General features: G+C 74.7%; 41 protein-coding genes and 2 rRNA genes (2 of these 43 running past the window's edge). 20 read left to right on the plus strand and 23 right to left on the minus strand.

The window, feature by feature from the left end:
* From ACF9IK_RS06435 to ACF9IK_RS06460, 6 genes are all read right to left on the minus strand, one after another.
* Positions 1-1151, minus strand: partial view of a glycosyltransferase family 4 protein gene (locus tag ACF9IK_RS06435; RefSeq protein ID WP_395293262.1) — the 5' portion only. 52 nt of this gene lie to the left of the window's left edge; only the first 1151 of its 1203 coding nucleotides appear in the window; it begins with the start codon at positions 1149-1151; the stop codon falls past the left edge of the window.
* 3 nt (positions 1152-1154) lie between these two features.
* Positions 1155-2354 carry an ABC transporter ATP-binding protein gene (locus ACF9IK_RS06440; RefSeq protein ID WP_395293263.1) on the minus strand — a complete coding sequence of 400 codons (1200 nt, stop codon included), beginning with the start codon at positions 2352-2354 and terminating at the stop codon, positions 1155-1157.
* On the minus strand, positions 2344-3249 hold the full coding sequence (locus ACF9IK_RS06445; RefSeq protein WP_395293264.1) for an ABC transporter permease: 906 nt from the start codon (positions 3247-3249) through the stop codon (positions 2344-2346). The genes ACF9IK_RS06440 and ACF9IK_RS06445 overlap by 11 nt, the downstream gene beginning before the upstream one ends.
* Positions 3250-3453: 204 nt before the next feature.
* Positions 3454-4140, minus strand: coding sequence for a thiol:disulfide interchange protein DsbA/DsbL (locus ACF9IK_RS06450; RefSeq protein ID WP_395293265.1), 687 nt, complete (start codon positions 4138-4140; stop codon positions 3454-3456).
* 17 nt (positions 4141-4157) lie between these two features.
* Positions 4158-4349, minus strand: coding sequence for a hypothetical protein (locus ACF9IK_RS06455; protein WP_395293266.1), 192 nt, complete (start codon positions 4347-4349; stop codon positions 4158-4160).
* Between the two features lie 127 nt (positions 4350-4476).
* Positions 4477-5607, minus strand: a complete 1131-nt coding sequence (locus ACF9IK_RS06460) for a glycosyltransferase family 4 protein (protein WP_395293267.1) — start codon at positions 5605-5607, stop codon at positions 4477-4479.
* Positions 5608-5928: 321 nt separating this feature from the next.
* Between ACF9IK_RS06460 and ACF9IK_RS06465 the strand changes: the two genes are divergently transcribed.
* From ACF9IK_RS06465 to ACF9IK_RS06510, 10 genes are all read left to right on the plus strand, one after another.
* Entirely contained in the window at positions 5929-7047 is a 1119-nt protein-coding gene (locus tag ACF9IK_RS06465; RefSeq protein WP_395293268.1) for a glycosyltransferase family 4 protein, read from the plus strand.
* Between the two features lie 329 nt (positions 7048-7376).
* Positions 7377-9293: a tyrosine-protein kinase family protein gene (locus tag ACF9IK_RS06470; protein WP_395293269.1), complete on the plus strand. Its 1917-nt coding sequence runs from the start codon at positions 7377-7379 to the stop codon at positions 9291-9293.
* Complete coding sequence (locus ACF9IK_RS06475) at positions 9290-10435, plus strand: glycosyltransferase (RefSeq protein ID WP_395293270.1); 1146 nt, start codon at positions 9290-9292, stop codon at positions 10433-10435. The genes ACF9IK_RS06470 and ACF9IK_RS06475 overlap by 4 nt, the downstream gene beginning before the upstream one ends.
* A 58-nt stretch (positions 10436-10493) precedes the next feature.
* Positions 10494-11552: a GNAT family N-acetyltransferase gene (locus ACF9IK_RS06480; protein ID WP_395293271.1), complete on the plus strand. Its 1059-nt coding sequence runs from the start codon at positions 10494-10496 to the stop codon at positions 11550-11552.
* The gene (locus ACF9IK_RS06485) at positions 11552-13132 is read left to right on the plus strand and encodes a hypothetical protein (RefSeq protein ID WP_395293272.1); all 1581 of its coding nucleotides are present in this window, start codon (positions 11552-11554) and stop codon (positions 13130-13132) included. The genes ACF9IK_RS06480 and ACF9IK_RS06485 overlap by 1 nt, the downstream gene beginning before the upstream one ends.
* Complete coding sequence (locus tag ACF9IK_RS06490; RefSeq protein WP_395293273.1) at positions 13129-14322, plus strand: DegT/DnrJ/EryC1/StrS family aminotransferase; 1194 nt, start codon at positions 13129-13131, stop codon at positions 14320-14322. Before ACF9IK_RS06485 ends, ACF9IK_RS06490 begins: the two co-directional genes overlap by 4 nt.
* Before the next feature lie 129 nt (positions 14323-14451).
* Positions 14452-14910 (plus strand): large conductance mechanosensitive channel protein MscL, encoded by a 459-nt coding sequence (gene mscL, locus ACF9IK_RS06495; protein WP_395293274.1) that lies wholly within the window; start codon positions 14452-14454, stop codon positions 14908-14910.
* 443 nt (positions 14911-15353) lie between these two features.
* Positions 15354-16169, plus strand: a complete 816-nt coding sequence (locus ACF9IK_RS06500; RefSeq protein ID WP_395293275.1) for a DUF6643 family protein — start codon at positions 15354-15356, stop codon at positions 16167-16169.
* Between the two features lie 238 nt (positions 16170-16407).
* A complete protein-coding gene (locus ACF9IK_RS06505) occupies positions 16408-17286 on the plus strand; it encodes an MOSC domain-containing protein (RefSeq protein WP_395293276.1) in 879 nt (292 codons plus the stop codon).
* A gap of 245 nt (positions 17287-17531) precedes the next feature.
* The gene (locus ACF9IK_RS06510) at positions 17532-19961 is read left to right on the plus strand and encodes a right-handed parallel beta-helix repeat-containing protein (protein ID WP_395293277.1); all 2430 of its coding nucleotides are present in this window, start codon (positions 17532-17534) and stop codon (positions 19959-19961) included.
* 183 nt (positions 19962-20144) lie between these two features.
* Here the strand turns inward: ACF9IK_RS06510 and ACF9IK_RS06515 are convergent, their stop codons facing one another.
* The 3 genes from ACF9IK_RS06515 to ACF9IK_RS06525 all read right to left on the minus strand — a co-directional run bounded on the left by ACF9IK_RS06515 (position 20145) and on the right by ACF9IK_RS06525 (position 23388).
* Positions 20145-20735 (minus strand): TetR/AcrR family transcriptional regulator, encoded by a 591-nt coding sequence (locus tag ACF9IK_RS06515; protein WP_395293278.1) that lies wholly within the window; start codon positions 20733-20735, stop codon positions 20145-20147.
* A 211-nt stretch (positions 20736-20946) separates the two neighbouring features.
* The gene (locus ACF9IK_RS06520; protein ID WP_395293279.1) at positions 20947-22065 is read right to left on the minus strand and encodes a PLP-dependent cysteine synthase family protein; all 1119 of its coding nucleotides are present in this window, start codon (positions 22063-22065) and stop codon (positions 20947-20949) included.
* A gap of 99 nt (positions 22066-22164) precedes the next feature.
* On the minus strand, positions 22165-23388 hold the full coding sequence (locus ACF9IK_RS06525) for an ROK family protein (RefSeq protein ID WP_395298484.1): 1224 nt from the start codon (positions 23386-23388) through the stop codon (positions 22165-22167).
* Between the two features lie 143 nt (positions 23389-23531).
* Here ACF9IK_RS06525 and ACF9IK_RS06530 point away from each other — a divergent pair, with 143 nt between their 5' ends.
* Together ACF9IK_RS06530 and ACF9IK_RS06535 are read left to right on the plus strand one after the other, a co-directional pair.
* Complete coding sequence (locus ACF9IK_RS06530) at positions 23532-24767, plus strand: MFS transporter (protein ID WP_395293280.1); 1236 nt, start codon at positions 23532-23534, stop codon at positions 24765-24767.
* 130 nt (positions 24768-24897) lie between these two features.
* On the plus strand, positions 24898-25521 hold the full coding sequence (locus tag ACF9IK_RS06535; protein WP_395293281.1) for a HutD/Ves family protein: 624 nt from the start codon (positions 24898-24900) through the stop codon (positions 25519-25521).
* Between the two features lie 87 nt (positions 25522-25608).
* On the opposite strand, the gene ACF9IK_RS06540 is transcribed toward ACF9IK_RS06535, so the two are convergent.
* Positions 25609-26493 (minus strand): esterase/lipase family protein, encoded by an 885-nt coding sequence (locus ACF9IK_RS06540; RefSeq protein ID WP_395298485.1) that lies wholly within the window; start codon positions 26491-26493, stop codon positions 25609-25611.
* Between the two features lie 201 nt (positions 26494-26694).
* Between ACF9IK_RS06540 and ACF9IK_RS06545 the strand changes: the two genes are divergently transcribed.
* Positions 26695-27972, plus strand: a complete 1278-nt coding sequence (locus ACF9IK_RS06545) for a PucR family transcriptional regulator (RefSeq protein ID WP_395293282.1) — start codon at positions 26695-26697, stop codon at positions 27970-27972.
* 6 nt (positions 27973-27978) lie between these two features.
* Here ACF9IK_RS06545 and ACF9IK_RS06550 read toward each other — a convergent pair whose 3' ends face one another.
* Positions 27979-28746: an acyltransferase gene (locus tag ACF9IK_RS06550; RefSeq protein ID WP_395293283.1), complete on the minus strand. Its 768-nt coding sequence runs from the start codon at positions 28744-28746 to the stop codon at positions 27979-27981.
* Between the two features lie 223 nt (positions 28747-28969).
* Here ACF9IK_RS06550 and ACF9IK_RS06555 point away from each other — a divergent pair, with 223 nt between their 5' ends.
* Positions 28970-29746 carry a maleylpyruvate isomerase N-terminal domain-containing protein gene (locus ACF9IK_RS06555; RefSeq protein ID WP_395293284.1) on the plus strand — a complete coding sequence of 259 codons (777 nt, stop codon included), beginning with the start codon at positions 28970-28972 and terminating at the stop codon, positions 29744-29746.
* A gap of 110 nt (positions 29747-29856) precedes the next feature.
* On the opposite strand, the gene ACF9IK_RS06560 is transcribed toward ACF9IK_RS06555, so the two are convergent.
* The gene (locus ACF9IK_RS06560) at positions 29857-30630 is read right to left on the minus strand and encodes an enoyl-CoA hydratase family protein (RefSeq protein WP_395293285.1); all 774 of its coding nucleotides are present in this window, start codon (positions 30628-30630) and stop codon (positions 29857-29859) included.
* 289 nt (positions 30631-30919) lie between these two features.
* On the opposite strand from ACF9IK_RS06560, the gene ACF9IK_RS06565 reads away from it, so the two are divergent.
* Positions 30920-31351, plus strand: coding sequence for a RidA family protein (locus tag ACF9IK_RS06565; protein WP_395293286.1), 432 nt, complete (start codon positions 30920-30922; stop codon positions 31349-31351).
* A 60-nt stretch (positions 31352-31411) separates the two neighbouring features.
* Here ACF9IK_RS06565 and ACF9IK_RS06570 read toward each other — a convergent pair whose 3' ends face one another.
* Entirely contained in the window at positions 31412-32785 is a 1374-nt protein-coding gene (locus ACF9IK_RS06570; protein ID WP_395293287.1) for an MFS transporter, read from the minus strand.
* Positions 32786-32894: 109 nt separating this feature from the next.
* On the opposite strand from ACF9IK_RS06570, the gene ACF9IK_RS06575 reads away from it, so the two are divergent.
* Positions 32895-33887 (plus strand): ArsR/SmtB family transcription factor, encoded by a 993-nt coding sequence (locus ACF9IK_RS06575; protein ID WP_395293288.1) that lies wholly within the window; start codon positions 32895-32897, stop codon positions 33885-33887.
* A 118-nt stretch (positions 33888-34005) separates the two neighbouring features.
* Here the strand turns inward: ACF9IK_RS06575 and ACF9IK_RS06580 are convergent, their stop codons facing one another.
* A complete protein-coding gene (locus ACF9IK_RS06580) occupies positions 34006-35283 on the minus strand; it encodes a geranylgeranyl reductase family protein (RefSeq protein WP_395293289.1) in 1278 nt (425 codons plus the stop codon).
* Between the two features lie 170 nt (positions 35284-35453).
* Here ACF9IK_RS06580 and ACF9IK_RS06585 point away from each other — a divergent pair, with 170 nt between their 5' ends.
* On the plus strand, positions 35454-36821 hold the full coding sequence (locus ACF9IK_RS06585) for a dipeptidase (RefSeq protein WP_395293290.1): 1368 nt from the start codon (positions 35454-35456) through the stop codon (positions 36819-36821).
* Between the two features lie 101 nt (positions 36822-36922).
* On the opposite strand, the gene ACF9IK_RS06590 is transcribed toward ACF9IK_RS06585, so the two are convergent.
* The 7 genes from ACF9IK_RS06590 to ACF9IK_RS06620 all read right to left on the minus strand — a co-directional run bounded on the left by ACF9IK_RS06590 (position 36923) and on the right by ACF9IK_RS06620 (position 44919).
* Complete coding sequence (locus ACF9IK_RS06590) at positions 36923-37780, minus strand: DUF4184 family protein (protein ID WP_395293291.1); 858 nt, start codon at positions 37778-37780, stop codon at positions 36923-36925.
* Between the two features lie 127 nt (positions 37781-37907).
* Entirely contained in the window at positions 37908-38975 is a 1068-nt protein-coding gene (locus ACF9IK_RS06595; RefSeq protein ID WP_395293292.1) for an NUDIX hydrolase, read from the minus strand.
* A 397-nt stretch (positions 38976-39372) separates the two neighbouring features.
* Complete coding sequence (locus tag ACF9IK_RS06600) at positions 39373-40413, minus strand: C40 family peptidase (protein WP_395293293.1); 1041 nt, start codon at positions 40411-40413, stop codon at positions 39373-39375.
* A 252-nt stretch (positions 40414-40665) separates the two neighbouring features.
* Positions 40666-42084 carry an acyl-CoA synthetase gene (locus ACF9IK_RS06605; RefSeq protein WP_395293294.1) on the minus strand — a complete coding sequence of 473 codons (1419 nt, stop codon included), beginning with the start codon at positions 42082-42084 and terminating at the stop codon, positions 40666-40668.
* Between the two features lie 187 nt (positions 42085-42271).
* Positions 42272-43234, minus strand: a complete 963-nt coding sequence (locus tag ACF9IK_RS06610) for an electron transfer flavoprotein subunit alpha/FixB family protein (RefSeq protein WP_395293295.1) — start codon at positions 43232-43234, stop codon at positions 42272-42274.
* Positions 43235-43293: 59 nt separating this feature from the next.
* A complete protein-coding gene (locus tag ACF9IK_RS06615) occupies positions 43294-44079 on the minus strand; it encodes an electron transfer flavoprotein subunit beta/FixA family protein (protein WP_395293296.1) in 786 nt (261 codons plus the stop codon).
* A 426-nt stretch (positions 44080-44505) separates the two neighbouring features.
* On the minus strand, positions 44506-44919 hold the full coding sequence (locus ACF9IK_RS06620) for a TlpA family protein disulfide reductase (protein WP_395293297.1): 414 nt from the start codon (positions 44917-44919) through the stop codon (positions 44506-44508).
* A 255-nt stretch (positions 44920-45174) separates the two neighbouring features.
* Here ACF9IK_RS06620 and ACF9IK_RS06625 point away from each other — a divergent pair, with 255 nt between their 5' ends.
* The 3 genes from ACF9IK_RS06625 (at position 45175) to ACF9IK_RS06635 (ending at position 48108) form a co-directional block, all read left to right on the plus strand.
* Complete coding sequence (locus ACF9IK_RS06625; RefSeq protein WP_395293298.1) at positions 45175-45600, plus strand: DUF4395 domain-containing protein; 426 nt, start codon at positions 45175-45177, stop codon at positions 45598-45600.
* 297 nt (positions 45601-45897) lie between these two features.
* The gene (locus tag ACF9IK_RS06630; RefSeq protein ID WP_395293299.1) at positions 45898-46668 is read left to right on the plus strand and encodes a lysophospholipid acyltransferase family protein; all 771 of its coding nucleotides are present in this window, start codon (positions 45898-45900) and stop codon (positions 46666-46668) included.
* A 243-nt stretch (positions 46669-46911) separates the two neighbouring features.
* Positions 46912-48108 (plus strand): TolB family protein, encoded by a 1197-nt coding sequence (locus ACF9IK_RS06635; RefSeq protein WP_395293300.1) that lies wholly within the window; start codon positions 46912-46914, stop codon positions 48106-48108.
* A gap of 121 nt (positions 48109-48229) precedes the next feature.
* On the opposite strand, the gene rrf is transcribed toward ACF9IK_RS06635, so the two are convergent.
* Positions 48230-48346 (minus strand): 5S ribosomal RNA (gene rrf / locus ACF9IK_RS06640).
* A 79-nt stretch (positions 48347-48425) separates the two neighbouring features.
* Positions 48426-49295: ribosomal RNA gene (locus ACF9IK_RS06645) — 23S ribosomal RNA — on the minus strand (it continues 2248 nt past the right edge of the window).

Raw genomic sequence — 49295 nt, forward strand, 5'->3', positions numbered from 1 at the left:
GTCATCTGCTCCAGGTCCCGCAGCCAGCGGCCCGCGCGGGCCGGGCGGGCCAGGACGCGGGCGTAGAGCTCCTCGAAGGCCGTGGTCACGCTCTCCAGCGAGAACCGTCCGACCACCCACTCCCGCCCCCAGGCACCCAACTCGGTGCGTCGGCCCGGGTCGTCGAGGAGTCCGCGGAGCTGCCCGGCCAGCGACTCGGGCTCACGCGAGCCGCTGCCGAAGCCGTACATGCAGCGCGAGGCGTGCGGCTCGACCAGCGGCCCCGGCTCGTGCACGGCGGTGTAGCCGGCCGCCCCGTGCACCACCACCGGCTTGCCGAAGGCGAGGCCGCGCAGGGCCGAGCCGCCCATGCCGAGGACGATGTCGGCGGCCTGGTAGGCGGGCCGCGGGTCGGCCAACTGGCCCGGCACCAGGACGGCTCGGCGGCCGAGGGCGGTGTTGGCCGCGGCCGCGCGGGTGCGCAGCGGCTCCAGACTCGGCCCGGCGCCGACCACGACCAGCCGGACCCGCGGGTCGTCGAGCTGCCGGACGGCGTCGACGGTGAGCTCGGTGCCGGCGTCCTTCTCCAGTGCGGGCACCAGCCGGGTGACGATGACGAGCAGCAACTCGTCGTCGCCGATGCCGTGCTCGCGCCGGAAGGCGGCGCCGTCGACCAGTCCGGGTGCGTCGGTGGCGGTGTTCACCGGCGGTTCGATCAGGCTGACGTCCCGGTGGCCGAAGGCCCTTCCCTCGCCCATCAGCGCACCGAGGCCGAGGACGAGCGGCTGGTGGTGGGGCAGGCCGCGCAGCATCCGGATGCCGTAGAAGGTGGTGACCACCGGCAGCCGTCCGTAACGTCCGGGCCCGAAGTAGGAGTTGCGGGCCGCCCGGACCTCCCAGGCGTGCAGCAGCTGGCTGCCGTGCTCGGCGGCGAGGCGGCCGAGGCGGCGCCGGACCTCGGCGTGCGGGGTGTCCGGTCCGCCGGCGACCACGACGTCGAGGCCGTGCCCGGCGGCGACCTCGACCAGCGGCGCGGGGCCGGTCACCCCCTGCGCGAAGAGCACCGGGTCGTGGCCGCGCTCGCGCAGGGTGCGGGCGATGTCGACCGCGTTGAGCTGGGCTCCGCCCAGGGCAAGGTTGTTGAGATGGACCAGCACCCGGACAGGTCGCAAGGGTCACTCCTCCCAGTGGTGCGGGACGAAGACCGGCGCGGCCAGCACGACCGCGCGCGGCGGGGTGTCCAGCATCGGGCCGAACACGTCGAACTGGCCGACCGAGTGCCAGCTCATCAGCGTCCCACCGTCGGTCCGGCCGATCCCGTACACGCCGGCCCAGAGCGTGTAGCGGCCACGCGGAAGCGGCAACCTGGGTATCACACAGACGACTTGGCGGTCCTCGCCGGTGAGTCGGAGCTCGTGGCTGATCTGGAAGATGGGGCTGGACGTGCCCTCGCTGACGCCCAGGTGCAGGGTGGCGTCGCCGCGGTGGTCGCCGCCGAGGGTGAGCTCGACGCTCATCGGTGCGTCGGTGGTCAGGCTCTCCCGGTCCTCGCCCCGGACGGCGTGCTTGAGCAGTTGCAGCGGCTCGCCGGTACGGCCGCCGGCCTCGGACTGGGCCTCGATGGAGTCGCGGTAGCCGGCCATCGCGTCCTTGATGCCCGCGTCCACCCGGACCGAGCCCTGCTCCAGCCAGACGCCGCGCCGGCAGATGGACTCCACGGCGGGCAGGTCGTGGGAGACGAAGACGATCGTGGTGCCCTGCTCCGCGACCTCGCGCATCCGGTCCAGGCAGCGCTGCTGGAAGACCGCGTCGCCGACCGCCAACACCTCGTCCACCAGCAGGACATGGGGCTCCAGGTAGGCAGCGACGGCGAAGCCGAGGCGCATCTGCATGCCGGAGGAGTAGAACTTCACCTGCCGGTCGATGGCGCCGCCGAGCCGGGCGAACTCGACGATGTCGTCGAAGCGGGTGGCCACCTCGCGCCGCCGCAGGCCGAGCAGCGCACCGAACAGGTAGATGTTCTCGCGGCCCGTGAGGTCGGGGTGGATGCCGGCCCGGATCTCGATCAGGGCGCCGATCCGGCCGCGAACGTCGATCACGCCGCCGTACGGGTACATCACCCGGGTCAGCATCTTCAGCAGGGTGGACTTGCCGGAGCCGTTCGAGCCGATCAGGCCGACGGACTCGCCCGGCTCGATGTGCAGGTTGACGTCGCGCAGCGCCCAGCGCCAGTCCTCGCCCTTCTCGCCGCGCAGCCGGCGGGCCATCGACTCGACCTTGTCGCGCAGCAGCATCCGCTGCTGGTCGGCCTTGAACCGCTTCCACACCTGCTCGGTGCGGATCGTGCCCAGGGGGTGGGTCCGGCTAGGCGACATCGGCGATCCCCGTCTCCAGCTTCTTGAACAGCAGGTAGCCGCCGACCAGGAACACCAGCGAGGAGACCGCGGCGATCGAGGTGAGCGCGAGGTCGGGCGCGTCACCGTACAGCAGGGCACCGCGGTAGCCCTCGATGACGGCGCCCAGCGGGTTGAACCCGACGTAGACCTCCTGCAGGCGCTGCGGGATCTGCGCCAGCGGGTAGGCGACGGGGGTGGCGAAGACGCCCATCTGGGTGATGATCGGCAGCAGGTGGCGGACGTCGCGCAGGTAGACCACGGCGACCGAGAGGATCAGCGCCACACCGTAGGTGAACGCGAACTGGATCAGCAGCAGCGGCAGCACCCAGAGGAAGGTGGCGGCGGGGGCGGTCCAGAACAGCAGGAAGAGCAGGCCGAGGACGCCGATGCCGATCAACATGTCGACACCGGCGACCAGCATGGTGGCCAGCGGGAAGACCTCGCGCGGGCAGTAGACCTTGTTGAGCAGGCTGAGGTTGTTGGCCAGGCTCAGCGCGCCCTGGTTCATGGTGTTGCTGAAGAACTGCCAGACGATCAGGCCGACGTAGGCGAAGAGCGGGTAGGCCGCCGTGCCGGTGTCGATCTTCACCGCGCGATGGAAGACCAGGGTGAAGATGGCGCAGAGCGCGAGCGGGGTGAGGACCGCCCAGGCGAAGCCGAGGACGGCCTGCTTGTAGCGGGCGCGCAGGTCACGCTCGGCCAGCGCGCGGACCAGTTCACGGGCGCCCCAGAGCTCCCGGGCGACCTGGGCGGGGCGCAGCCGGCGTTTGAAGATCAGTTCGGGCGGCGGCCCCTCCGCGGCCGAGGGCCGCCGCGGAGCGGCCGATGTCTGGCTCTCGCGCTCGTCGACGAGCTGCGCGCGTTGTCCCCCCACGGACCCCTGCCCTCTCCGGTACCGGCGGTATCGAGAAGTGGGCCAGCCGCCACGGCAGTTGTCCGACGCGACGGTTCGGCCCGGCGTCCACCATGGCACAGAGTGTGGTCACCGGGGGTCGGTTCCGTGAAGGTGATCGGAACACCGGTGGACGGGCGTGGCGCGGAAGGAGGTCGGCAGGGGCCTGGTACGGCGCGGGGGGCCTCAGTGGCGGGACCGCTCCTGCTGCCGCTGCTGGTCGTCGGCGACCAGGCGGTCCATGACGGCGGGCATCGCGTCGACGCCGCCGGCCTGGGTCGGCGTGGTGCGGGCGTCGCCCTGGACCACCACGGTGGGCAGCTCGTCGATGCGGTACCGGACGAACATCGCGGCGGCCTCGTCGACGTTCCGCCGGACCTGCTCGGAACGGTAGGCGTCGCGGAACGTGCCCGCGTCGACGCCCTGGCGCACCGCCCAGTCGACGGCGGCCGCCTCGGCGGTGAGGTCCTGGTCGTTGTTGTGGATCGCGCGGAAGGCACTGGCCTGCAGGCGCTCGACGAGGCCGAGGCGCTCCAGCGTGTAGTACAGGCGCGCGTGTCCGCGCTGCACGCCCTCCTCGCGGCTGCCCGGCCAGATCGCGGGCACCCGGCGCAGGTCGACGTCGGTGCGGTGCTTCTCGGCCCAGGCCTGGAGGGGCTGCTCCAGCTGCTGGGAGTGGCCGCAGTCGTACCAGAAGAACTCGACCGCCTCGGTGCGGGCGCCCTCGCGCACCGGCTGGAGGCGCTCGGCGAGGACGGACTGCGCGCCGTCGGCGGCGGGTTGGTGGGTGGTGGCGGCGCCCGCCTGGACGGGGGATGCGGCGATCCCGGTGGCGACGGCGAGCAGGACGGTGGACCTCAGCAGCGACTTCACACCGGGCAGTGTGTCCGTCACGGTCGGCGACCGGCCAGCTCCCGCCCGGCGGCGCGAGCCGGATTCGCCCGTTCGGCCCAGCGTCGCGCCTCGGAGGGCCGGAGCGGCTCGACCGGGAACGGCGGCGCGAGCGCGGAGCAGCTCCCCGCGGCCACCTCGGTCACGGCCTGCCGCACGCGCAGCCGGAACGCGGACGGAGTGCCGTCCATCAGGCCCTCCCACCCGGGCGCAGGGCCCCGACGGCCCCGTCGGACGACCGGGCCGCACAGGGGGGCACCCGCCCGCCCGCACCTCACCGCACCGAAACCACTGGAACTGAAGGACCTTGATGCCGTGTCAGCGGAGGCCGACCGCCCGGTGTCGCCAGAGATCGGTGAAGAGCGCCTGCCAGGCGTCCGTGACCACACCGAGCTCGAAGCGGGAGAGCGCGTGCTCGCGCGCCGCGGCGCCGAGTGCGGCGCGGTCGCCGGCCAGCACCTCGGCCAGCGCCTCGGCGAGGGCGCGCGGGTCGCCCGGGGCCACCAGTGCGCCGGTGGCTCCGTCGCGCACGACCGAGCCGACCCAGCCGACGTCGGTGGCGACGGCGGGCAGCCCGGCCAGCGCGGCCTCGATCAGGACACCGGGGGCGCCCTCACTGTCGCTGGTGAGCAGCACCGCGTCGGCGGCTCGGTAGAGCGGCGCCGGGTCGGCGAGGGTGCCGAGGAAGTGGGCGCGGGCGGCGGCCGGTTGGTGTTCGAGGGCGGCCCGCTGCGGGCCGTCGCCGGCGACCGCGAGCCGGACGTCCGGCAGCCGGCCGAGGGCGTCGAGGGCGAGGTCGAGCCTCTTCTCGGGGGCGATCGCGCCGAGCCAGGCGACCAGCAGGCCGTCCGCGGGCAGGCCGAGGGCCTGCCGGGCCGCGCGCCGGTCGGCCTCGTCCGCGGCGGGCCGGTACCGCTCGGCGGCGCGGGCGTTGGGGATGGTGCGGAGCGCGGCGGCGGGCAGCCGGAACCGCTCCTGCAGGACGGCACCGGCCTCGTCGGCGAGGGCGGTGACGGCGACGGCGCGGTGCAGCAGGGCTCCGGTGCGCAGTCGGCGCAGCGGGCTCGCCGTCCAGTGCCGGGGGTCGCCGATGGAGACGTAGACGAAGGGCGTGCGGGTGCCGGCCAGGGCGAGGGCGCAGGCGGGGAGGGTGGACGAGCCGTGGGCGACGACCAGGTCGGCGGTGCGGGCGGCGGAGCGCAGGGCGAGCAGGGTGGCCGGGTGCAGCCGACCGGGGCCGAGGACGACGGTGGCGCGGGTGTCGGGCGCGTCCGGGTGGGCGTCGGGGTGCGGGGCGAGGGCGCGCAGGGCCGAGGCCTGGCCGCGGCGGCGCAGTTCCCGGTGGAGGTCCCGCGCGAGGTTCTGGGCGCCGCGGCGGCGCGGGTCGGTGATGAGGTGCAGGATCCGGGGGCGGGTTCCGGTCGGCGTCGCCGGCGTCGCTTCGGGCATGGGATCGACCCTGGCACAGGCCCCCGCGCGGTACAGCCTCTTCGCACGAGCCGGTGGTGGCCCGTGCGCGGGCGCCGGCGATCCGGGCGCGCGCCGCTCACGGCCCCCGCCCGCCGGCTGCGCCGGACGTGCGCCCGGCCGTGCGCCCTCAGCCGCCCCCGACCGCCCCGGGGGGCCGATGCCTCCTGTCCGATTCCCTGGCGGTCGGCGGTCGCCACCTGCAATGCTGATCGGCAGTCAGGGTGCCGGCCGGCACGGGAGACCGGACGCGCCCAGGAGGGCGGGGGTTGGCCTGTGCATGTGCTCTATGTGATCGACAGCGTGAGCAGGGTCGGCGGGGCCGAGCAGGGCCTGGTGGCGATGGCCCCCCAACTGGTGCGGGCCGGCGTGAAGCTGGACGTCGCGTACCTCAAGGACTCGCCCGGCGGGTTCCAGCCCGAGCTGACCGCGGCCGGTGCCGACGTCTTCGGGGTGGGCCGGGCCACCCGGGGCCGCTCCGCAGCCGCGCTGCACCGGCTGGTCCGCGAGCGCCGGCCCGACCTCGTCCACACCACGCTCTACGAGTCGGACGTGCTCGGCCGGGCGGCCGCGCTGTCGGCGCGCACCCCGGTGGTCTCCAGCCTGGTCAACTCGGCGTACGGGCCGGAGCACCTGAACGCCCGCGGGCTCAGCCCGTGGAAGGTGCGGGCGGCGCAGGCCGTGGACGCCGCCACCGCGCAGGGCACCCGCCGGTTCCACGCGCTGACCCGCTACGTGGCGGGGGCGATGGCACAGCGGCTGCGGGTGCCACGGGAGCGGATCGACGTCGTGCCGCGCGGGCGCGACCCGGAGCTGCTGGGCACCGTCACCCCGGACCGGCGGGCGGCGGTGCGGGCGGCGCTGGAGCTGCCGCAGGACGCCCCGGTGGTGCTCGCGGCCGCACGTCAGCAGTACCAGAAGGGCCTGGACGTCCTGCTGGAGGCCTGGCCGGCGGTGCTGCGCACCGAGCCGGGGGCGGTGCTGCTGCTGGCCGGCAGCGAGGGCAGCGAGACGCCCCGGCTGACCGCGCTCGCCGAGGCCGCCGGCGGGGTGCGCTTCCTCGGGCCGCGCGACGACGTGTTCGACCTGATGGCCGCCTCCGACGCGTTCGCCGTGCCGTCCCGCTGGGAGGGGCTGGGCAGCGCGGCGATGGAGGCGATGGGCGTCGGCGTGCCGCTGGTCTGCGCGGACGTGCCCGCGCTGCGCGAGACGGTGGGCTCGGAGGACTACGCCCGGCTGGTGCCGCCGGAGCGGCCGGCGGAGCTGGCGGCGGCGCTCGCCGACACCCTGGACGACCGTGCGTCGGCGCGGGTCCGGGCGAAGGCGGCGCGGGCCCGCTTCCTGACCGCCTTCACCCTGCACCAGGTCTCGGCGCAGATGGTCGAGTTCTACGAGCGCTCACTGCGGCTGCGCCCGGTCTGACGGGATCCGGCCACCCGCGATCGGTTGGTCGGGAATCGACCGGTCCCAGTATCACCAAAGCGGTTGCGCCGCACGTCGCGGCTCGGCAAGCATCGCAAGGGGGACCGGCGGGGGCGGCGGGCCGAGCACGGGTCCGCTCCGGGGCGCCGGACGCGGGGCTACGGGGGTAGCGCAATCGTCAGGGGGGCGAGTTGCACCGGCCGAGGGATCCCACCGCGCCGCGGATCCGGCGCAGGTAGCAGCACCCGGACCGCCGTGCTCCCGAACGGGCCGCCCCGGGCGGGAGTTCCACAGCACCACCGCACCACGAACGCGAGGGGATCCAACCGGTGGAACCGGCAAACCACTTCACCGTCCTGCGGCGTTACTGGCGGCTGCTCGTCGGCTGCACGCTCGCCGCGCTCGTCGTCGGCTGGCTGCTGACCCCGGCCGGTGACACGGTGGACAACGCCAAATGGAAGTGCAAGGTCGCCATCACGCCGGTCGCGGGGGCCGGCGACACGGTGCGGGCCGACCAGGTGCTCTCGTACGCGCAGGGCGCGGACGTCGCGACGGCGGCGGCCCAGCAGCTCGGCATCGCCGACGTCGCCGCGGTGATCGCCCGCCGCACGGTGACGGCCGACAGCGCGCAGATGCTGTCGATAGCCACCATCGGCCCCACCCAGCAGTCCTGTTCCGACCTGGCGGCCGCCTACTCGGCCGCGATCATCAAGGGCTTCGGCGAGGAGTCCGCGAAGAGCGCCGCCGAGACGATCAAGAAGCTGCAGGCCCAGGCGGACGCGCAGCAGAAGGCGCTCGACGAGATCCAGCAGCAGTTCAACCGCTCCTCGGCCGGCGACCAGCCCAAGCTGCAGCCGAAGCTGACCGCCGCGTCCACCTCGCTGACCTCGACGCTCACCGCGATCAGCAAGCTGCAGAACGGCGCGCAGACCGATGCCATCCAGCAGTGGGGCAGCATCGACGCCCGGCAGAGCGCCGGGAACCTGCTCTCCTCGCCCAGCCGGAGCGTGCGGCTGGGCCTCGCCGTCTCGCTCGGCCTCGCCCTCGGGGTCGTGGCGGCACTGATGCTCAGCCGGATGGACACCCGGCTGCGCACCCGCAACCCGGTCGAGGAGGCGTTCAACCTCCCGGTGATCGGTGAGGTTCCGCAACTCTCCCGCCGGCTGCGGCGACTGCGCGAGCCGCTGGTACGGGCCCGGCCCTCCGACCCGGCCGCCGAGGCGTACCGCTCACTGCGCTCCACCCTGCTGCTCACCGGCCCGGACGCGCTCGCGCTGCCGGTTCGGGCGCACACCGCGTGGGACCCGGCCGAGGAGCTCTCGCGCCGGCTGGCCAACCCGGCGCCGGTGGTGCTGGTCGCCTCCGGCGGCAGCGGCGACGGCCGGACCACCACGGTCGCCAACCTGGCCGCCGCGCTGGCCGAGACGGGGCGCGAAGTCCTGGTGCTGGACTGCGACTTCCGCCACCCGCAGCTCCACTCCCATCTCGGCGTGGGCGGCGGGCCCGGGATGGCCGAGCTGCTCAGCGGCGAGCAGCTCGGCGAGCTGGACGAACTGATCCGGCCGACCAACGTGGAGGGCGTCTCGCTGATCACCGGCGGGAACACCACCGCGTACCCGGCCGCGCTGGTGCTGCGCGCCGCCGAGGTGCTGCGTCGGGCCCGCCGGTACGCGGACGTGATCCTGGTCGACACCTCGCCCCTGCTGCACGCCAACGACGCGTTCGACCTGGTCCAGCACGCGGACGCGGTGCTGGTGACCGTGCGCAGCGGCAACGTGACCCCGGAACAGGCCGACCGGGTCGCCGAGCTGCTCTGCCGCACCGGTGTGCCGGTGGCCGGCGTGGCGCTGCTCGGCACCGTCGGGCCGGCCGGGCGGCGGCGGCGGCGCACCGCGGCGGGCGGCGGCCCGTCGGCCCCGGCGGCCCGCTCGGCGCAGCCCGCGCTGCCGCGGGCTGCGGAGCGAGCGGCCGAACGGGCGGCCGGGCAGCGGCCGGCGCCCAGCTGGGCCCGGCGCGGACCCGCCGCGACCCCCGGCGCCGGGGCGGACGGCTCCCGGACCGGCGCCGCCGAGCCGTACGGCCGGAAGCCGGACGATCGCCGTCACCCGGACGACCACGCCCCGCCCGGACCGGCCGAGGGTGCCGAGGGTGCCGTGGGCGCCCACCGCCGGGGCCGTGCCCAGGGCACGGTCGGCGACGGCGAGCACGGCGAGCCGGCCCTGCTGCGCGAGACGGAGGAACGGTGAGCGCACGGACCAGGGTGCTCTGGCTGGCCAAGGGCCTGGGCCGTGGCGGCGCCGAGCAGCTGCTGCTCAACTGCGCCCGCCACGCGGACACTTCACGGTACGAGATCGAGCTGGCGTACGTGCTGCCGTGGAAGGACGCACTCGCCCCGGCACTCACCGAGGCCGGGGTGCGGGTGCACTGCCTCGGCACCCCGGGGAACGGCACGGCCACCGTCGCTCCCGGCCGGTCCGACCCGCGCTGGCCGCTGCGGCTGCGCCGGCTGATCGCCGCGCGCCGCTACGACCTGGTGCACACCCACATGCCGGTCCCGGCCACCGCCGCCCGGCTGCTGGCGCCCACCGCCGGCTCGCCGCGCCTGGTGCACACCGAGCACAACGTCTGGGACCGCTACCGCACGGCCACCCGCTGGGCCAACGCGCTCACCTACCGGCGCAACGACGCGGTGATCGCCGTCTCGCACGCCGTCGAGCGGGGCATCCCGGCCGCCCGGCGCCGCCCCGGCTCCTGGGTCACCGTGGTGCACCACGGGCCGGACCTCTCGGGCGCCCCCGAGGGACCCGCCGCCCGCGCCGAGGCCCGGACCGAACTCGGCCTGCCGCAGGACGCGTTCGTGGTCGGCACGGTCGGCAACCTGACCCCGAAGAAGGACCAGGCCACCCTGCTCGCCGCCCACGCCGAGCTGCGCCGCCACCACCCCGGCACCCGCCTGGTGCTGATCGGATCCGGTCCGCTGGAAGGGCAGTTGCGCGACCGCGCGGCCGAACTGGGCCTCGCCGACAGCGTACTGTTCGCCGGCTCGCGCTCCGACGTGCCCGCGCTGCTGGCCGGCCTGGACGTCTTCACCCTGAGCTCACGTCAGGAGGGCCTTCCGGTCGCCCTGATGGAGGCGATGACCACCGGCCTGCCGTCCGTGGTCACCCGGGTCGGCGGCATGCCGGAGGTGCTGGACGACGGCGAGCAGGGGCTGCTCGTCCCGCCGGGCGACCCGGCCGCGCTGGCCGCGGCCCTCGGCCGGCTGGCCGCCGACCCGCCGCTGCGGAGCCTCCTCGGCGCGGCGGCCCGGGAGCGCGCCGGGCGCTTCGACGTGGCCGGCGCGCAGCGGGCCGTCGAGGCGGTGTACGAGCAGGTCCTGCGGCGCTGAGGCGCGCTCCCCGCCACCACCGAAGGCCCCTACCACCGAGAAGAGTGCGAGTCCGGACGTGAGTGCCCTGCCCGCCCCCGCCGAGCTGACCTTCCGCCCGCTCACGGAGCCCGACCTCCCGGCCGTCCTCGACCTGCTGACCGCCTCCCTGGCGGGCGGCCCGACCGGCACCCGCACCGCCGAGTTCTTCCGCTGGAAGCACCGGCTGAACCCCTTCGGCGCCAGCCCCGGCCTGCTCGCCGAGACCCCCGAAGGGCGTCTCGCCGGCGTCCGGCTCTTCCTGCGCTGGCACTGGCACGAGGGCGCCACCGGCCGCACCGTCACCGCCGTCCGGCCGGTGGACACCGCCACCCACCCGGACTTCCAGGGCCGCGGCATCTTCCGCCGGCTCACCCTCGATCTGCTCGGACAGGTCGGCGAGCAGGCCGAGTTGGTGTTCAACACACCCAACGGCAACAGCCTGCCGGGGTACCGGAGGATGGGCTGGCAGGAACTCGGGCACGTCCCGGTGGCGCTGCGCCCGGTCCGCCCGACCGCGTTCGCCCGCGGGGTGCGCGCCGCACTGGCCCGCCGACCGGCCGGCCCCGCCGCCCCGGCCGACTGCCGGCTCCCCACCGCCGGAGACTGGTTCGAGGCGCAGTCGGCGGACGGCCCGCTGGCCGAGCTGCTGCGCGAGCGGATCGCCGCCGACGCCGCCGATCCGCGCCTGGCCGTCCGCCGCACCCCGGAGTTCCTGCGCTGGCGCTACGGGCACGCCCCCGGCCTGGACTACCGGGTGCTCACCTGCCACCGCGGCGGCGAGCTCACCGGCCTGGCCGTCGGCCGGCCCCGACGGCGCGGCCCGCTGGCCGAGTTCACCCTCGCGGACGTGCTGGTCCGACCGGGTGACCGGGACAGCGCCGCGCGGCTGCTGCGCGCCGCCGCCCGCGAGTCCGGCTGCGACCACGTCGCCACCCACCTCTCCCCCGGCACCGAGGCCGCCGCGGCCGCACTGCGGGCCGGCTACCTGCGCGCACCGCGCACCGGGGTGACCCTGGCCGCCCGCACCCCGGCCGGACCGACCCGACTGACCCTGGCCGACTGGCGGTTCTCCCTCGGCGACCTGGAGGTCTTCTGATGCCCTGGCCGGCCCCGGCGGTCCGGGCCGCCACGACCCGGGTGCCGTGGCCGTCCGCCGTCGCGGCCGCGCTGGTCACGGGCTACGTCGCGTTCTTCGTCGTCGCGATGGTGCACACCTCGTACGACACCTGGGGCGCGCTGCTGATCCTCCCGGTGCTGATGGGGATCGGCACCCCGATCCTGGCCCGGATCGCCGCCGCCAACCCGGAGCGGGACGTGTTCCGGCTGCTGCTGCTGGCCATGACGGCCAAGCTGCTCTGCGCCTTCCCCCGCTACCTGATGGCGTTCGTGCTGTACGGCGGCGCGGCGGACTCCAAGATGTACCACCAGAAGGGCAGCGAGCTGGCCGCGTACCTGGACCAGGCCGACCTGTTCGGCGGGATCCAGTACGACCTCGGGATGAAGGTCGCCGGCACCGGCTTCATCATCGTCGTCACCGGGGTGGTCTACGCGATCACCGGCCCGTCGCTGATCGGCGGCTTCCTGGTCTTCTCCTGGCTGGGGTTCTGGGGGCTGCTGCTGTTCTGGCGGGCGCTGCAGATCGCCTTCCCGGAGGCGGACACCCGCAAGTACGCCAAGCTGGTGTTCTTCCTGCCCTCGCTGCTGTTCTGGCCGTCCAGCATCGGCAAGGACGCCTGGATGATGTTCTGCCTGGGCCTGACCACCTACGGCACCGCACGGCTGCTGGACCGCCGGTTCGGGGCCTTCGCCTGCATCGCCCTCGGCTCGCTCGGCACCGCGATGGTCCGCCCGCACGTCACCGCGCTCGCCGGAGCCGGGCTGATGGTCGCGTACGTGCTGCGCAAGCGGCCGCAGCAGGCGAGCGCGCTCGGGCCGCTGCGGACGATCCTCACCGCCGTGGTGCTGGGCGCGATGGCCGTGCTGATGCTGCAGCAGGTCTCCACCTTCTTCGGCACCGACGGCACCGGCGGGGACGCCGTCAACCAGGTGCTCTCGGAGACCTCGCGGCGCACCAGCCAGGGAAACTCGATGATCAACGCGACCGCGCCCGAGGACACCGCGCCCAGGTTCAGCCTCAATCCGGCGGGTCTGCCGGTCGCCGTGGTCAGCGTGCTGTTCCGGCCGTTCCCGTTCGAGGCCTCCAACATCCAGAACCTGATCCAGTCGGTGGAGTGCTTCGCGCTGCTGGTGATGTTCATCCGCAGCTGGCCCCGGCTGAGCCGGCTGCCCCGGCTCTTCGTGCAGCGCTCGTACGTCGCCTTCACCGCCGTGTACACGCTGCTGTTCTGCTGGGCGTTCTCGACCATCAACAACATGGGCATCCTGTCCCGCGAGCGGGTCCAGGTGCTGCCGCTGGCGCTGGTCCTGCTGGTCGTGCCGGCCGCCTCCGCCGCCCGCGGGCCCGCCGAACGCCGGCCGCCACCGGTCTGGCGGGTCGCACCGGGCCAGTGGCGGGAGCGGCGACCGGTCGGCCCACCGCCGGTGGCCCCAGCCGTGTACGCCTCACCACCGTACGCCGAACCACCGTACGCCGGAACGCCGTTCACCTCGCCCTCGCCGTCCCCGAGCCACTCCGAATCCCAGTCACCGTCCCAGGGGGGATCGACCGCGCCATGACCACCGACACCCACGCCCTGCCCGCCGCCCTCGGCGGCACGCCCGCCTTCCCGGACGGACTCCCGCTCACCCGGGTTCGCGTCCCCGACCGCGCCGCGCTGCTGGAGCGGCTCGGCAGCGTGCTCGACAGCGGGCAGCTCACCAACGGCCGGACCGTCGCCGAACTGGAGGAGGCCGCCGCCAAGCTGCTCGACGTGCCGCACGCGGTGGCCGTCTCCAACTGCACCGCCGGCCTGATGCTCGTGCTGCAGGCCGCCGGGGTCGGCGACGGCCGGCCGGTGGTGATGCCCGGCTTCACCTTCTCCGCCACCGCCCACGCCGCCCACTGGGCCGGCGGCACCCCGCTGTTCGCCGAGGCCCGCGAGCAGGACGTCACCCTCGACCCCGAGGACGCCGCCGCCGTCCTCGCCACCGCGGACCGCCCGGCCGCCCTGATGGCCACCCACGTCTACGGCACGCCCTGCCAGGTCGAACGGCTGCAGGAGGTCGCCGACGCGGCCGGCGTCCCGCTGGTGTACGACTCCGCGCACGGCTTCGGCAGCGTCCGCCGCGGGGTGCCGGTCGGCAACTTCGGCTACGCCGAGGTGTTCTCGATGAGCCCGACCAAGGTCGCGGTGGCCGGCGAGGGCGGCCTGGTCGCCACCCACGACGCCGAGCTCGCCCAGCGGCTGCGGCACGCCCGGGACTACGGCAACCCCGGCGACTACGACACGCTCTTCCCCGGCCTCAACGCCCGGATGAGCGAACTCCACGCCGCCGTCGGCCTCAACTGGCTGGCCGGCCTGCCCGAGCGGGTGGCCCACCGGGGCGCCCTCGTCGCCGAGTTCGGCGCCGCCACGGCCGGCCTGCCCGGCCTGCGGCTCGCCCTGCCGGAGGCGGGCGACACCTCGACGTTCAAGGACCTCACGCTGATGCTGGACGCCGACGCCTTCGGGCTCTCCGCGCTCCGGCTCGCCGACGCCCTCCGGGCCGAGGGCATCGACTCGCGCCGCTACTTCCACCCACCGGTGCACCGCCAGCGCGCCTACGCCCACCTCGGCCAGGCCGAGGCGCTGCCGCGCACCGACCGGCTCGCCGCCTCCGTGCTGACCGTGCCGCTCTGGTCCCAGATGGACGCCGCCACCGTACGCCGGATCGCCGACGCGGTGGTCCGGATCCAGCCGTACGCGGAGCGCCTGCGCGGCGACTGATCCGACCGGCGCCGGTTGCGCGGTTCGGGTGAACGCTGGTTGGACCGCGGGCGCACCCGGTCGGCAGGATGTCCGGCCGGGGCCCGCGGCCTCGTCCCACCCTCCCCCGTACGGATTTGGAGTCACCCGGTGCTCAAGGGATTCCGCAGCTTCCTGCTGCGCGGAAACGTCGTCGACCTGGCCGTCGGCATCGTCATCGGCGCGGCCTTCACCGCCGTCGTCACCGGGTTCGTCACGGCCTTCCTCACCCCGCTCGTCGGCGTGGCCACCGGCGCCGTCGGCGACTTCACCCAGAAGACCTTCGACGTCGCCGGCACCCGCTTCCCGTACGGGGTCTTCGTCAACGCCCTGATCAGCTTCGTGCTGGTGGCCGCGGTCATCTACTTCGTCGTCGTGGTCCCGGTGGGCAGGCTGCAGGCGAAGCTGGAGGGTGCCAAGCCTGCCCCGGCGGCCAAGGCGGACTGCCCCGAGTGCCTCAGCCCGATCCCGGCGGCGGCGCTGCGCTGCTCCTTCTGCACCTCCGAGGTGGCCGGCCGGCCGGGCTTCCCCGCCCAGGCCGCGCCGACCCGGCCGCTGCCGACCCGCTGAGCCCCGCTCAGGCACGCCGGGCCCGGCCGAACGTCCCCCCTCCGACGGCCCGGCGGGCCGCTGACCTCGGGTTCCGCACGCGGACCGACGGTCCGGCCGGGCCGCCCGGCCGGACCTCACGCGGACCATATCCCCGAAACATTCACGAGCCCCCGCCGGACCGCTGGCGGGGGCTCGAATGCGCCAGCGCACGCCCCGCCTGCAGAAGTTTCTTCGGCAGTACCCCAACCGTCCACCAGGCCTTCACCGAAGGGGTCTTTGCGGACACCGCCCGAGCTCCGTTCGAGGGCGCACACCCCTCCCGGGCTGGCCGGAAGTCGACGCCGGTATGTCCGTTCTTCCCACTTTCGAAGCTTTTGTTCGAGCGAAGACTGTGTAAACACTCGAACTGCTCGGCCTCCCACTCTCCTCAGCAGGCGCATTGTGGGCTTACCGTATGCCCCATGACCTCGCCCCGCTCCTACGACGGAGTCGGCTACCCCCCTCCGTCCTTCTCCTCCGGCACGCCCATCTACGACAGCCTCGTCGCAGAGCGCGGTGTCCCGCAGATCGCACCCATCAACGTGCCGGCCGCCCTGCCGCCGGCGCTGTCCTCCGGTTACGGATCCGGCCTCGGCCAGTCCTACGACAACCGGTACGGCACCGGGTACGACACCCCCGGCAGCAACCTCCCCGCGCTGCCCCCCGCCCGCCTCGCCCTGGGCCCCGGCCCGAGCAGCGGCCCCTCCGCCGGCCCCGCCACGGCCTACGTCCCGGTGCAGCCCGCGCCGGCGTACGCCGCAGCGCCCCAGCCGTCCGTCCCCGGCTACGGCGGCCCCCAGCCGTACGTGCCCGGCCAGCGCCCGCAGGCGCCCGCCCCCGGCTTCTCCCAGGCCACCGGCGGCGGCGCCTACCAGCCCAGCGGCGGCCAGAGCTTCGGCGGGCAGAACACCTTCGTCGGCGCCGGCCAGAGCGGCCCGCAGTCCTTCGGCGCCCAGCCGCTCGGCGGCCCCGCCGGGTTCGGCAGCCCGCAGCAGCCGGGAGGCCAGCCGCAGGGCGGCCCGCAGAGCTTCGGCGGTCAGCAGTCCTTCGTCGGCGGCCCGAGCGCGGGCGGCCCCGGCTTCGCGGGCCCGTCCGGCGACCAGAGCTTCGGCGGCGCCCCGCTGCGTCCCGCCGTCTCCCCGGTCGCACCGCTGCGCCCGATGCAGCCGCAACGGCCCGGCCCCTACGGCGAGCCGCAGTTCCAGCAGGCCTACCAGCCCCAGGGCCAGGGCTACTGAGCGAACCGCCACCTCCGGGCCGGCCCCACCCGGCCCGAACCCGCACCACCTGAGCACCACCCGGCGCCCCCGCGCCGGGCGTACGGAGAAACGGGTCATCCACGGACCGCCCGGACCGCCGCCCCACGGCGTCCGGGCGGTCCGTGCGCGTACGGGCCCCGCCCACCGGGCCGGGCGGGGCCGCGGTCGGCACGGCAGGGAGTGCCGGTCACCCCTCCGGTGCTGGCAGGATGGGGGAATGCTGCTCACCGGACTCCACGTCTACCCCGTCAAGTCCATGTACCGCCTGAGCCCCGCGAGCGCCCGCGTCGAACCGTGGGGCCTCGCCGGAGACCGCCGGTGGATGCTCGCCGACGCCTCCGGACGCTTCGTCAGCCAGCGCGAGAACGCCGCCCTCGGCCAGATCCGCGCCGAACTCGCCGCCGACGGCACACTGCTGCTCACCGCCCCAGGCGGTTCCCGGATAGAGGTCCCGGCCCCCGCCGTCGCGGCCGGCGACCCGGTGGCCGAGGTCGAGGTCTGGGGCACCCGCTTCCACGCCGCCGAGGCGGCCAAGGAGGCCCACCTCTGGATCGCGGAACACCTGGGCGACTACCGTCTGGTGCACCTGGACGACCCGCGCGCCCGCCCGGTCGACCCGGACTTCAGCACGCCCGGCGACACCGTGTCGATGGCCGACGGGTTCCCGCTGCTGCTCACCACCACCGCCTCGCTGGACGCGCTCAACACGCTGATCGCCGAGGCGAACCCGGACGGCCACGAGACCCTGCCGATGGAGCGGTTCCGCCCCAACGTGGTGGTCGGCGGCGCAGAGGCCTGGGCCGAGGACGGCTGGCGCCGGATCCGGATCGGCGAGTTGACCTTCGAGGTGGTCAAGCCCTGCGGCCGCTGCGTGGTCACCACCACCGACCAGGAGACCGGCGAGCGCCGCGGCCCCGAGCCGCTGCGCACCCTGGCCAAGCACCACCGGCTGCTGAAGAAGGCCGCGTTCGGGCAGAACCTGATCCCCGAGCGCCCCGCCGGCGTCGAGGGCGACGCGCTCGGCACGTTGCGGATCGGCGACGAGGTCGAGGTGCTGGAGGACGGGGCGAACTGGCCGGAGAACGCTCCCGTCTGACGCCTGCCGGGCGGAGGGCGCCGCTGCGCCGGCCCGGGTGCCGGCGTCGCGCCGGGCGTTCCGGAACCGGAACTGTGCGCGCTCGTTGAAACTTGTGGTGAAGCGGAAACGGTCCCCGGCCCACCCGGCGCCGGGGCGACCGGACCACCCCCGCGGGCGCGCTACGGTGGGCGGACGGCCGGTGCGCCCCCGCGCGTACCGACCGTTGATCGCCGGCTCGACGAAGGTGGGGACGACAGACCGTCATGGCTGAGCACAGGGTCCGGGTCACCCAGGACAGCGCATCCCGCTGGCGGCGCCGCGCCGGCGAGTACGACACGCTCGCGGAGGCCCTCGCGGCCGCCGAACCGGGCGACACCGTCACCGTCCGCCCCGGCACCTTCCGGGAGAACATCGTCCTGGACAAGCCGGTCACGATCGTCCCCGCCCAGGGCCCCGGCTCCGTCCGGATCGATCCGCCCGGCGGCGTGCCGCTGACCGTCACCGCCGCCGCGATCGTCCGCGACCTGGTGATCGAGGGCAGCGACAGCTCCGTCCCGGCCGTGCTGGTCGCCGGCCCCGACGCACGGCCCGCGTTCAGCGGCTGCCGGGTCGAGACCCGCTCGGCCACCGGCGTCGAGGTCACCGACGGCGCACGGCCCACCCTGCGCGGCTGTCTGGTCGCCAACCCGGCCGGCCTCGGCCTGCGGCTGCGCGGCGAGGACACCGCGGCCGTCTTCGAGGACTGCGAGGTGGCCGCCGCCGGCCAGGCCGGCATCGCCGTCCTCGGCGGCGCCACCGCCGTGCTCGACCGCTGCAAGGTCCACCACGCGTCCGGCGCCGGTGTGCTGCTCACCGACCCCGGCAGCGCCGCCGAACTGACCGGCTGCGAGATCTACGAGATCCGCGGCAGCGGCGTGCAGGCCGAGGCGCAGGCCGGCGGACGACTCGTCGACTGCGAGATCCACCGCGTCACCGGCAACGGCCTGACCCTGGACGGCGAGGCCGAACTCGTCCTGACCGGCTGCCGGGTCCACGACCTGCCGGAGAACGGCGCCGACCTGCGCGGCCGGGCCCGGCTCAGCCTGTCCAACAGCACCGTGCGGGACTTCGGCCGCGGCGCGCTCTCCGTCTGGGACCAGGGCACCGAGGCCGTCGCCGAGTCCTGTGAACTGCACGGCTCCAGCGGGGAGTACCCGGCGCTCTGGGTCAGCGACGGCGCCCGGCTCACCCTCACCGACTGCTCGCTGCACGACCTGCCGGACGCGCTCTTCGTCCTGGACCGGGACTCCTCCGCGACCGCCGAGGGCTGCTCGTTCAGCCGGATCCGCAGCTCGGCCGTCTCGGTCAGCAGCGGCGCCGGCGTGACGCTCACCGGCTGCCGGGTGCAGGAGGCCGGCACCGGTCTCTGGTTCCGCGACCACGGCAGCGGCGGCCTGCTCACCGACTGCGAGATCTCCGACGTGGCCACCGGCGTCATCGTCACCAAGGGTGCCGACCCCGTCCTGCGCGACTGCACCGTCCGGGCCAGCTCGGACGCCGGCGTCTACGTCTCGGCGCAGGGCCGGGGCACCTTCGAGGACTGCCGGGTCTCGCACGGCAAGGGCTTCGGCTTCCACATCATCGACGGCTGCCGGACGGTGCTCACCCGCTGCCGGGCCGAGCAGAACGGGCGGGCCGGCTTCGAGTTCTCCGAACCGGGCCCGGTGGTGGAGGGCTGTACCTCCGACGACGTCGCACCGGCCGCGAGCCCCGAGGTGCCCGCCCCGCGGAGCGTCCCGCCGGTCGGCGCGGCCCAGCCGTCGACCGCCACGGCGCTGGCGTCCTCGGTGGCGGGCGGGGCGGTGGGCACCGCCGCGATCGGCCCGATCCCGGACTGCCGGCCCGCCGAGGAGGCCCTGGCCGAGCTGGACGCGCTGGTCGGCCTGGCCACCGTGAAGCAGGAGGTCCGGACGCTGATCGACCTGATCTCGGTCGGCCGGCGCCGCCGCCAGGCCGGGCTCAAGGCGCCCTCGCTCCGCCGCCACCTGGTCTTCACCGGCGCCCCCGGGACCGGGAAGACGACGGTGGCCCGGCTCTACGGCGAGATCCTGGCCTCACTCGGGGTGCTCCAGCGCGGCCACCTGGTCGAGGTGGCCCGGGTCGACCTGGTCGGCGAGCACATCGGCTCCACCGCGATCCGCACCGCCGGCGCCTTCGACCGGGCCCGCGGCGGCGTGCTGTTCATCGACGAGGCCTACGCGCTGGCACCCGAGGACGGCGCCCGCGACTTCGGCCGGGAGGCGATCGACACGCTGGTCAAGCTGATGGAGGACCACCGGGACGAGGTGGTCGTCATCGTGGCCGGCTACACCGCCGAGATGGAGCGCTTCCTGTCGGCCAACCCGGGTGTGTCGTCGCGGTTCTCCCGGACCATCACCTTCCCCGACTACTCCGCGGACGAGCTGCTGGAGATCGCCCGCGCGCAGTGCGCCGAGCACGAGTACGCGCTGTCCGAGGACACCGAGGGCGCGCTGCTGGACCACTTCGCGACGCTGGAGCGCGGCCCCAACTTCGGCAACGGGCGCACCGCGCGGCAGGTGTTCGAGACGATGGTCGAGCGCCACGCCATGCGCGTCGCCCAGCTCGCCGACCCGTCCACCGAAGAACTCCAGCTGCTCGTACCGGCCGACCTGCCGGCACCCCGCCTCCCCTGAGGCCCCCGACGAGCGGAACCCCTCGACGCGGGGAGCCGCCCGGCGCCGGGCGGCCGGGAACCCGGCTGGGCCGGGCCCGCGTCGGACCCGACGGGGAGCTGCTCCTCAGCGGCGCGGCCAGCGGGCGGCAGCCCCGGTCGTGCTGTTCCCCCGTCGGTCCTCGTCGGTCCTCGTCAGTCCTCGTCAGTCCTCGTCGGTCGCACCGCCGAGCATCCGCTCGACCAGCAGTTCCAGTCGGCGCTCCGCGAAGTCCGGGCGCAGCCGGCCGCCCCGGTCCAGGGTGGCGAGGCCGTGCAGGGCCGACCAGACCACCTCGGTGAAGGGCTCCGGGTCCTCGCCGCCGGCCACCTCGGCGATCGGCCCGGCGAGGGCCGCGAACGCCTCCTTGAGCGCGGCCGGCGAGTCCGGGCGGCCGAACGGCAGCTCGGAGGCCATGGTGAACATGGCGTCGTAGAGCGCCGGGTTGGCGGCCCCGAAGGCGAGGTAGGCGCCGGCGACCGCGGTGAAGGCCGCGACCGGCCCGTCCGCCTTCCGCGCGGCGTCCCGCAGCTGCTCGGCGAGCTCCGCGAAGCCCTCCAGGGCGACGGCGGCCACGATCGCGTCCTTGTTGGCGAAGTGGCTGTACAGCACGGGCTGGCTGTACTCGATCCGCTCGGCGAGCCGGCGGGTCGTCACCGCCTCCCAGCCTTCGGTCTCGGCCAGTCCGCGGGCGATTCGGATGATCAGCTGATGCCGCTCGGCGCGTTCGCGCTCGCGGCGCTCCTGGATTGACATGACAGGGACTCTAGCAGCGCTAGACCAGGGAGCGCCGAACGAGCCGACTTCGCTTCAGTTCCCGGTGGCGCCGGAAATCCTTGCGACCCCGAGCCTCCGGGCCGCCCGCCCGCACCCACGACGGGGGTGTGCCATGTCCGACGCCACCGTCACGGTCAGCGGCGTCACCGCCGGACCGCCCCCGAGCGGCCCCACTCACCCCGACCCGCCCTCACCCCGTCCAGGCCCCGCCGGCCAGGAAGGACTCCAGCCGGTTCCGGTGCGGCGCGATGTCGATCCGCTCACCGGCCAGCCAGTCGTCCGAGTAGTACTTGTCGAGGTAGCGGTCACCCGGGTCGCAGATCAGGGTGACCACGCTGCCGCGCTCCCCCGCCTCCCGCATCTGGGCGACGATCCGCAGTGCGCTCCACAGCCCGGTCCCGGTCGAGGCGCCGGCCTTCTTGCCGAGCACCTGCTCCAGCACCCGCACGGCGGCGATGGAGGCGGCGTCCGGGACCTTCATCATCCGGTCGACCGCCCCGGGCACGAAGCTCGGCTCCATCCGGGGCCGGCCGATCCCCTCGATCCGCGAACCGCTGTCGCAGACGGCGTCCGGGTCGTGGCGGACCCAGCCGTCGAAGAAGCAGGAGTTCTCCGGGTCCGCGACGCAGATCCGGGTGTCGTACTGCATGTAGTGCACGTACCTGGCGATGGTCGCCGAGGTGCCGCCCGTCCCGGCGGTCGCGACGATCCAGGTCGGCTCGGGGTGCGGCTCCAGGCGCAGCTGGGCGAAGACCGACTCGGCGATGTTGTTGTTGCCCCGCCAGTCGGTGGCCCGCTCGGCGTAGGTGAACTGGTCCATGTAGTGCCCGCCGGTCTCCTCGGCGAGCCGGGCCGAGGCCGCGTACACCTCGTCGGAGCGCTCCACGAGGTGGCACTCGCCGCCGTGGAACTGGATCAGGTCGATCTTGGCCTGGCTGGTGGACTTGGCCATGACCGCGATGAACGGCACGCCGATGAGCTGCGCGAAGTAGGCCTCGGAGACGGCGGTCGAGCCGCTGGAGGCCTCGATCACCGGCTTGCCGGGCCGGATCCAGCCGTTGCAGAGCCCGTAGAGGAAGAGCGAGCGGGCCAGCCGGTGCTTGAGCGAGCCGGTGGGGTGGGTCGACTCGTCCTTGAGGTAGAGGTCGATGCCCCACTCGGCGGGGAGCGGGAACCGGAGCAGGTGGGTGTCGGCCGATCGGTTGGCGTCCGCCTGGACCCTGCGCACGGCGTCCTTGAGCCAGCTGCGGTACACGGGGTCGGAGCGGTCCACGTCGTCGGTCCGCTCGGCACTCAGCTGGGTGCTCATCCGTCACTCTCCTCGCTCGAACCCCCCGGTTGCTCACTACGAGTGTACGAGTGTCACGATAAGTGACCTTTTCCGGCGCCCCAGGTTCCACTTATCCCGTCAGACGGCCACCGACTGCGGATCCGCCAGGTACGGGCGCCAGGCCAGCTCCGCCGCACCGACCAGCGCGCTGTGCGCCAGCTCCGCCCCCACGATCGGCACCCGGCCGCTGCGCCCCCAGAGGCAGCGCTCGGCCACCACCGCGCGCAGCCGCTCGGGCGCGGCCTCCAGCAGGTCGAGGTGGAGGCCGCTGAGCACGACCCGGTCGGGGTTGAGGATGTTCGCGACACCGGCCAGCCCGAGGCCGAGCCGGTCGATCACGTGCTCCACGGCGGCCCGGGCCCGCTCGTCGGTGGCGGCGGCGCGGCAGAGCTCGCGGGCCTGGTCCAGCAGCGGACGCCCGGGGTCGGGGGTGAGCCCGGCGGCGGCGAACAGCGCGTCCGGGTCGGTCTCCGCGTTGAGGCAGCCCCGGTTGCCGCACTGGCAGGGGCGGCCCAGCGGGTCGACGGTCAGGTGCCCGACCTCCAGCGCGAGGCCCGCGCTGCCGGTGTGCAGCCGGCCGTCGATCACCAGCGCACCGCCGACGCCGCGGTGGCCGGAGGTGACCAGCAGCAGGTGGCGGGCACCGCGCCCGGCGCCGTGCCGGTACTCGGCGAGCGCGCCGAGGTTGGCGTCGTTGGCGATGGAGGTGGGCAGCGGGTCGAGCGCGAGCGGACCGTGGTCGGCACGGCCGACCTCGACGTCGTACAGGTCCGCGACGGGCGTGCCGCTGGGCCAGGCGAAGTGCAACGCGGCCAGGGCGGTGCCGTCCGGCTCGGTGACCGGGTTGGGCAGGGCGAGCGCGGCGCCGAGACAGCGACGGTCGGAGGCGCGGGCCAGCTCGGCGCCGGCCTGGGCGACCGCGCGCAGCATCCGGACCGGGTCGGTCGCGGCGGGCAGCGGCCGCTGCACGGGCGGTTCGAGCAAACCGCCGAGCCCGGCGAGGGCGACGCTCAGCCCGTCGACGTGGATCTGGCCGGCGATCACCACCGGGCCCTCCGGATCGACGGCCAGCCGGTGCGACGGGCGGCCCCGGCCGCCGCCGGCCGGGCGCGAGTCGACGGTGATCAGGCCGAGCGCCTCCAGCTCCGCGGTGACCGCACCGGCCGTGGCCCGGGTGACGTCCAGCGCGCGGGTGAGCGCCGAGCGGGTCGGAGCCCGGCCGGTGTGGATGAGCGCGAGCGCGGGGCCGAGCAGCGTCCGACCGCGGTCCGGCGCCGCCCTGCGCTGGGCGTCGCGCTGCACGTCGCGGTCGGCCTCGGAGGCGGGCCGGGGGCCCGACGGCCGCACGCCCGACGGCCCCGGGTTCGGCGACTGCGCGTTCGACGGCCTCGGACCTGACGGCTGCGGACTTGAAGGAGTGGGCTGCACGCTCCTATTGTTACTTTGTGCCGCTCCGAAACAAAATCCGTGTCCATGACCCCGTCAACCGACCCTCCTCCCAGTCTCGCAGCACACCCGCCGCACCCGACAATCCGTGGAGTGCGGCCCGGCTCGCCCTCACCGCCTTCTTCGCCGTCGACGGCTTCCTCTTCGCCGCCTGGGTGGTCCGCATCCCTGACGTCCGGAGCCAGGTGAGCGCCTCGCACAGCGGCCTCGGGCTCGCCCTGCTCTGCGTCTCGGCCGGCGCCGTCGCCACCATGCCCCTGGTCGGGCGGCTCTGCCTGCGGTACGGATCGCGGCCGGTCACCGTCGCCTCGCTCGCCCTGCTCAGCCTGGCCGTGCCACTGCCCGCGCACACCCACTCGGTGGCGGCACTCGGCGCGGTCCTGCTGCTCTTCGGCGCCGGGTACGGCGGGGCGAACGTCGCCATGAACAGCGCCGCGGTCGATCTGGTGGCCCGGCTGCGGCGCCCGGTGATGCCGAGCTTCCACGCCGGTTACAGCCTCGGCGGCCTGCTCGGTGCGGGCATCGGCGGCCTGCTGGCCGGCACCCTCAGCGCCTCCTGGGCGCTCGCGCTCAGCGGACTGCTGGGCGCGGCCGTCACCGCCGCCGCGGGCACCGTCCTGCTCGCCAGCCCGGAGGCGGCGCCGGCCGCCCCCACCCGCACCCCCGGCGCCGGCGGGGCGAAGGCGGCCCGCCTCCCGCACGCGCGACTGCTCGTCCTGCTGCTCGGCCTCACCGCGTTCTGCACCGCGTACGGCGAGGGCGCGATCGCCGACTGGACCACCCTGCACCTCACCGACGACGTCCACGCGAGCGCCGGCACGGCGGCGGCCGGGTACGCCGCCTACGCCTTCGCGATGACCAGCGGCCGGCTCGGCGGCACCTGGCTCTCCATCAGGCTCGGCCAGACCCGGGTGATGCTCCTCGGCGGCCTCACCGCGGCGGCCGGCATGCTGCTCGCCGCCCTGGCGCCGTCGGTGCCGTTCGCGCTGGCCGGGTTCGTGCTGGTCGGGCTCGGGCTGGCCAACATCTTCCCGCTCGCCATCGCAGGGGCCGGCGCCGCCGGCGGCCCGCAAGGCGTCGCCCTGGCCTCCACCCTCGGCTACGGCGGCATGCTGATCGGCCCGCCGGTCATCGGCTTCCTCGCCGATGCCGCCGGCCTCCCGCTCGCCCTGACCACCGTGGCCGCCGCGGCCACCGTCGCCGCGCTCGTCCCCCTGGCCGCCCGGAGCCGCTGACCTGCCCGACCGGTACCCGGGTCGGGGCGCCCACGCCGATGCCGCCGCCCGACGACCCCGACGCCCACCGCACCACCCCGCGGCCCGACCTGCGGCCCGCCACCGCGGCCCGGCGTGCGAGGATCGCGCCATGACGAGCTCCGAACGGATCCAGGTACTTCGGGCGGCCGACCGGCCGGCGACCGCGTGGCTCAACGGGGGCGGGGTGACCCGGGAGGTCGCGGGGTTCCCGGCCGGGGCCGGGGCGGCCGCCTTCGACTGGCGGGTCAGCCTCGCGGACGTGGCCTCCGCCGGGCCGTTCTCGGAGTTCACCGGCATCGACCGGGTGATCACGCTCGTCGACGGCGCGGGCATGGCCCTGACCGTCGACGGCATCGAGCACCTCGTCGACGCACCCTTCCGGCCCTTCGCCTTCTCCGGTGACGCGGCCACCGACTGCCGCCTGCTCGGCGGGCCGGTGGTCGACTTCAACGTGATGACCCGGCGCGAGCGCACCACCGCCGACCTCGGCCTGGCCACCGCTCCCCGCCTCGTCGACGTCCCGGCCGACGCCACCGCCCTGCTGGTCTGTCTCTCCGGTGCGGCCGTCCTCACCGCGGCCGACGCCACCGCCAGCGGGGGGCGCGGCAGCGGGGACAGTGGGAGCAGCACCGCCCTCACCCGCTTCGACGCCGCGCTTCTCGACGGCCCCGGCACGTTCGAGCTGCGGCCCGACGGCGTCACCGCCGTCGTCGTCTTCCGCACCGCCCACTGACCCGCGGGGCTCCCGCCCCGAACGCAGCTGCACAGGAAGTCTGCCGGGCCGACTTCCTGTGCAGCTGGTGTGCGACGCCCCCGCGGATCAGCCGCAGAGCACCGGGGTCGCGTGCGCCGGGTCGAGCGCGTTGGCGACCAGGTGCAGCGCGGTCGGCGAGAAGGCGATCGCCACGTGCTCGGCGAGCGAGATCGGGCAGCGCTCCTGGAGGACGACGTTGTCCACGTTCGGGCCGCCGAGGAACTGGCTGCGGTACGGCGTGACCACCTCGTCGTACACGGTGGAGATCACCGTGTAGCGGACGCCCGGCACGGTGTCCGGGACCGAGGCCATCTTCCGGTTGAACGCCGAGTCCACCACCTGGTCCCGGCACGCCTTGCACGCCGTGTAGATCAGCTCGGCGACCCTCGGGAAGTACGGCGCCAGGTTGGCGATGCCGTCCAGCGTGGTGCCGTGGTTGGACGGGGCCAGGCCGATCAGCTTGTCCACCTTGGCCGCGCCGCCGAGGAACTTCACGTAGTAGTTGGGCAGCATGCCGCCCTGCGAGTGACCGACCAGGTCGACCTTGGCGGCGCCCGTCGCCGCACGCACCAGGTCGACGAAGCGGCCGAGTTGGGCCGCCGACTCGTCGATCGGGCCGAGGCCCCCGATCGGCAGCAGCAGGCCGCTGCCGGATGAGGTGATCCCCGGGACCATGCCGTAGTCCAGGGCGAAGACGCAGTAGCCCCGGCTCTTCAGCAGCGGCGAGAGGGCGAGCCAGTTCTCGTACCGGTTGGCGAAGGTGCCGTGCACCAGGACCACCGGGTTGGGGTGCGCGGCGGAGGGCCGGCAGTTCCAGTCGTTGGCGCCCGGCGGCGAGGCCACCGAGTCACCGTCCGGAGGGAGTTGAGCCGACGGGGCGGACGCGGTGGGGGTCGTGTCCGCCCCGTCGGCAGCTGCGGCGGCACCGGCCGCCGGTCCGCCGGCGAGCAGCGCTCCGGCCAGCAGGGCCGAGCCGAGTGCGCCGATCAGCCTGCGCCGCACCGGTCTTGCGGAGAAGCGGAGAAGTGGGGTTCCCAACTGTTGCCTCCACAGCGGAAGTTTGTTACCAACAGGTAACCCGAGTGCCTCCATCATGCGGTCGCCCCTCCGACCCGGCCCTTGGGCGTCCCCCAGACCTGGACGGTGTTCTCTGTGACCGGTCACAATTCACCCGTTCGCGCCCCCGGTTGGCGGATCCCGGTGATCGGCGGCGTACCCGCCGACCAGCGACTGCTCGGCGCCGTACCCGAGTTGGTCGAGACGGTCATCGCGGCCCTGCTGGAGCGCGTGCCGACGTACCGCCGACTGCCCCGCGAACAGATCGCCGGTGAGCTGGCCCAGGTCACCGAGCGCCGGATCCGGGCCCTCGCCCAGGCCGTCCGCACCGGACTGCCCGCCCCCGAGGCCGAGTTCGCCGCCGTGCGGGAGGCCGCGGCCCGCCGGGCGGAGGAAGGACTGCCGCTGGACGCCGTGCTGCTCGCCCACCACCTCGGGATGGAGGTCTGCTGGGAGCTGGTCACCCGGCAGGCCGGCGACGGGGACGCCGCCGACCTGCTCGTCCTCAACCGCCTGCTGCTCCACCAGCTCCGCCAGGCCACCGCCGCGGCCGGGGCCGGCTACTTCGACGAACGGCGGCTCCCGGACCACGACCGTGGCCCCGCCCGGCGGGCCCTCCTCGCCGCCCTGCTGGACGGCGCCCCCGCCGAGGACGCGGCCCACCGCGCCGGGGGCCGGCTGCCGCCCGCCTACGCCGTCCTCCGCCTGGCCGTCGCCGCCCACCCCGACGAACGGGCTCCCGACGTCGACGCCTCGGTGGCCGGCCGGCGCAAGCTCCGCCGGCTGCGGGCCGAACTCGACCACCGCACACGGCAGTCGGTCCTCACCGACCTCTCGCCCTCCGGCGGCGTGGCGCTCGTCCCGCTGGACTGCCGGCCGGACGCCGTCCCCGCCGCCGCCTGGCGGCTCCTCGCGGACACCGTCCACCGGGCGGCACGCGCCGCGGGCGCCGCCGTCCAGGCCGGCGCGGCGGCAGCCGCGCCGGCCGCCGTGCCGGGTGCGGCCGTGCTCGCGCGGGAGGTCCTGGAGGTCGCCGAGGCCTTCGGCCGACCACCGGGGCTGCACCGCCTCGACGACGTGCTGCTGGAGTACCAGCTCAGCCGGCCCAGCGAGGCCAGATCCCGGCTCGCCTCACTGATCGAGCCGCTGGAGGACGGCGGCGAACTGCTCGTCACCCTCCGCACCCACCTCGCCGGCGGCCTCAACCGCCGCCACACGGCCCGTGCGCTCCACCTCCACCCCAACACCGTCGACTACCGGCTGCGTCGGATCGCCGTCCTCACCGGCCTCGATCCGACCCGTCCGGCCGACCTCCTGCGCATCACGGCCGCCATCGCCGCCCGCGACGCCGGCCCCGCCCCGGAACCGGCGTAGGGCCCCTCAGGCCTCCCGGGCCCCCGACTCGCCCGGGAGGCGGAGGTCCCAGCCGGCGAGCGCGCGGAGCTGCTCGGCGGTGACGCCGTCGGGGAGCGGGCTCGGCGGGTCGTTGCGGAACGGCGGCTGCCAGCCGTCCTCCTGCGTCCAACGGCGGACGATCTTCGCCGGGGCGCCCGCGACCACGCTGTGGTCGGGCACCTCGCCGCGCACCACCGAGCCGGCCGCGACCACCACGTTGCGGCCCAGCCTGGCACCGGGGAGGATCACCGCGCCGGTGCCGATCCAGCTGCCCGCGCCGATCTCCACCGGCTCGTTGCGCGGCCACTGCTTGCCGATCGGCAGGTCGGTGGCGCGGTACTCGTGGGCCTGGTCGGATATGTAGACGCCGGGGCCGGTCCACACGTCGTCGCCGAGCACGATGGACTGGTGGCCGACGATGTGACTGTCCCGGCCGATCACACAACCGCCGCCGATCCGCACGATCGGCTCGGGCCCGAGGTCGAGGCCGGGCAGGAAGCCCGCGCTGATGGTGACGCGCTCACCGATGATCGAGAACGGGCCGACGGTGATCCACTGCTCGTTGAAGACCGCACCGAGCGGGAACGTCAGCTTCGTCCCGGCGCCCAGCTCACCGAACCGGTACGGACCGGGGTTCTCGCTGGAGACCGCACCGGCCCGCTGCACCCACTGCCAGCCCCGGTGGACGAGGCGGCCGGCGGCTCGGCGGCCGCCGGTCCGGACGGCGCAGTACAGGGAACGCGTGATCGACATGCGGCCACGCTACCGGGCACCGCACCACCGCCGGCCGGGAGGCGGCCAACATCACATCCGTGCCGCGGCCGGCGCCCGTGGCCACCGAGCGCGGGTCCCCGCCCGGCCTCGCCGTCCGGGCACCTGCCGGAGCTCGCCGACCGGCCACCCATCCGTCCGACCGCCCGTCCGCCCGTCCGATCACCGCGACCGATCACCGCTCGAACTGCCAGACTCCTCGATCATGGACATCATCGAGCACATCGACGCGCTGCGCCGTGAGGGCGCACTCCTCGCCGAGGCCGCCGCCCGCACCGACCCCGGCGCCCCGGTCCCGACCTGCCCCGACTGGCGCCTGCGCGACCTCGTGCTGCACACGGGTCAGGTGCACCGCTGGGCCACCGCCCACGTGCGGGAGGGCCACCGGCAGCCGCTCAACGCCGACGGCGAGCGTGCCGCCTGGGGGCCGGAGCCGTCGGACGGCGAGCTGGTTGACTGGTTCCGCGCGGGCCACACCACGCTGGTCGAGGCACTCGCCGCGGCGCCGGCCGATCTCGACTGCTGGAGCTTCCTGCCGGCGCCGAGCCCGCTGGCGTTCTGGGCCCGGCGCCAGGCGCACGAGACGGCCGTGCACCGTTTCGACGCCGACGCGGCCGCCGGATCGGCCGGACCGGAGACGGCCACCGACCTGGCGCTGGACGGGATCGCCGAGCTGCTGCAGGGGTTCATGGGCCGTACCCGGGCCCGGGTGCGCAGCGAGAAGCCGCGGACGGTGCTCGTCCGGCCCACCGACGGCGCGGTCTCCTGGCTGCTGACCATCAGCCCGGAGCCGCTCACCGTCACCACCTCCGACCGGCCCGGGCAGGCGGACGGCACCGGCGCACCGGCCGACCTCACCCTGGCCGGCCGGGCCCGCGACCTCTACCTGCTGCTCTGGAACCGGCTGCCGGCCGCGCAGGTCGAGCGGACCGGCGACGAGTCGCTGCTCGACCTGTGGCGCGAGACGGCCGTGGTCGGCTGAAGCCGGCCGTCCCACCGGGGCACACTCACCGTGCCCGGGCGTGCCACCACTCCCGGGCACGGCCCGGCCCGCGCCACGGCGGCTCAGCACGCGGGACCGGTACCCCGCCCTCAGCGCACCCAGGCCGCCGGGCGCTTCTCCAGGAAGGAGCGCATGCCCTCCTGGGCCTCGTCCGATCCGAAGAGCCGGGCGGAGAGCGCGACCAGTTCGTCGGCGTCCCGCTCGAAGGAGCGCACGACCTCGGCGTTGGCGAGCCGCTTGGACTGCGCGAGGCCCTGGGGCGACCCGAGTCGCAGGGCGTCCAGCAGGCCCTTGAGCGCGGTGGCGGTGGACTCCGCGGAGTCGCTCGCCTCCGTGACGAGGCCGATCCGCGCGGCTTCGGCGGCGTCGAAGACCTCGCCGGTCAGGTAGTAGCGCGAGGCGGCGCGCGGCTCCAGCTTGGGGCGCAACGGCAGCGAGATGACGGCGGGCGCGAGGCCGAGCCGGACCTCGGTGAACGCGAAGGTGGCGGCCGGACCGGCCAGGGCGAGGTCGGCCGCGCCGACCAGGCCGAGGCCGCCCGCCCGGACGTGCCCGTCGATCACCGCGATGACCGGCTTCGTGCACTCGACGATCGCGCGCTGGAGGTCCACCAGGCCGCGCGGGCCGACGGTCGGGTCCGCCCCGGTCGCCTCGGAGAGGTCCGCGCCCGCGCAGAACACCTTGCCGGCGTGGCCGAGCACCACGGCGCGGACCTCGGGGTCCGCCGCTGCGGCGGCCAGGCCGGCGGTGAGCTCGGCCATCAGCCGGGTCGACAGCGCGTTCCGGTTGTGCGGCGAGTCGAGGGTGAGGGTGGTGACGGCGTCGGCGGTGCTGACGTGGACGAGGGGCACTTCGCGGGTCATCGGTGCGGGCCTGCTTTCCGGCTGAGGGTGGGTCGGACTGCGGCGGCGCGTCTGCTCGGACGGCGCCCGGACGACTCTGGCATGCCCACCCTCCGCTCGGCCAGAGCCACCCGTGGGGAATCCGCACACCGGCCCGGCGGAAGGGCGTGGTGGGCCGCGCCGGGGGAACGGCGGTGCTGCCGCGCGTCGGCCTCGGTGGTCGGCTGACCCCGCGGGCCGCGCGGGCCCGGCCGGGCCGGAGCCGAAAAGCCGGTGGTGCGCCGATCGTCCATCAGCAACGATGAGGCCCATGACTTCCGACTCCCCGCACCCCGTCTCCCGGCACCTCGCCCACATCGCCGAGCCACCCGGGGTCGCCCCCGGCACCGGCTACACCCAGGTCGTCAGCGGGACCGGCCGCCTGGTGGTCGTCTCCGGCCAGGTCGCCTTCGACGAGCAGCGGCAGCTGGTCGGGGCCGGCGACCCCAAGGCCCAGGCACTCCAGGTCTTCGAGAACCTGCGCCGCTGCCTGGCCGCCGCCGGGGCCGGCTTCGGGGACGTCGTCAAGCTCACCTACTTCCTCACCGACATCGGGCACCTGCCTGCCGTCCGCGAGGCCCGGAACCAGTACTTCGGCGACACGCCGCTCCCGGCCAGTTCGGCGATGCAGGTCGCCGCGCTGTTCCTGCCCGAGGTGCTGATCGAGGTCGAGGCGCTCGCCCTGGTCGACGACCAGGCGTAGCCGCGTCCGGCGGCCCGTCCGGTGGGCCCGACCACGGCACCCCGGATCCGCCCGTCAGGCTCAGCGGCCCGTCGCGTCCGCGCCACGCCGTCGGGCCCACCGGACGGCGGGGCCCATGGCCAGCCCGGCCCCGGCGAGCAGCGCGCCGAGCGCGGCCCAGCCGAGCAGGCCGTAGCCGATGACGGCGGTGGAGACCACGGCCGGTCCGATCATCAGCGCGGCGGCTGTGCCCGCGTTGTAGACGCCCTGGTAGGCGCCGTGGTCGTGCTCACCGGCAAGGTCGTAGCTGAGCGCCCAGCCACCGGCCTGGGCCAGCACCTCGCCGAGGGCCTGGAGCGCCACGCCGCCGAGCACCACGACCGCCGCGAAGGTGGCCGGCAGGCCGTGGGCGAGGGCGATGACCAGGCAGGACGCCGCCAGCATGAGCCCGGCCCGTCCGCAGACCCGGGCGGCGGTGGCCGGGTCCTCGGTGCCCCGGGTGGCCCGGACCTGCAGGGCGATCACCAGCACGGTGTTGACGATCAGGGAGGCGGCCACGGTGATCCGGGGGGCGTCGGTCTGCTGGACGACCCAGAGCGGCAGGCCGACCTCCAGCACCGCGAACTGCAGGCAGAGCAGCGCGTTCAGCACCGTCACGAGGAGGAACGGCGCATCCCGCAGCGCCGGGTTGCGCCGCCGCTCCCCCGCCGTACGTCCCGCAGCATCCGCGGTCCCGGCCCCGCTCCCGCCGGCGCCTCCGTCCGCGGCACCACCTGCGCCCCGCCGCCGCACCCCGGGCACCGGCAACCGCTGGAACAGCACCGCGACCGCCAGGTAGGAGGCGGCGTCGGCCAGGATCGCAGCCAGATAGGCCCCCCGGGTGTCCGCCTGCAGCGCCAGCGCGCCGAGCGCGGTACCGAGGCAGATCCCGATGTTGGTCACCACTCGCAGGTAGGCGCGGCCCGCCACCCGCCGGTCTGCCGGCAGCACCTGGGCGTAGAGGGCGTTGCGCACGGCGGCCGAACCGCGGTCGACGGCGGCCACCACGCAGGCCAGCGGCAGGAAGGCCGCGTAGCTGTGCACCAGCGCGTAGCCCGCGGTGCCGAGCGCGTTCACCGTCACCAGCACGACCAGGACCGGGCGGGCGCCCCACCGGTCGGCGGCCAGGCCGGCCGGCACGCTGGCGGCGACCCCGCAGAGGCCGGCGGCGGTGAGCCCGAGGCCGAGCTGGGCGGCGGTGAGCCCGAGGACGCGGGTGAAGAAGAGCACCCCGACGGAGAGCGAGAGCCCGCTGCCGATGGTGTTGACGAGGGTGATCGCGGCGAGCCGGCGCACCGTCGGGTCGGGGTGGAGCAGCCGGCCGGTCCGGCCCGTTCCGGGCGCGCCGGTTGCAGGACGGCCGGGCTCGGGCAGGCCGGAGGTGGCTGCGGAGGTCTCCGCCGATGGGGTGGTCATGCCTCGATCCCACCCCCAGCCCCCGGCCGATCAATACTGATTTAGGCTCTGCCTGAAACCACGGGCAGAGCGGCCAGCCGGAACGGCGGCCGGGGAGGGAGCGCCGTCCGTGCACCGGTTCCGTCTCGGCCTGGCCGATCTCGCGACCACCTGGTTCGCCTGTTCGCCGATCCAGGAGGCGACGCTCAGCCTGCGGATGTGGACCCACCCGGGCCACTACGCGCTGCAGACCCCCGCCTTCGAGCGGCTGCGGCCGGCCTTCGAGCGGCTGGACACCGTACTGCTGCGCTCGCTGGTCTCCGAGGTCCGCTGGATCCCGGACTTCCTGACGCCCCGTCCCACCGGCCCCGCCCCCGACTTCCGCTCCGAGCTGGCGGCGGTCCGGGCCCTGCCCCCCGAGCGGCTGCGCCCGGAGCTGGAGCAGACCTTCCGACCGCACGGGCAGCCGCTGCCTCCCCCGCTGACAGCCGGGCTGGCCGATCCGACGCGGCTGCTGGCCCGGATCGCGGACGCTCTGGAGGAGTACTGGGAGGTCTGCCTGGCGCCGGCCTGGTGGCCGCAGGCCCGGGCGGTACTGGAGGCCGACCTGGTCTACCGGGCACGGGTGCTGGCCCAGCACGGCGCAGCGGCGCTCTTCGCCGACCTGTGTCACCGGCTGCGCTGGGAGGACGGGGTGCTGTCGATCGACCGCCGCTGGACGGCGCAGGACCGCGACATCACCGTGGACGGCCGCGGGCTCGTGCTGACCCCGACCTTCTTCGCCCACGGTGTGGTCACGATGATCGGCAACGACCGGGCACCGCAGCTCAGTTACCCGGCGCGGGGCCAGGCCGCCATGGCCGGCCCGCCGGCGCCGGTGACCGTCCGGGCACTGGAGCTGCTGATCGGCGCGCCGAAGGCCCGGCTGCTGGCGCTGCTGGCCGAACCGGCCTCGACCACGGATCTGGCCTACCGGCTGGGCGTCACCCCGGGCGCCGTCAGCCAGCACCTGGCCGTGCTGCACCGGACCGGCCTGGTCACCCGGGCGCGGAACGGCCGCTCGGTGCTGTACAGCCGCAGCCCGCTCGGCGACGAGCTGACCGGCGGCCCACGCCGGCCCTGACCGGCCGGTCGGCGGCGTGGGCGGTGCGCAGCGGGCCCCCCCGGGTCCGCCACCCCGGGGGACCGGTCCGGAGCCCGCCCCGGGAGCCGAACCCGAATCCCGGAGCCGGCCCCGACCGCTACCGCGAGGCGAGCGAGGCCAGCCGGCGCGCCGACCGGTACTGCCGCAGCACCTGGGCGAAGGTGGTGTGCCCCTGGGTGGTCCGGGCGAAGGCCCGCCAGGCCGGCTTCACCAGACACACCGCCGCGTGGAAGAGGTACGGCCGGCGCTCGAAGGCGGCCAGCATCCGCTTGCCCGCCCGCATCTCCACGCCCAGCCCGGCCTTGATCGCGAACGCGTAGTTCAGCGCCTCGCGCCGCACCTCGGCGGCCGTCCCCGCCTCGGCCACCTTGACCGCCCACTCCCCGGCCAGCCGGCCCGAGCGCAGCGCGTACGAGATGCCCTCGCGGGTCCACGGCTCCAGCAGGCCGGCCGCGTCTCCTGCCACCAGCACCCGGCCGCGCGAGAGCGGCGAGTCCTCGGCCCGGCAGCGGGTCAGGTGCCCGGACTCCACACTCGGCTCGAAGCCCGCCAGGCCGAGCCGGCGGATGTAGTCGGCCAGGTACCGCTTGGTCCGCTCGCCGTCGCCGCGGGCCGAGATCACCCCGACGGTCAGGCTGGCGGACTCGGTCTTCGGGAACACCCAACCGTAGCTGCCCGGCAGCGGGCCCCAGTCGAGGTGGATCCGGCCGGCCCAGTCGGCGGCGACGGAGGGCGGGACGGGGATCTCGGCCTCCAGGCCCAGGTCGATCTGGTCGAAGGAGACGCCGACGTGCCGGCCGATCCGACTGGCGCTTCCGTCCGCACCGACGACCGCCCGCGCCTCGAAGCTGCGCCCGTCGGAGGCGGTGACCAGGGCCGTGCGGTGCTCGCCGCCGCGCTGCTCCACCCCGGTGACGGTCACTCCGGTGACCAGGACCGCGCCCGCCTGCTTCGCCGCCTGGACCAGGCGCAGGTCGAACTCGTCACGGTTGACCAGACCGAACAGCATCCGGTCGGAGCGCCGCGTCCGGGTGAACCGGCCGCCGTACGCGAAGGTGACGGCGTACACCCGGTCCTGCAGCGGCAGCTTGAAGTCCGGCGGCAGGCTGTCCCGCGAGGGGCCGATGATGCCGCCGCCGCAGGTCTTGTAACGGGGGTGCTCGGCCTTGTCGAGCAGCAGCACGCGGCGGCCCTGGACCGCGGCCGCGTGCGCGGCCGACGCCCCGGCCGGTCCGGCGCCGACCACGACCACGTCCCAGACACCGTCGAGGTGGTCGGGCCCGGCCGCCGGCTGGTCGGGCTGCGGCTCGGACGGCTGTCCGGACGCCGCGGCGTCGAGCGGGCTACGGGAATCGGAGCTTCCGGAGTCAGTCACGTCGAGCAATCCTATGCGGCCCGGTGATCCACTGTCCGCCACGGCGCCCCGAACATCCGGTCGATCCCGGCGACCGTCCGTTCGTCTACGCCTATGATCGGTGCGTCCCCCGTCAACGTGTCCGCCCGGACGACCCTCCCGGCCGGACCTCCCCTCCCGGAGCAAGCCCGATGCCGCAGCAGCCCCTGGCCGACGCCGTCCGGTCCCTGATGGACCGTGCCCGCACCGACCTCGCCGAGCTGGTCGCCTTCCCCTCGGTGGCCGACCCGCGCCAGTTCCCGGTCGAGGAGTGCCGCAAGGCCGCCGAGTGGGTGGCCGACGCGTTCGCCGCCGAGGGCCTGACGAACGTGCAGCTGCTGGACACCCCCGACGGCACCCAGTCCGTCTACGCCGAGCTGCCCGGCCCGGCCGGCGCGCCGACCGTGCTCCTCTACTCCCACTACGACGTCCAGCCCCCGCTCGACGAGAGCGCCTGGCTGAGCCCCGCGTTCGAGCTGACCGAGCGGGACGGGCGCTGGTACGGCCGCGGCGCCGCCGACTGCAAGGGCAACATCCTGATGCACCTGACGGCCCTTCGGGCGCTGCGCCAGGTCCACGGGGACGGCTACCCGGTCGGGCTGAAGATCATCGTCGAGGGCTCCGAGGAGCAGGGCACCGGCGGCCTGGAGCGCTACGCCGAGGCCCACCCGCAGCTGCTCGCCGCCGACGCCATCGTGATCGGCGACACCGGCAACTTCGCCCCCGGCCTGCCCACCGTCACCGCCTCGCTGCGCGGCATGACCGTGGTCGAGGTGTCGATCACCACGCTCGCCGGCAACCTGCACTCGGGCGCCTTCGGCGGCGCCGCCCCGGACGCCCTGCAGGCGATGGTGAAGGTGCTGGCCTCGCTGCACGACGAGCACGGCGACGTCGCCGTCGCCGGTCTGACCAGTGACCAGACCTGGTCCGGCGTGGAGTACGCCGACGAGCAGTTCCGCGCCGACGCCAAGGTGCTCGACGGCGTCGGGCTGACCGGCACCGGCACCGTCGCCGACCGGCTCTGGGCCCGCCCGTCCGTCACCGTCCTCGGCATCGACGCCCCGCCGGTGATCGGCGCCACCTCCTCCGTGCAGTCCTCCGCCAAGGCGCTGGTCAGCCTGCGGGTTCCGCCGGGCACCGACACCGCCGCCGCGCAGGACGCGCTGGTCGCCCACCTGGAGGCCCAGGTGCCGTTCGGCGCGCAGGTCCGGATCGAGCGCCAGGGCAACGGCGCGCCGTTCAGCGCGGACACCTCCGGCCCGGCATACGAGGCGATGGGCACGGCCATGGCCGAGGCCTTCGGCACGCCGATGGTCGCCTCCGGCGAGGGCGGCTCGATCCCGCTCTGCAACACCCTGCAGACGCTCTACCCGCAGGCCGAGATCGTGCTGATCGGCGTCGAGGAGCCGACCACCCAGATCCACGCCGTCAACGAGAGCGTCGACCCGCTGGAGCTGGAGCGGATGGCGCTCACCGAGGCGCTCTTCCTCCGCCGCTACGCCGAGATCCACTCGGCCTGACGCAGCGCCCGGGGAGTCCGACGCCGGTCCCGCCCGGGTGGGGGCTCCGCCCGCCGCCACCCGGCCGGGGTGCCGCCCGGGGCACAGCCCCGGGCGCCGGCTCAGACCCCGGCCCGCTCGACCGCCCTCTCCCGGCCGGCGGCCTGGCAGGGCCGCGGCCGGTGCCGCCGGGCCAGCCGGACCGCCGCCGCGTGCACCAGCGCGTACCCGGCCGCGCCGACCGCCAGGCCGGCCCCGGCCCCGAAGCAGAACTCCGGGATCAGGTTCCGCCGCAGCGGCACGAGCCGGTGGACCACCCCGGCCGCCGTGGCCGCGCCCAGCGCCGCCACGGCGGCCCGCCGCACCCCGCTGGGCAGCGCCACCGCGGGCCGTACCGGCTCCACCTCCCGGGCCGCGCGCGAGGCCCACCCGGCCAGGGCGGCCAGCGCCAGCGCCGACGTCCCGTACTGCAGCACCGTGTACAGCGGCAGCCCGGCGACCTTCCGCTCCAACACCGGCACCAGGGCGACGCCGAACCGGCCCTCGTGGGTGAAGGCGTCCCAGCCGACGTGGGTGGCCGCGCCCACCGCCGCCGAGGCGGTGAACCAGGCGGCCGCCGCGCCGGTCCCGGAACCACCGCCCGGCCGGCCCGCCCCCGCGCCACCGGGCCGGCGGGCCGTCAGCGCCTCGGCGGCGCCCGCCCACCGCTCCGGCAGCAGGCCGACCAGCGGTCCGCGCAGCAGCCCGTGCCACCCCGCGACCAGCGCCCCGGCGATCGCCACGTCCACCGTCGGCACCGCCCACCAACGGTGGGTCAGCCCGCCCTGCTCGTAGACCCCGGGCAGCAGTGACTCCGCGAAGAACGGGACGTCCGGCGCCATCGAGCCGGCGACCAGCGCCGAGGCGACCAGCGGCCCGCGCCGGCCGGCCGCACGCAGCAGGGGCAGGACGGCGGCCGGGTGGCTCAGTGTGAAAGGCATGCCCTCATCCTGCCGCCCCTGCCCGGCCGCCGCCGCACCGCCCGCCCCGTCACACCGGCACCCGCCGCGCCGGGCGACCGCTCGCGCCGCCCGCTCCGCCACATCGACCACCCCACCGCATCGACCGCTACGCCGCGTCGACCACGCGCGCCAGTCCCAGCGCCGCCCGCCGGCCGGCCTCCAGGTAGCGCAGCTCGCCGCTGCGCCGGGCGTCCAGCGCGGCGGCGAGCCGGCGGTAGCGCCCCGGCGGCAGCAGGCCTGCGGCCTCCTCCAGGCTGACGAAGCGCCAGCCGCGCAGCTCCTCCTGCTGGAGCAGCAGGTTCTGGCGGGCCGCGGCGTCCAGCAGGCCGCCGTCGTAGACCAGCCGCAGGCCGCCGCGGCGCGGGCCGGTGCGCGGCTCCCAGTCGACGGCGAGCAGGCGCAGGGCGGCCGGATCGAGCCGCAGGCCGAGCTCCTCGGCGGTCTCCCGCAGGGCCGCGTCGGTCGGTGCCTCGCCCCGCTCGACCACGCCGCCGGGGAACTCCCAGTCCGGCTTGTAGACCGGGTCGACGAGCAGCACCCGGTCCTGCTCGTCGAAGAGGAGCACCGCCGAGGCCACGGTGTCCCCGGTCGGGTCGGGGGTCTGCACGATGGGACAGCGGGCCGAGCCGTCCCGAACGAGCTGTGCGAGCCGGGCGGCGGTCTCGCCCGGGGTCAGCGCGCTGGTGTCGACCAGCCGGGCGTCCCGGCCGAGCCAGCGCCGGGCGGCCCGGTAGCGGGGGACGTGCTCCAGGCACCACTCGCGGACGCGCGCGCTGCGCTCCGGATCGCCCGGGCACTCCTCGCGCCGGGCGATCCGCTCCCGCAGGATCGTTTCTTCAGGGTCCAGGACGAGGTGGTGCACGGTGATCCCGTTCGAGGCGAGCGCACCGAAGATCTCGTCCCGGTAGTCCTCGCGGAGCAACGTCATCGGGACGACCAGCGGGCCCGGCACCTCGCCGAGCAGGGCGGCCGCCGTCTCGGGGACGAGCCGGCGCCAGGCCGGCAGGTCCTGGAAGTCGGACACCGCCGCCATCCGGTCGGCCGGGAGCATTCCTCTCAGCCCGAACCCGACCACCTCCGGGTCGAACAGCATGCTCCCGGGCAGCAGCTCGACCAGTTCCCGGCAGGCGCTCGTCTTGCCCGCGCCGAACGTGCCATTGACCCAGACGATCACAGTGTCCCCTGCCCCTCGACCTCCCCCGGTGCCGTTCGCACCGGGCGGGCGCCCCCGTCAGCCAGCGCCACCCGAGGTGGTACCCCCGCCGCGCCGGTCCCCATGCCTCCGATCCGTTCCGGCCGGACGAACCGTAGTGCGCTCCTTGACAGCGGCATGTGCCCAGGCCAGAGGCCCTACCGGTGCACCCGCGCGCCCGCGTGACCGCCGGTTCACGCGCCCTCGGAAACCGGCGTCCGAGCCCTCTGTGCGCGCCCTGTCCACACCCCACGCGCCCCCTCCGTACCCGACCTCCTCGTCCGGGCCGACCTCCTCCTTGCACCCCCGGACGCCCCCGGGCCGGGCGGGAGGCGATGCCTCTCGCCCGGCCCGGGGCAGCGCCACCCGTGCGCAGCCCTCAGGGCCGGCCCATGTGGGTGGGGTAGTAGCCACTGCTGATGCCCGAGATCCGGATGTTGGTGCCGGGCCGGGCGGCCTCCACGTACTGGTTGCTGCCCAGGTAGATCGCCACGTGCTCGATGCCCCGGGCGGTGCCGTCGGTCGACCAGAAGAGCAGGTCGCCGCGGCGGAGCTCGCTGGCGCGGATCGGTGTGGTCGCCGCGTACTGGTCGTTCGCCACCCGCGGCAGCTCGATCCCGCCGCGCCGGAAGGCCTGCTGCACCAGGCCGGAGCAGTCGTAGCCGTCGGGGCCGTTGCCGGCGGTCCGGAACGGCTTGCCGAGCTGTGCCAGCGCGAACTGCACCGCCGTCTCGACGTCCCCGTCGGCTGCCGGCGCGGCGGAGTCCGCCGAGGCCGAGCCCGAGGAACCCGACGAGGACGAGGAGGATCCGCCACCGGTCCGGTCCAGGTAGATGTCGTAGTGCGTGGTCCAGCGCCACTCACCCTTGCTGTTCCTGAACCAGTACCGCGAGCCGTCCCAGCCCTGCTTGATCCCGCCCGAGGACGAGGAGGCCGTCGAGGACTTGGCCGCGGAGGCCGAGCCACCGGTCCGGTCCAAGTAGATGTCGTAGTGCGTGGTCCAGCGCCACTCACCCTTGCTGTTCCTGAACCAGTACCGCGAGCCGTCCCAGCCCTGCTTGATCCCGCCCGAGGACGAGGAGGCCGTCGAGGACTTGGCCGCGGAGGCCGAGCCACCGGTCCGGTCCAAGTAGATGTCGTAGTGCGTGGTCCAGCGCCACTCACCCTTGCCGTTCTTGAACCAGTACCGCGAGCCGTCCCAGCCGGCGTGGGCGGGCGCGGCCTCGGCGGCAGCGGTGCCCACGCCGGTGCCGAGGCCGATCACGCCGGCTCCGGCCGCGACCACGGCCACCATGGCTATCCCCCGACGGATCCGCGCCGCCCGGGAGGGACGGGCGGTACGGGTCCGCCCGTCGGTGGCGGCGTGCTGCCCGGTCGGGTCGTCGGCGGCGCCCGGTGCGCCGGTGTTGACGGTCGTCATCCTGCTGTCTTCCTTTGCTGAACGGGAACCGCAGAACCGCTCCGGACGACGTGCGGCGGCTTCCGGTCCTGCGACCGGAAGCCGCGGCACTCGTCCGGCTATTCGGTTTCTGCCTGCGTGTCACGTTAGGCACGCGTCCGCTCACGGCGCGCAGTGGAGTGCGCCAATGGAAGGGTTCACGGATGGTGAGCGCCCCGACGGGCGATCAGGTGAGCTGCCGTCATCGGATGACCGCCCGTCACCCGGGTGCCGTCACCCCGCTGCCCCCGCGAGCAGTTGCTTCTTCAGCACCTTCCCCATGGCGTTCCTGGGCAGTTCGGGCACCAGCACCACCCTCCGGGGCCGCTTGTGCACCGAGAGCCGTTCCGCCACGAAGGCCGCCAGCTGCTCCCCCGTCACCGGGCCGTCCGGGATGACGTAGGCGACCACCACCTGGCCGAGGTCCTCGTCGGGCGCGCCCACGACGGCCGCGTCGGCGACCGCCGGGTGGTCGCGCAGCGCGGCCTCCACCTCGCCGGCGCCGATCCGGTAGCCGCCGCTCTTGATCAGGTCGACCGAGGCTCGGCCGACGATCCGGTGGAAGCCGTCCGGCCCGATCACCGCGACGTCGCCGGTACGGAACCAGCCGTCGGCGGTCCAGGCGTCGGCGTCGGCGTCCGGCCGGTTCAGGTAGCCGGAGAACAGCGTCGGCCCGGCGACCTGCAGCTCGCCGACGCTCTCGCCGTCGGAGGCCACCGGCCCGCCGTCCTCGCCGACCAGCCTGGTCCGCACGCCCGTCAGCGGCAGGCCGACGCTGCCCGGTCGGCGCTCGCCCTCCGCCCGGGTGGACACGGTGATCAGCGACTCGGTCATGCCGTAGCGCTCGATCGGCGCGTGGCCGGTCAGCGCGGCCAGCTTCTCGAAGACCGGCACCGGCAGCGGTGCGCTGCCGGAGACCAGCAGCCGGGCCGAGGCCAGCTGCCCGGCCGCCCCCGGATCCGCGGCCAGCCGGGACCAGACGGTCGGCACGCCGAAGAAGAGGGTGCCGCCCGAGGCCGCGTACCCGGCCGGGGTGGGCCGTCCGGTGTGGACCAGCCGGCTGCCGGTGCGCAGGGCGCCGAGCACGCCGAGCACCAGGCCGTGCACGTGGAACAGCGGCAGGCCGTGGGCCAGGGTGTCCTCGGCGGTCCACCCCCAGGCCTCGGCCAGCGCGTCGAGGTCGGCGCCCACCGCCGAACGGCGGAGCACCGCCCCCTTCGGCGCCCCGGTGGTGCCGGAGGTGTAGAGCACGAACGCGGTAGCCGCCGCATCGGGCTCGGCGTACGTGGTGTCCGACCGCTCGGCCGGGTCGACCGGCAACGCGGCGATCCCGGCGTCCTCCGGCACGGCGTCCCCGGCGGCGTGCGCGAGCAGGGCCGCGCCGGAGTCCCGCAGGATGTGCGCGCGCTCCTTCGGGCCGGAGTCGGGCGGCAGCGGCACCACCGGCACCCCCGCCAGCAGGCCGCCCACCACGGCGACGACGGTCTCCGCGGTGGGCCGGGCCAGCACCGCGAGTCCGGGCGCGCCGGCCACCCGGTCGGCCACCGCGGTCGCCGCGCCGAGCAGTTCCTCGCGGGAGAGCGCCCGCCCGTCGACGCACAGCGCGTCGCCGGAGTCCCCGTGGTCGCCCTGAAGTGCCGTCAGGAGTGTCATGCCTTCGCCCTCGCCCTCGCTCGCGGGTGTGCCGCCGGGCCTCGGCCGGCCCGGCGACACCGGTCGCGTCGTCACCGGTCGGGGCCGACTCTACGGGCCGCCTCCACGGGCGGGTGCACCGCCCGCAACGCCGCAGGGCGCGTCCGGGGAGTCCCGGACGCGCCCTGTGCGTGCGCCTGTCGGCGGATCAGCCCTTGCGGGCCTTCACCTCGGTGGTCAGCTGCGGCAGCACGGCGAACAGGTCCCCGACCACGCCGTAGTCGACCAGCTCGAAGATCGGGGCCTCGGGGTCCTTGTTGACGGCCACGATGGTCTTCGAGGTCTGCATGCCGGCCCGGTGCTGGATGGCGCCGGAGATGCCCGCCGCGATGTAGAGCTGCGGGGAGACCTGCTTGCCGGTCTGGCCGACCTGGTTGGTGTGCGGGTACCAGCCGGCGTCGACGGCGGCACGCGAGGCACCGACGGCCGCGCCGAGCGCGTCCGCGAGCTCCTCGACCACGCCGAAGCCCTCGGCGGCACCGACGCCGCGGCCGCCGGAGACCACGATGGCGGCCTCGGTCAGCTCGGGGCGGCCGGTGGAGACGCGCGGGGTGCGCGAGGTGACCTTGGCGGCGTTGCCGGTGAACGCGACGGTGACGTTCTCGACCGCGCCCGCCGCCGGGGCGGCCTCGGGGGCCACGGCGTTCGGCTTGACCGTGATCACCGGGGTGCCGTGCGACACCTTGGACTTCACCTGGAACGAGGCGGCGAACACCGACTGGGTGGCGACCGGGCCGTCCACACCTGCCTCCAGGTCCACGGCGTCGGTGATGATGCCGGAGCCGAGGCGCAGGGCGACGCGGGCGGCGACCTCCTTGCCCTCGCCGGAGGAGGTGACCAGCACCGCGGCCGCCTCGGCGGCCTTCGCGATCTGGGCCAGCGCGTCGACCTTGGGGACGACCAGCTGGTCGGCGAACTCGGCGCCGTCGGCGACGTACACCTTCGCGGCGCCGAACTCGGCGGCCTTGGCGGCGATGTCCGCGGCGGCCGCACCGGCGCCCAGGACGACGGCCGACGGCTCGCCGATCCGGCGGGCCAGGGTCAGCAGCTCCAGGGCCGGCTTGCGGACCGCGCCGTCGGCGTGGTCCACCAGGACGAGAATCTCAGCCATTGCTCAATGTCTCCGTACTTCGCTGTGGGCTGGGGGTGGGGGGGCTCGGGGCGAGCGGCTCAGATGAACTTCTGGTCGGCGAGGAACGCGGCGAGCTGCCTGCCGCCCTCGCCCTCGTCCTTGACGACCGTGCCCGCGGTGCGCGCCGGACGCGCCGCCACCGACTCCACCGCCGTCCACGCACCCGCCAGACCGACCTCGTCCGCCTCGATGCCCAGGTCGTCCAGGTCCAGGGACTGCACCGGCTTCTTCTTCGCCGCCATGATCCCCTTGAACGACGGGTAACGGGCCTCGCCCGACTGGTCCGTCACCGAGACCACCGCCGGCAGCGCCGCCTCCACCAGCTCCGTCGCCGCGTCACCGTCGCGACGGCCCCTGACCACACCGCCCTCGACCGACACCTCCGACAGCAGCGTCACCTGCGGCACGCCCAGCCGCTCCGCCAGCAGCGCCGGCAGCACACCCATCGACCCGTCCGTCGACGCCATACCACCGACCACCAGGTCGAACCCGGTCTTCTCCAGCGCCTTCGCCACGATCGCCGACGTCCCGATCACGTCCGTGCCGTGGATGTCGTCGTCGTTCACGTGCACGGCCTTGTCCGCACCCATCGACAGCGCCTTGCGCAGCGCGTCCTTCGCGTCGTCCGGCCCGACCGTCAGCACCGTCACCTCGGCGTCGCCGTGCGCCTCCGCGATCCGCAGCGCCTGCTCCACGCCGTACTCGTCCAGCTCCGACAGAAGGCCGTCCACGCCCTCCCGGTCGGTGGTGTGGTCGTCCGCGAACCGACGGTCACCCGTCGCGTCCGGCACGTACTTCACACAGACAACGATCCTCAAGCTCACGGCCTGTCTCCTGTACTGGTCTCGTCCGGCGGCTGCGGCTGTGCAAGCGGGCGCGAATACGGCACGCACCCGCTCCGGGCAGCGTGTTCCCGTGCCGGTCCGGAACTCCCTGGCAGCATACTCGCCAGTAGCTCAGTGGTCACTACTGGCCAGTAGCTTACGCCGCCAGGCCCGGCCCGGACGCCCCGCCCGGAGGCCCGGGCGGCCCGGAGCACGCCCGGACCGGGCCTCGCCGGCGGAACGGCCCGCACTGCCGTCGTCGCCCATCCTGCCCCAGGCCGCGCCGGACACCACCTGACGGGGCGGCACATCCGGGTCGAGATTCACCGCCGGAACGGCGGGATCCGCCCCCGGCCGCCGGTCCGACGCGCCCGGCCCTGCCCACGTCGACAGGCGTCCGCCCGGGTACGCCGGCGTCCACCCGGCTCAGACGGCCTCGCCCAGGGCCGCGATCACGTCCGCCTTGCGCGGCAGCCCCGCGGCCCGGCGCACCACCCGCCCCTCCGCGTCCAGCACCAGCACGGTCGGCGTCCGCAGGACGTCCAGCCTGCGGACCAGCTCCAGCCGCGTCTCCGCGTCCAACTCGACGTGCGCCACACCCTCGACCATCCCCGCCACCTCGGCCAGCACCCGCCGAGTCGCCCGGCAGGGCTGGCAGAAGGCCGTCGAGAACTGCACCAGGGTGGCCCGCTCCCCCAGCGGCCCGCCCAGCTCCGCCGCCGACAGCCGAACCGCCCCGTCCTTCGTGCGCACCCGCAGCCTCCCGTCGCGCTTGGCCCGCAGCAGCCCGAACGCACTCGCCACCGCGAGCACGACGGCGCACACCACCAACCCGGTCATCCTCCCAGTCTGCGGCAGGCCCGCCGCTCCCCGGCAACGGCGTCCGGCCACCGGGGAGCAGGCCGGGCCCCGCCCCCGTGAAACGGTCGACCGCCGAACTCGTGCCCGCGTACCATCGCCGGGTGGACTCCGACCGCCCCGCACCTCCGCTGCTGACCGCCCGCCGCGTGGTCGACCTGTGCCGGGCCACCGCCTCGCGCTGTCGCTGACACATCCCGTCACCGCCTCCCCGCCACGCGCCCCTCCGGAGTCCCCGTGCAGATCGACCCCCGCGGCCCGCGCTTCGCCGCCGCACTCACCACCCTCGTCCTGATCGCCGTACTGCTCACCGGCAGCGGCCTCCTGCTCGCGCTGCAGGCCGTGGTGTTCGGCCTCGGCGCCATCGGCGGCCTGCACCGATCCCCCTACGGCTGGGTGTACCGGACGCTGGTCCACCCCCGGCTCTCGCCCCCGACCGCGACCGAGGACGAGCGGCCGCCGCGCTTCGCCCAGGGCGTCGGCCTGGCCTTCGCCGCCATCGGCACCCTCGGCTTCCTGACCGGCGTGGCCTGGCTCGGCCTGCTGACCGCCGGCTTCGCGCTCGCCGCGGCGTTCCTCAACGCCGCGTTCGGCTACTGCCTCGGCTGCGAGATGTACCTGGTCGTCCGCCGCGCCCAGGGCCGCCTCGACCCTGCGCGCTGACGGCCGGCCCCACCGGCTGGCGGGAGGGGCGTCCGAGGGCTCCCGACGGCCGGCGGAGGCACGTGACGGACCAGGCGTCGAGGCCCGCGGCAAAAGGTTCCCGCCCGCCACATCACGGAGATCACACCCCCCGGCCGAGCCCGGTGGCCCCGCTCAGGTGACAGCGGGCACTCGTTCGGGGGATCATCTCCGTGTATCGCCCGTGCCGCCGCGGCGTGCCGCGCCTCCGGTCGGCCCCACGCCCGGCCCGGGTACCGCCTTACCGGGCCGCCAGGCCCGTGGAAGTCAGGACTGACCGTGGCAGAGTTCGTCTACCCGCCGGTGATCGGCGCCGCACTGACCGTCTTTCGCGCGCTCGACGTGCGCATCAAGATCGTCGGCGCCGAGAACATCCCCGCCGAGGGCGGGGCAGTCCTGGTCAGCAACCACATCAGCTACCTGGACTTCCTCTTCGCCGGCCTCGGCGCGTACCGCGGCGGCAAGCGCAAGACCCGTTTCATGGCCAAGGACGACGTCTTCAAGCACGCGATCTCCGGCCCGCTGATGCGCGGCATGAAGCACATCCCGGTCGACCGCACCGACGGCCAGCCCGCCTACGAGGCCGCCGTGCGCGCACTGCGGGCGGGCGAGGTGGTCGGCGTCTTCCCCGAGGCGACCATCAGCCGCTCCTTCATGCTGAAGAAGTTCAAGACCGGCGCCGCCCGCATGGCCTCCGACTCCGGCGCCCCGCTGCTGCCGGTCGTGCTCTGGGGCACCCAGCAGCTCTGGACCAAGGGCCGCCCGAAGACCCTCACCAAGCGACACGTCCCGGTCACCATCATGATCGGGGAGCCGATCGAGCTGTCCGACACGGACAAGCCGGTCATGGTCACCCGCCGGCTCCGTGCCGCGATGGGCGAGATGCTGGACCGCGCCCAGCGCGAGTACCCCGGCAAGCCGACCGGACCGGACGACACCTGGTGGCTCCCCACCCACCTGGGCGGCACGGCGCCGACGCTGGAGGCCGCCGAGGCCGAGGACGAGGCGGAGGCCGCCGCCAAGGCCGAGCGCCGCGCCGCCCGGGGCTGACACCCTGTGCCCGCCGGCCCGGGCGTCCCCCGGTCGGCGGCACAGTCCGGACGCTCGTGCGCCGGGGTACGGCGGCCAATCCTCCGTGCTCCATCGGTCAACCAGACGGTCGGCTCTTCATACTCCATGTGACCGATCGGCGCCGGAGCGTCGCGTGTCGCCCGCTCACACGCACTCTCCGTCTGCCACAGTGGCAGCTTCCCGGGGGCCTCGTCCTGCGGTAGAGACGGAGAGGACACGCCGATGACCGGCACACGGCAGCTGCCACCCACCACCACGGCCCGTACCCGCGCCCGCGCAGGTGCGGGCCTTCTGCTGGCCGGCGCCCTGCTCACCGGATGCGGCGCCGAGCCGGGCGAGATCCCGCTCAGCGAGATCCGGGCGGAGACACCGCCCGCCACACCCGTCCCCACCGCCGCGGCCGAACCCGCCGTCGCAGTCTCGGCCCCACCCGACCCGGCCCTCGCGGCCGCGGCGAGCGCCCGGCACAACGGCCTGATCGTCGGCCGGGTGTTCCTCACCGGCGACCGCACCACCAGCGCCGTCTTCGCCTTCGCCCCCGACGGCAGCGGCGAGCAGCAGCTCACCCGCCCGCCCGCCCAGACCCGAGACGACCACCCCGACTGGTCCCCCGACGGCACCACCGTCGCCTTCGACCGCACCAGCGCGGAATCCGCCGGCCGGATCTGGACGATCGGCGCCGACGGCGAGAACGCCCACCAGGTCGGCCCGCTCTGCGAGCCGGGCGCCCTCGACTGCACCAACGAGGAGGAGGTCACCCCGGCCTTCTCCCCCGACGGAAAGCAGATCGCCTTCAGCCGCACCTGGGGCAGCTCCGACCCCACTGCCCATCAGACCCAGTACAGCGACCTCTACCTGATGAGCCCGGACGGCACCAACGCCCAGCGGCTGACCTTCCTCACCAACGACAAGCCGTACTCCGGCCTGGTCGCCAATCCGGCGTGGTCACCCGACGGCAAGCAGCTCGTCTTCTCCTACCAGACCAGCGCCACCGGCCAGCCCGCCAACAGCCGGGCCCTCTACGTCGTCAACATCGACGGCACCGACCTTCGCCGGCTCACCCCCTGGGAGCTGCGGGCCGGCGACCGGGCCAGCTGGTCCCCCGACGGCACGCAGATCGTCTTCACCACCTACCCCGCCGGCGCCGACAACACCCCGGGCGGCGGCATCTACACCGCCCACCCCGACGGCACCGCCATCGGCGCCCTCACCCCCGGGCCGTCCGACGTCGTCTACGGTGCCGCCTCCTACTCCCCCGACGGCACGTCGATCGCCTTCACCCAGGCACCGGTCAACGGCGCTGCCGAGCTGTACACCATGAAGAGCGACGGCTCGAACGTCGCCCAGCTGACCAACAGCCCCGACCGCTGGGAGAGCCGCCCCAGCTGGGGCACCGCGGTGGGGGCACCACGCGACTGACCTGGACCCAGAACTCGATCGGGCACGGCGCCATGCCGTGCCCGACCTGTTTTCGGGATTTGCCCCGGAAATGCGAAGAACCCCCGATCCGTTCCCGGACCGGGGGTTCTTCAGAAGAATTGTTCGGCGGCGTCCTACTCTCCCACAGGGTCCCCCCTGCAGTACCATCGGCGCTGTGAGGCTTAGCTTCCGGGTTCGGAATGTAACCGGGCGTTTCCCTCACGCTATGACCACCGAAACACTATGAAACTATCTACCGCCCACCCATCGATGGCGGGGGTCGTTGTTTCAGAACAACACAGTGGACGCGAGCAACTGAGGACAAGCCCTCGGCCTATTAGTACCGGTCAACTCCACCCCTCACAGGGCTTCCATATCCGGCCTATCAACCCAGTCGTCTACTGGGAGCCTTACCCTCTCAAGGAGGTGGGAGTGCTCATCTCGAAGCAGGCTTCCCGCTTAGATGCTTTCAGCGGTTATCCCTCCCGAACGTAGCCAACCAGCCATGCCCTTGGCAGAACAACTGGCACACCAGAGGTTCGTCCGTCCCGGTCCTCTCGTACTAGGGACAGCCCTTCTCAACACTCCTACGCGCACAGCGGATAGGGACCGAACTGTCTCACGACGTTCTAAACCCAGCTCGCGTACCGCTTTAATGGGCGAACAGCCCAACCCTTGGGACCTACTCCAGCCCCAGGATGCGACGAGCCGACATCGAGGTGCCAAACCATCCCGTCGATATGGACTCTTGGGGAAGATCAGCCTGTTATCCCCGGGGTACCTTTTATCCGTTGAGCGACGGCGCTTCCACAAGCCACCGCCGGATCACTAGTCCCTACTTTCGTACCTGCTCGACCCGTCAGTCTCACAGTCAAGCTCCCTTGTGCACTTACACTCAACACCTGATTGCCAACCAGGCTGAGGGAACCTTTGGGCGCCTCCGTTACCCTTTAGGAGGCAACCGCCCCAGTTAAACTACCCACCAGACACTGTCCCTGATCCGGATCACGGACCCAGGTTAGACATCCAGCACGACCAGAGTGGTATTTCAACGACGACTCCACAACAACTGGCGTTGCCGCTTCAAAGTCTCCCACCTATCCTACACAAGCCGAACCGAACACCAATATCAAGCTATAGTAAAGGTCCCGGGGTCTTTCCGTCCTGCTGCGCGAAACGAGCATCTT

The sequence above is a fragment of the Kitasatospora hibisci genome (genome assembly GCF_043950205.1).
GTDB classification, from domain to species: Bacteria; Actinomycetota; Actinomycetes; order Streptomycetales; family Streptomycetaceae; genus Kitasatospora; species Kitasatospora hibisci.

Excerpts from the sequence above, each read along its gene's own strand:
- ACF9IK_RS06600 (WP_395293293.1), bottom strand. The coding sequence starts at position 40,413 with ATGACGACCGTCAACACCGGCGCACCGGGCGCCGCCGACGACCCGACC.
- ACF9IK_RS06550 (WP_395293283.1), bottom strand. The coding sequence starts at position 28,746 with ATGTCGATCACGCGTTCCCTGTACTGCGCCGTCCGGACCGGCGGCCGC.
- ACF9IK_RS06610 (WP_395293295.1), bottom strand. The coding sequence starts at position 43,234 with ATGGCTGAGATTCTCGTCCTGGTGGACCACGCCGACGGCGCGGTCCGC.
- ACF9IK_RS06555 (WP_395293284.1), top strand. The coding sequence starts at position 28,970 with ATGGACATCATCGAGCACATCGACGCGCTGCGCCGTGAGGGCGCACTC.
- ACF9IK_RS06520 (WP_395293279.1), bottom strand. The coding sequence starts at position 22,065 with ATGAGCACCCAGCTGAGTGCCGAGCGGACCGACGACGTGGACCGCTCC.
- ACF9IK_RS06485 (WP_395293272.1), top strand. The coding sequence starts at position 11,552 with ATGCCCTGGCCGGCCCCGGCGGTCCGGGCCGCCACGACCCGGGTGCCG.
- ACF9IK_RS06635 (WP_395293300.1), top strand. The coding sequence starts at position 46,912 with ATGACCGGCACACGGCAGCTGCCACCCACCACCACGGCCCGTACCCGC.
- ACF9IK_RS06585 (WP_395293290.1), top strand. The coding sequence starts at position 35,454 with ATGCCGCAGCAGCCCCTGGCCGACGCCGTCCGGTCCCTGATGGACCGT.
- ACF9IK_RS06440 (WP_395293263.1), bottom strand. The coding sequence starts at position 2,354 with ATGTCGCCTAGCCGGACCCACCCCCTGGGCACGATCCGCACCGAGCAG.
- ACF9IK_RS06500 (WP_395293275.1), top strand. The coding sequence starts at position 15,354 with ATGACCTCGCCCCGCTCCTACGACGGAGTCGGCTACCCCCCTCCGTCC.
- ACF9IK_RS06605 (WP_395293294.1), bottom strand. The coding sequence starts at position 42,084 with ATGACACTCCTGACGGCACTTCAGGGCGACCACGGGGACTCCGGCGAC.
- ACF9IK_RS06515 (WP_395293278.1), bottom strand. The coding sequence starts at position 20,735 with ATGTCAATCCAGGAGCGCCGCGAGCGCGAACGCGCCGAGCGGCATCAG.
- ACF9IK_RS06570 (WP_395293287.1), bottom strand. The coding sequence starts at position 32,785 with ATGACCACCCCATCGGCGGAGACCTCCGCAGCCACCTCCGGCCTGCCC.
- ACF9IK_RS06455 (WP_395293266.1), bottom strand. The coding sequence starts at position 4,349 with ATGGACGGCACTCCGTCCGCGTTCCGGCTGCGCGTGCGGCAGGCCGTG.
- ACF9IK_RS06505 (WP_395293276.1), top strand. The coding sequence starts at position 16,408 with ATGCTGCTCACCGGACTCCACGTCTACCCCGTCAAGTCCATGTACCGC.
- ACF9IK_RS06510 (WP_395293277.1), top strand. The coding sequence starts at position 17,532 with ATGGCTGAGCACAGGGTCCGGGTCACCCAGGACAGCGCATCCCGCTGG.
- ACF9IK_RS06590 (WP_395293291.1), bottom strand. The coding sequence starts at position 37,780 with ATGCCTTTCACACTGAGCCACCCGGCCGCCGTCCTGCCCCTGCTGCGT.
- ACF9IK_RS06460 (WP_395293267.1), bottom strand. The coding sequence starts at position 5,607 with ATGCCCGAAGCGACGCCGGCGACGCCGACCGGAACCCGCCCCCGGATC.
- ACF9IK_RS06535 (WP_395293281.1), top strand. The coding sequence starts at position 24,898 with ATGACGAGCTCCGAACGGATCCAGGTACTTCGGGCGGCCGACCGGCCG.
- ACF9IK_RS06560 (WP_395293285.1), bottom strand. The coding sequence starts at position 30,630 with ATGACCCGCGAAGTGCCCCTCGTCCACGTCAGCACCGCCGACGCCGTC.
- ACF9IK_RS06490 (WP_395293273.1), top strand. The coding sequence starts at position 13,129 with ATGACCACCGACACCCACGCCCTGCCCGCCGCCCTCGGCGGCACGCCC.
- ACF9IK_RS06565 (WP_395293286.1), top strand. The coding sequence starts at position 30,920 with ATGACTTCCGACTCCCCGCACCCCGTCTCCCGGCACCTCGCCCACATC.
- ACF9IK_RS06620 (WP_395293297.1), bottom strand. The coding sequence starts at position 44,919 with ATGACCGGGTTGGTGGTGTGCGCCGTCGTGCTCGCGGTGGCGAGTGCG.